Below are 57,671 nucleotides of genomic sequence, written 5' to 3' on the forward strand. Positions count from 1 at the left end.
TTCTTCTTGAACTCCAGACTGTACATGCAATCTTCCTTTTCACGAGATTACGTGTCCAGGAATTCGTCCGGAGCCCCGTGTATAGACAAAAAGTGCGCCTGCTATCAGGCATATAAATAGGGCGCTGGTTGCGATTGCGATTCTTTGTTTGCTTTGTCTGGTCATTTGCTACTCCCTGGTACTTTGTTGTTCAATTTCACAATGAAAACACCAAAAATGCGATCATTGGAAGAAAACTGCTCAAAGGTTGATCGAGTAAGCAAAGGCAAAGGACAAAGCAGGCAACGTAGATCGACGAGAGTGCAAGCGCAGGCCAAAAGCATTTTCGGTATGCCCAATACAGAGGGCCCAAATAGAAGCTAGCGTTGCTTGACATCTTGCCTGTTCTTAGGCCTTCTAACAGAAGCGATGTTTTGCTGGGATGCAGGTATGCTGGATGATCGTTACTTTCGATAAAGGCACGAAGAAGTTTGTAGAGTTGTTCTTCTTCAAGCATGGTTGATGATCGCAGCTGTCATAACAGCCACTAAAAAGGTGAAACATGTGAGATATATTACAGTGGCAATAAGAGCGGCAAGGTTGCTTGTTCCGCCGCATTGCCGCATGGTTGCACAAATTTCTGATTCATTCGAAGTTTGCATGCGTGCCTGGGCAAGGGCGTCTGTGGCTTGCTTGTGATAGATAGGGTAGAACATGAACGATGCGACAAGCATCGGTGCCTGACAGATCGAGCCGAATCCTAAAGGTGCACCTATGATGAATGCGCCTATGCAAGCGCAGAACAGCAGAGCTGCTGGGGCATAGCATTTACGATAGGCCCAATAAATCGGGCCAAAGAATAGCGTGAAAATACTAAAAGAGGGGCTTTGCGACATCTTCAAGATCATGTTTGCGGTTTTCTCGGGATGTACTACTGAGGCATTTCCTGTTCCTTCGATGAAGGCGCACAGGAAAGCATCGTTTTCAGATGGAGCATTGGTGTTAGGTAGCATGGTGCTTGGTGATACATCGAGCTTTTGATCGGGCATCTTATGCTTCGCTTCCCTTAGGATCAACATTGGGCCTCTAGTATTGTTGTTTTGGATCATATGGCCGCTTAAAAAAACTGCCCATTATAACGAATATCGTTAAATCATAATGGAGCGTAGAACTAGATATCGATGTACAGTTCCCGACCGTCATGGTTGTTCACGAACACCGCACGTTCTTCGCTATCCCAGCGAATGTCTCCAAGATGCCGATGCCAGACATCCGAACCATAGGGACGTTCATCGATCAGCAGTTTTTTTGCTATAAGAGCGCCATCGGGTTCGAAGATGAGCGCATATATCTTCAAGGATATTGTGTCATGCGAAACAACGATTCGAGCGATCCTGCCATTTGGAGATATCGCTTCACCCCATATCCACTCGTTCCGATACCCTTGCTCACGCACTTCGGCACAGGCTTTGCGTAGATTGCTCAAATCGGTGTCGCTCTGACGCTCTGCGACCCGAGATGCCGCTTCGATAAGATCGATCAGTGCCCGCTTCCGCTCAAGGTCTGAAGCATGGAGCAATGCGGATGGGTCGTAATCGAGCTGAACGACAAGCTCTCCGGGTTCTGTGACCCTGATCGTCTGTGTTGTGGGGGAGCCGCAAACCACCCAGATCTTCCAAAAATCATTTGAGGGAGTATGCTTAAGTAGGCGTTCTACCATTGAGGTCATGCAGTCCGCTATCATTCGGAAAGCATACCGATGCTCAAGCCATGCAGCAAGAGCCTGTGCTCGTTGCAGGCTATGGGGAGCGCTATGTTCGATCGACTCTCTGCCGGTATCATCGAGCCATTCCATGCCAATGGCTGTAAGGGAGTACGGATCAAACCCCGAGAGGTCATCTTCGTCGTGTTTCTCCCACCATTTGGGTTCACTCGCTACCATCGTTGCTCTTCTTCTCGAAGATAGTTGCAATGATCAGGTCGGATTCTGCCGGGACCCATTCAGCACAGAAGTCTTGGTAGTGTGTGTGGTGCAGAGTATTTTGTTCAGAGGGATCTTGCGGGGCCTGCAAGGCATCCTTGTACGTGTTCTGGAAGAAGCTGGCAAGCATTCCGAGCTCATCCAATGTGCACACTATTGTGAGATCCTTCAGGTCGACATAGCGAAGGGTCACTCTTTCACATCCTGCTAGTTGCATATAGTCTCCTGACTGCGTTTTGTGGGGGTATGTGTCTCGGCTGTTTTGCAAAGTTGCTGGTACAGGCAAGAATGCTCATAGGAACTTCCCTCGGTGGGATGTTCCAGACGAAGGATCGCTTCGTGTGAGGTTCCATTGAAGCCAGGCATCGATGCGCATGAGCTCCAGGTGCCCATTGGAGCCTGGAGCAAAAGCATCCGCATCCAAGGTAAGCATGCCTTCTTCTGGCATATTGGGTTGTGCCATAGAAACAAAGATGCTTGCAAGGCTAAGAAGCCCTAGATCATCTCCACTGAGATATGCCTCTTGCCCGCTTGCTGCTTGTAGCTTGAGATGGCCATGCAGATCGAAGTCGTCTTCGAAGTTTCCCTGTGCATCGCAGGGGCAATACTCAACGAAAGCTGTGCGTGTTGGAGGGTAATAAGGCACGTCTTGAGGTTGCTCAGCTCCGTGCTTCTCAGTGGTAGCAGCTGCTGTTGCATCTAGTGCCAGTTCATATATCTCATCGTAGGCCGCCTCTCCGCCAAAGGCAGAAAGGACGCGATCGTCAACGAAGAAGCAACCGTTGTCGTCCACTTCCTTTCTTCGCGCGATCGATAGCCATCCATGTGTTCGTTCTGGGCAAGGGAAGGTATCATCGAAACTTATATCATCCCAATCTTTCATGATCGGATGCGCGAACGACACGCAGGTAATAGCAAGAAAAAGGAACCCTTCCGCATTCGCGCAGATCAGGCAGCGCTCGTTTGCCATATCTATTGAAAGATAGCAATCATCATCCCATGCGTATCCAACAGATTGGTAGATGTTGTATAGAAAATAAGGTATAGCTGCTTTCATGGGCGCTGGGCTTCTCTAGAGGCGAATGGGAATGGTAGCAATGTTCCTATGACAGACCTCGCCCATTATAACGAATATCGTTATAAAAGATGTAATGGGCGCGCCTTAATATATACTCTCAACCTTGCGAAAAGAGCAAGGCAAACAGTTCATTTCCATACCAGGCTTGAAGCAGACCAGACCATACGAGAAGCATTACTACCAACAAGAATGCAACGGTCAGCAGAGAAGCCGCGAGTATAGCTGCAGGCATACTTGTTCCACCGTTGCGTTTGATGTATTGCAATAGGGCTTCACGGGTTGGTTGAGACATTTTCGCTTTGCAGATGATCTTTTCTGCGCGTTTGCGGTACACCCGAAAGAATAACGAAGAAGCCAGAAAATCAAGGAGTATCACAGCGAACCAATGAAAGAATGGTACGCAAATAAGATACAGAAGTGATAGGGCAACCGCTGGGAAAACGCATTTTCGATAGGCCCAATATATTGGTCCTAAATAGGCGCTCATCGCGCTGTGCCTAATGTTTCCTTTAATGCCTTCAAGCATCGTGTTCGTTTTGTCGGGGTGCAGATATGCTGGATGATCGTTGCCCTCAACGAAGGCACGTAAAAAAACACCAAGTTGTTCCTGTTCCTTAGGTGAGATCGATGATTGAGTTTTTTGATTTTTCTCTCTCAATATAGAACCTTCCAAAATCAAATTGAATATCACTATTTAAACTCGCTAAACAAAGGATTCTTTTTGGTGATTTCAAGAAGAGGCTCCCAAGCTATAGTCCCTACTTTTTTTATGATGCCTGCAGTGAAAAGGGATAGATATGCTTGAGTGAGTGCTTTGCCTTGGTTTTCGGTGTCTCCTTCAATTCTATATAACCCAGCATTAGCAAAATGAAGTATGAAGGGTGTAAAATCGCCAACAAGATCTAATCCAGTATGAAGTAACTCAGGGAATTTTATTCCATAGCTACGTTGGAGATCAGCTTGCATGTATGCGGCTGTTCCACAATAACGCTCGATAAGTATAGCGCGGTATCGCTGTGCAGTAGCTAGGTATCGGTTTGCAGCGCTCTTGTCGCCTCGTTGGGAGAATTGTCTCGCAAATCGGCTCAAGGAGCTGTAATAAACGTAGGAAGCGGGTGATAACCCTGCTCTTGTATTCTGGTTCCGAAGCTGCTTCTTTGCTTTTGCGATGCTAGCTGCAATGGATTTTGTTGAAAGCGAGCCGGATGTTGTTTTTTTAGAAAAGGAAGACAATTGGCTTCCGAGCCTTCCAGTTCGATTGCTGCGGGAAACATTTATTGAACCATATCCAGGAGGGCGAGAAAGATGCCCACTGGGGTCGATATACTTCATAGGATTAGCAAGGCAGTACAGATATCGGTTGAGGCTCAAAGGATCGGCCGGGTTGCCTAGCAGGCTGTCAGCGGTACCGAAGACGGCGGTTGTGGGATTGTAGTAGCGGGCGCGCAGGTATTGCAGCTGCGTGGTGGGGTTGTATTCCTCTGCGTTATAGCCGTAGGAGGGAAGCTCTCCCCAGGCGCTGCCTGCATCGGGTTCTCCGAATGGGTCATAGGTGCGCCAGGAGGTCACCTGGGCCTGCACGTTCACGGTTTGAGCCACCGAACCACGCCCGTCGTAGACATACGAGGTGATGGATGTGCTAGAGATGCTTGCCAGCCGTTCAAGGCCATATACCTCGTAGGAGGTGCCCGATCGGGTAGAGGTGGCGCTCATCACCTGCGACACCTCGGTCACCGATGAGTTCACGTAGCTCACGATGTCGTAATTGGTGTCGGTCACGTTGTGCGTGCGCGGGATGACCCCCAAAGCGCGCTTGACCGCATCCTCTTCGGTGGGGGCAAGCCCAATGCGAGACAGCTGATCCAGGGCATAGTCGGGAAGGCCCAGCGGCAAGCTGCGCGCATGCTTGGGCAAGAGCGCATCGGCAATATCCATGCCCAGCTGTGCTGCTGGCACGATCAGGGCTGGGTCTGCCGAGGCCAGGCAGGCGGCAGCCGTGGCACCGAAGCCGTACCAGAACAGATCGATGCTTCCGGTGGTGGCCAAGTCGGTGTTGAGGGGTGCGCCTTCGGGGCCGAAAGCATCTTCGTCTGAGCTGGGGTCAGCGTTGTTGCCGTTAGTGCCGGGGTCGGTCTCGGTGTGCTGCGTGTGGTAGATGTTGGTTTGCAAAACGCGGTTGCCATCGCCATCGTAGGTGGCAGCCATGAGCAAGCGGCCGCCTTCGCGCACCGCTTCCAGACGGTTCTCCACGCCGTAGGCGTATTCGATGGCAGGTGCGTCGTCGGCTTGCTGGGCGGTCAGGTTGCCCGCTTCGTCGTAGGCGTAGGTGGTGGTGCCGCTGTTCGTGCTGGTGGACCGTATCAGTCGGTCGTCGGCATCGTAGGTGTAGGTGGTGGTGTGGGCCTGGTCGCCTTCGCGCGTGACGGCTGTGCGGTTGCCGCAGGCGTCGTAGGCATAGCTTTCCTTCGACCACGTGCCATCGGCGGTCTGTTCGCACGATGCCAGCTTGCCGTCTGCGGTATAGGTGAACGTGCGCAGGGTGGCATGGGCGGCACCGGTGGTGTCGGCCATGGTGGAGGTTTCGGTTGCTATGTTGCCTTCGCCATCGTAGGTATAGGCATAGCTGGACAGTGGACCTGCGGGCCCGGTGGTGGTCATGCTGGTCAGTTGTCCCGCTTCGTCATAGACGTAGGCGGTCTGGGTGCCATCGGGGCGCGTCAGGTGGGTGGGGCGGTCCTCTTCGTCGTAGGTGTAGTCGTAGGTGCCCGTATCGGTGGCAACCTGAATGATGTTGCCGTTCTGGTCGTAGGCATAGGCAACCTGCGTACCATCGGGATAGGTCAGCGTGGTCAGGTTGCCCAAGGCGTCGTATTCGTAGCGCAGCGTGCGTCCTTGCCCATCGGTCTCGGCGGTGATGCGGCCCAGTTCGTCGTGCTCGAAAGAGGATTCGCCGGTGGGGTCTGTGCGCGCTGTCATGCGGCCTTCGGCATCGTAGGAATACAGGACGGATTGGTCGGGTGCGGTGCTGTAGCTTTTCTCGGCAAGGTTGTTCAGGGCATCGTAGTCGTAGCGAGTGGTGGCGCCGTTCGGTGCGATGGCAGCCTGCACGCGGCTTTGCATGTCGTATTCCAGCTGCTCCACCGCACCGGAGGGGCTGGTGATGGCGGTAAGGTTGTTCTCTTCGTCGTAGGTGTAGGAGCGCACGCGGTCAAGCGCGTCGGTGATCTGGGTCAGGTTCCCCATGGAATCGTATGCGTAGGAGGTGCGCGTGCCGTCGGCTGCTTCCACGCCGGTCAGATTGCCCGCAGCATCGTACTCATAGGCCATGGTGGCCTCAGTGCGGTCGGTCGTGCGCACCAGGCGATCGGTGGCGTCGTATTCGTAGGAGCGCGCACGGCCCAAAGGATCGGTTTCTTGGATGAGGTTGTCGGCCGCATCGTATGCGTAGGTGGTAAGGGCGCCCGTGGCATCGGTGGCTTGGATCAGGCGGTCGTTCTTATCGTATGCGAACGTGCGCTGGTTGCCGCGCGCGTCGGTGGATGCCACCAGGTTGCCCACTTCGTCGTAGGCAAGCGTTGCCGTTGCCGATCCAATGCGCTGTTCCACTATGTTGCCACGCCCGTCGTATGCCAGCTGTGCGGTGGTGCCTTGGGCGTCTGTGGTGCCGATCAGGCGGTCGGCCAGGTCATAGGCATAGGTGGTGGCGGCACCGGTGCGGTTCGTTTCGCGCGTCAGGTTGCCCCGCGCGTCGTATTCATAGGCGGTGGTGGCACCTGTGGCGTCGATGGCCTTGGTCATGCGCGAGAGGGCATCGTAGGTATACGTTTGCTGGGCGCCCATGTTGTCGCGTTCGGCCATCACCACATCTGCGGTGCCGTATTCGAACGTGCGCGTGTAGCCTTTGGGCGTGGTAAGGGTGGTCAGGCGGCCTGCGCTGTCGTATTCGTAGGTGTAGCGCGCGCCGTTGGGCTGCACTTGCGCGAGCACCGTGTCAGCGGGGCTGATCTCGTAGGTGGTGGTGTTTCCTGCCGCATCGGTGGAGCTGGTCACGTTGCCATGCGTATCGTAGGCATAGGTGGTTTGGGCGCCTGCCGCATTGGTTGTGGCCACCATGTTGCCCATGATGTCGTAGGCGAACGTGCGCGTGTTGTTCCGGCCGTCGGTGTGGGCTATCAGCTGGCCTTCGGCGTCGTAGGTGAAGGTGTTCGTGTCGCCTTCGGGCCGGGTCAGTGTGGTCAGATTGCCCAGTGCATCGTAGGTGATGGTGGTGGTGCGGCCTAACGCATCAGTGACGCTGGTCAGCTGCGCTGCGGCATCGTAGGCATAGGTGGAGATGAAGCCATCCTCGTCGATCTCTTGTATGGCGTTGCCCACGGCGTCATAGGTGAAGGTGCGCGCGTAGCCTGCAGGATCCATCTGGCGGATCAGGTTGCCGCAGGCATCATAGGCATACGCTGTGCGCGCACCTTCGGGCAGCACGCTTGCCAGCAGCGCGCCACGGGCGTCGTATTCGTATGCGGTGGTATTGCCCAAGGCGTCGGTGACAGCGGTCATGTTGCCCATGGCATCGTATTCGTAGGCGGTGGCAGTGCCGTCGAAGTCGGTTTCTTCGATGACGTTGCCCCATGCGTCGTAGGCCATGTGAGCCGTGCGGCCCAGCGCGTCGGTGGTGGAGGTGGTGCGCCCTGCGCCGTCATAGGAGAAGGTCTGCTGCCCGGTGGCACTGCTGCTCTGAGCGATCAGGCGGTCGCGTGCATCATAGGCATATTCGATGGACACATTTGCGGGGTCGGTGGCGTGGGTCAGGTTGCCAACCGCATCGTAGGCGTATTCATAGACAGCACCAGAAGGAAGGGTGATGCGGGCGATGTTGCCTGCGGCGTCGTAGGCGGCGTGCGTTGTGCGGGCCAGAGCGTCGGTCAGGGCAATGGGGCGGTTGGCCTTATCGTAGGCGGTGGTGCGCACACCCCCGGCTGCATCGGTGGTGGACGTTTGGTTCCCTGCCGCATCGTAGGCGTAGGTGGTGGTGCGGCCTAGCGCGTCCGTATGCGCGATCAGGCGCCCTTCGCTGTCATAGGTGCTGCGTGCGGTGTTGCCAGCGGCATCGGTTTCGGCCACGGTGTTGCCAGCGGCGTCGTATTCGTAGGTTGCGGTGTTGCCCGCGGCATCGGTGGCAGCGGTCACGCGGTCTGCGCCATCATAAGTAAGCTGGGCGGTGGCGCCGGTGGGGCCTGTTACGCGCACCACGCGGCCTGCGGCATCGTATTCAAAGGCGGAGGTGCTTCCTGCTGCATCGGTAGTAGCGGTCATGTTGCCCGCATCGTCGTAGGCGTACGAGGTCAGATGCCCGGCTTGGTCAGTGCTCAGCAGGCGACCAGCCGAAGAATAGGTCAAGGTGGAAACGGTGCCGACTGCGTCTTGATAAGCGCTGATAAGCTGGCCGGGCAGCCAGGTGGCCTGTTCGCTCGTGCCATCGGGGTAGGTGATGGAGGCAAGGTTTCCCGCGTTGTCGTAGGCGTATGCGGTGGTGTTGCCGTTCGCATCGGTGATGCTGGCTACGTTGGTGGTGGTGCCTTCGTAGGCGGTCTGTTCGGTAACACCGTCGGGTAGCGTGACGCACGTTTGGCGGCCGCGGCCATCCCAGGCATATTCGGTGCGATTCCCCTCGGCGTCGATGGAGGCGCTCACGCGATGGCGGTTGTCGTATTCGGTGCGGTTGGTGGCACCCAAGGCGTTCGTTTCACTCAGCTGGTTGCCGCAAGCGTCATAGGCGTAGGTGGTGGTGGCGCCCGTGCTGTCGGTCATGGAGGTAATGTTGTAGGTGGAATCGTAGGTGAAGGTGGTGGTGGCGCCGCGTGGGTCGGTAGCTGATGCCAGTAGGCCAGCAGCGGTCAGGCGGTAGCTGGTGCGGGCGCCTTCGGCATCGGTCTGCGATGTGATGCGCCCCAAGGCGTCATAGGTCGTGCGGGAAGTGTTGCCCAGCGCGTCGGTCGTAGACACGCAACGTCCCATGGCGTCGTAGCCATACCGGGTGGTGTTGCCAAGGCTATCGGTGGAACTGGTCATCAGCGCGCCGCGCCAGGTGTAGGTGGTGCGCACGCCATCGGCGTCGGTCTCGGCTCTCAGGCGGCCCATGGTGTCGTATTCGCGTTCGAAGCTCTGCCCGCTGGTGTGGGATTCGCGTATCTGGTTGCCGAACGCATCGTATGCGTAGGTGGCCACATCCCCGTCGGGGGTCGCGGTGCGGGTGAGGCGGTTCCGCTCGTCGTATTCCCATGTGGTCGTGCGGCCTTCGGGTGTGGTCTGCGCGATCAGGTTGCCGTTCGCATCGTAGCGGTAGGTGCCCTGCTCGTCCGAGGTCAGTGTGTTGTTCGCGCCATAGGTGCGCGTGACCTCCCAGCCGTCGGCATACGTGATGCCGGTGGTGCGCATCTGGTCGTCGTAGCGATAGACGGTGATGTTGCCGTTCGCGTCGGTGGCCGTGGTGGTATGGGCTGCGTAGCTGAGTGATGAAGCGTGTCCGGCAGCGTCGTACTGGCGCACCACGCGGCCCTGCGCGTCGTAGACGTTCTTCACCACGCGAGTGCCAGCTGCGTCGTACCAGGCGGTCATGCGGTTTCGCGCGTCGTATTCATAGTGCAGGGTGGCACCGGTGGCATCCACTACTGACACCAGATTGTCGTTGTTGTCGTAGGCATAGCGCACGGTGTTGCCATCGGGCAGCGTGACGGCGCCAATATGCCCGCGACCGTCCATCTTCACGCCGAAGACGCGCCCAGTGGGCGAGGTGATGGAGGTCAGCTGCATGCTGGCGTCATAGGTCAAGGCGGTGTGCAGGCCTTGGGTGGAATACAGATCGGTCAGCAGGCCCCAGCCGTTGAAGCAGCGGTAGCTGCCATCAGTGGCGTGCAGCTCGAAGCGATGGAGCGTGGGTCGCACCCCCTCGGCGTCGGGTTCGCCCGCATAGGGAATGCGTTTCAGCTCCCAGTCGAAGCCGTCGGGGCAGGTGTAGCCACCCTTGCCGTCAGGGGTGAACCACAGCGTCTTGCCGTCGCCTGCGGTATAGATCAGCGAGCCATCCGCCGATTGGGATATCTGTTCGGCATAGGCGAAGCTCCAATTGCGGCCCAGCAGGCTTTGGGCTCCTTCGTTCTTCGAGTTGTAGGTGCGCATCAAGGTGAAGTCGCCCTCTATTTCGGGCAGCGTGGCATCGGTGGCCTCTAACATGAAGTTGCCGGTGTTCATATTCACCGGTTCGAAGCCGTATTCGCAATGCTTTCCGCGTCCCATCAAGGCCGAGTCGATGCGCCGCTTCTGATCTTCGGTCAAGGTGGTGGGGTTGTAGGCCACGTTCGTCTTGGGGTTGCGCACGAAGATGGTATTGCCGTTGACCACCAGGCTATCTTGCACGCGGTTGTCCTTCGCCAGCGTTTCCAGCGTCACGCCGTAGTGGTTAGCGATATAGGGGAGAGTGTCCTTCAACGATGCCTTGTAGACCAGAAACCTGTCGGAGGTGGCTTCGGTGCCGGTCTGGCCGACCAAGGTGGCGGCGGCGCGCACCACGTACACGGTGTTGTAACTGAGGTTCGAGAAGACGCCGCTCTGCCAGTTCGAAAGCTTGTCCTTGTAGCGCGTGCCGTTGGGGACTTGGTCTTGCCAAGAGGTCGAATCGGGGTACTTGTAGCTTCGGCTGGCATAGGCTATGCCGCGTTGACCCGCAGGGTCCAGCGTGTAGGACACGAGCGAGCGTGGAGTGGCCATGCCGTCAGTGAACACGCCGTCAAGTTGCAGCTTGTTGTTGGCGTCATGTTCGGTGATGGTGCGCAGGTTCACCGTCGTGTTGTTCAGGGGCCACGCCTCGTCCACCGGGTCGGGTATCACCCAGTTGATCTCCATCTTCGGAGGCGTGCTGCTGAAGCGGTTCTCGAACAGTTCGCACTGGGACGATTCGTTCTCCGCTTTCACGCAGAGGCCGAACTGGGGGTACACGTCCTGTATCCAGTTGTTTACGGCTTCGCGCACATCCCAGTTCACGTAACCTCTCGAGGTGCGGGCGCGCTGATAATCGAGGGCCTCGTGGCGCAGGCTGACCTGGGTATCCCAGGTCAGGTTGTTCGGGTCCCAACCATCCATGATGCGGAAGAGGCCGAAGTTGGTGCCGCCGCCGCTGTAGGTGCTACCTTGGTAGAGCGAGAACGTGGCTGAATCGATGCGCGCCTCCGACATGATGTAGCGGAAGTCGTAGTTGATGGAGGCGTACACGCGGCAGATGGCGTGGCCCAATCCATGGTTGAAGTCGCCGGTGCCGGTTTTCACACCGTCGTCGTAGCCTGCGTAGGAGTAGCCGTTCTCGCCGATGATCTGGTCGTGCCAGCGCTGTTCGACGCAGGCCACGCGTACGGAGCTGGATGCCACGTCGATGGTAGGATCGATGCGGACGGGAAAGGCGCGTTCGGAGTGGGAGAGCCATGTCCAATCGGGGTCGGTGTATATGACGGTTTCGCCGTTGGCGTTGGTTTCCAAGCGCAGGCTGACGTCGTTGGATATCTTGCCACCGGCATCTGTGGCGATGGGCGCCGCGATGCTGAGCACTTCGGTGGATTCGGGCGCCGTGTCTGGTTCGTCAGGCGCATCTGCGGTACTCGAAGTGTCGCGGACTACCACGATGCCATTCTCTAAAGAGGCGCTCAGACCCTCGGAGAGCTTGAGGCGTGTGGCGAAAGTACGCTGCTCGGTCGGCTGATTCAGGATGATGTCTTCTTTGACGAGCGATCCGACCAGCGTATATTGGTAGTCGATCCCGGGCGCTACTTCGGTATAGCGCACGGCGGTGCCTTCGGCCGACGACCGGGAAAAATCGCCTTCTTCGGGTATGAGTTCAATGCGGTGGTCGTCCTTCTCTATGACGAGCCCGCGGCCTTCGTCCATCTTGTCAGGCAGAGCGGCAGTGAAGCTGTTAGCGCGGTTCTCGTAGACCACATCGTCGTTAAACCACGAGACATCCTTCGCTTCCAGCGTATTATCGATGCGTTGTGGGTCGCCGTTCTCGTCGAGGTATGCCTGTGCGATTCCCCCGATCACCGTGGTGAAAGCGGTGCGATCGGTCTGGAAGACGGTCACCTGGTCGTCGGTGTAGACGACGTCTCCTTCGGTCTGCGAATCGGTTCCGTAGTAGTCAAGCGGCGCTGGTGCTGGTGCGTCGGGCTGTTGATCGGCGGCACCGGCGATGGTGTTCGGTGTGTTTTGGGTGGCGGCATTCGTGGTGCCAGGTCGGGGATCGTTTCCCCCTGCGCTCCCTGACGGAGCGGTCGCAGAAGCCTGATCGGATGCGGGAGGCTCGTAGATGTCGGGCGTGCTCTGCGTGCCCCCGCCTTCGTTGGTCGCAGGATCGGCGAAGGCGATGGGCGTGTTGCCGAACAGCGAGAACGCAAGGCAGAGGGATAGGATGCAGGCGATGGTCTGGTTGGCGTGGCGCGTGAAGGAAGTGGATGGGGTAGGGATGAGCGCGCGGAGCGCCTTGGGGGCTGGGATGCCGGCGCGCCCGGCGACCCATATGCGCCCGAATGCCACGATGTGAAGGGCGCCGAGCGCCGCTGCCAGCATTGCTACCAAGGCATACCGAAGGGGCAAGAGAGGTATCAGGCTACACAGGAACCATCCTGCCGCTCCTGTCATCGTGACGATGGCGGTCATGAAGAGCATGGTGGCATAGAGGCTTGGAAGGCATTGCGGAGAGGCGTGGGAATGGGTGCGGCGCGGGTGCGCATTCAGGGGCGCGATGGCGTTCGCGAGGGCAAGAGCGAAGAGTGGGTAGGCGAACAGCGCTGCTATGGCTGCGGTGGCATGTAGGATGCTCAGGGTGACCCCTATGCCGAATAGGGGCATGATGGTTGCCTGGAGCCCCCAGGCGAGCAGGCCGTTCAAAAGAGCGGCGATCGCTATGCATGCTGCGATGAGGCTGATGGATGCGATGACGCGCTTTGCTGTTGTGCGTGTGGTGGTTGTAGTAGTACGTGCGTGCTTGCCAGACCCCTGCATCAAGTTCCCTCCAAAGACGTGCATTTCGCCTGCACGAGCAACGGTTCGTTGCTGCATGTGAGCTTGTGGGTCGATGCGTGGGTTCATGTGTACTGCGTCTGCATCACGACGGTGTCGCTACTGTTGGCCGTGGTGCCCTCTCCTGAGGTGCGCTCGGCCAGCCACCGTCGTCATGCATATTACTATACGTTAAATATGTAACGTTAATCGTTATTTACATTTTGGATGTTTTTTCTGAATCATTGAGAACAATAAGATGAGAGGCGGCGCTCTAGAATCGCTATAGAATAGAGGGAAGCCCTAGAAGAGAGAGAGCAGCCCTCAAGGCAGCGCAGACGAAGCGATGGCAGCCTTCAAGACAGTACCGGTGAAGCGGCAATGGTCTTCAAAACAAGATTGAGGCCACCAAGGAAGCGAGGCATCATGGCCGATCCCATACGCGTGCTCATAGCGGACGACCAAGAGCTGATCCGCAGCGGATTCAAAGCCATTTTGAGCGCGTATCCCGACCTTGAGGTGGTGGGTGCGGCGGCCGATGGGCGTCAAGCGGTTGAGTTGGCTCAGCAGTTGCGGCCCGATGTGGTGCTCATGGATATTCGTATGCCGCAGCTTGACGGCATCAGCGCTACGCGCGATATCACCGGGAATCCCACGCTTGCCAAGACGCACGTGTTGGTGCTGACCACCTTCGACCTTGACCAGTATGTCTACGATGCGTTGGAGGCGGGCGCTAGCGGGTTTCTGCTCAAGGATGCCGATCCGGACGAGATGGTGCGCGCCGTGCGCGTGGTGGCGGCAGGTGATGCGCTGATCCAGCCTTCGGTGATGCGGCGGCTCGTGCAGGACTTCGCGGCGCAGGGAAAGCGGCGCGCCGGAAGCGCCGAGCAACAGCAGCGGGTAGATGATCTGACCGATCGCGAGCGCGAGATACTCGTGCTGGTGGCGCGGGGGCTCTCGAACGATCAGATCGGCCAGGAACTGTTCATCTCGCCCGCTACGGTGAAGACGCATATCGCGCGCATCATGGGCAAGACCGATGCGCACGACCGCGCCCAGCTGGTGGTGTTCGCCTACGAAGCTGGCCTGGTGTAGCGCGCTCGGCTGTCGCGTGATTTCGCGAACGACCCGAAGAGGCAGCAGGCTACGCGGCAGGGCGGAGAAGCAGAGCGGAGGAGCGCGCTTGTAAGGCGGCGCCCGGCCGTGACGATATTGTGGTGCTCGCGGAACAACTCGGAAACTTTTCAGAAAAGTTAGCAATCTCGGTATGAGAGTGCTAAATGAATGCTAACATATCCGATCGTGCGACAAAGAAACGATAGCTGCACCGAATGAATGCACCGATCGAAAAGGAGCAAAGCATGAATCTGAAGCCGCTGGGCGACCGCGTCATCATCAAGCAGGACGAGGCCGAGACCACTACTGCGTCGGGCCTGTTTCTGGCCGGCGACAGCAAAGAGAAGCCGCAGACCGGCACTGTGCTGGCTGTAGGCGAGGGCCGTTTGGACAAAGACGGCAACAAGGTGCCGGTGCCCGTGAAAGAGGGCGACCGCGTGGTGTACAGCAAGTATGGCGGAAACGAGATCCTGTGCGACGACGAGGAAGTGCTCATCGTGCGCGCGGACGACATCTACGCTGTGTTCGCCAAATAGCAGCGTCTTCGCTGATTCCTTGTTTATAAACCGAGAAAGGACAAGATAGACAATGGCAAAGGCTATTACATTCGATCAGGACGCGCGCGCCAAGCTGGGCGAGGGCGTCAAGAAGCTCTCTGACGCCGTGAAGGTGACGCTGGGGCCGAAGGGCCGCTACGTGGCGCTGGAGAAGAGCTACGGCGCACCCACCATCACCAACGATGGCGTGACCGTTGCCAAGGAAGTGGAGCTGGAGGATCCCATCGAGAACATGGGCGCTCAGCTGGTGCGCGAAGTGGCTGTGAAGACCAACGACGTTGCCGGCGACGGTACCACCACCGCCACGCTGTTGGCTGACGTCATCGTGAGCGACGGGTTGAAGAACGTGACCGCTGGCTCCGATGCGCTGGCCATCCGTCGCGGCATCGAGCAGGCTACCGACGCGGTGGTGGAGGCCATCAAGAAGGCTTCCAAGAACGTGTCCACCAAAGAGCAGATCGCTGCGGTGGGCACCATCTCCGCGGGCGACCCCGTCATCGGCGAGAAGATCGCCGAAGCGATGTCCACCGTGGGCAAAGACGGTGCCATCAGCGTTGAAGAGAGCCAGACCTTCGGCATCGAGATGGATATCGTCGAGGGCATGCAGTACGACCGCGGCTACATCAGCCCCTACATGGCCACCGATATGGAGAAGATGGAGGCGGTGCTGAAAGACCCCTACATCATGCTGACCGACCAGAAGGTCTCCAACGTGCAGGACTTCATCCCGCTGCTGGAAGAGGTCATGCGCAGCGGGCGTCCGCTGTTCTTGGTGGCCGAGGATGTTGACGGCGAGGCACTGGCCACGCTGCTTCTGAACAAGCTGCGCGGCACGCTGAACGTGGTCGCCATCAAGGCGCCGGGCTTCGGCGATCGCCGCAAGCGCATCCTGGAGGACATCGCTGCGGTCACTGGCGCTCAGGTGATCGACAAGGACTTCGGCATGACGCTGGCTGACGCCACCATCGACATGATGGGCACCGCCAAGACCGTGAAGGTGACCAAGGACAACGCGCTGATCGTTGACGGCGCGGGCAAGAAGGCCGACATCAAGGCGCGCATTGCGCAGATCAAGGCCGAGCTGGAGCGCACTGAAAGCGATTTCGACCGCGAGAAGCTGCAAGAGCGCCTGAGCAAGCTTTCCGGCGGCGTGGCCGTGCTGAAGGTGGGCGCTGCTACCGAAAGCGAGCTCAAGGAGAAGAAGAGCCGCATCGAGGACGCGCTGCAGGCAACGCGCGCGGCCGTGGAGGAAGGCATCGTGGCTGGCGGCGGCGTGGCGCTGGTGGATGCTATCCCGGTGCTGGACAAGCTGAAGGTGGAGGCCGACGAGCAGGTGGGCGTCGACATCATTCGCCGTGCTCTGGAGGCTCCGCTGCGCGCCATCGCTGAGAACGCTGGCTATGAGGGCAGCGTTGAGGTGGCTGAGGTGAAGAAGGCCAAGAAGGGCACTGGCCGCAACTACAAGACCGGCGAGTGGGGCGAGATGATCGCCATGGGCGTGAACGATCCGGTGAAGGTGACCCGCACGGCGCTGCAGAGCGCAGCTTCGGTCGCCAGCTTGATCCTGATCACCGAGGCGACCATCAACGAGATCCCCTCGGAGGGCCCGGATCTGTCCGCTCTGGCTGGCGCTATGGGTGGCGGCGCAGGCGGCATGTACTAAGTCGCAAGAAAGGCTGACATGCGTGCGGGGACCGGAGCGCTCAGTTGCTCGAACAGTCCTCGCTTTGGAAGGGCCCCTACGGGGGCCCTTCGTCGTTGTGGAGCTTGCGTGGGTGAGCATCTCCGGCCCTCGTGCAGCAAAGATGCGGCATGTGCCCTACAACCAGTTCTTATTGAATGTCTCCACGCGGAATCCTGTGAGAGTGCTCCGTGCTGCAGTGAGGCAGGCATCGAAAGATTGGCGGCTCTTCGCATAGATGCGCACGGCCAAGCAGATGGTCTCGCTGTCTTGGATGACCACATCGTTGGCCAGAAGCTCGAGCACCGTGCCGATGAGCGTGCGGGGCACCTGATACGTCTCCTCCAGTTCACGCACGGTTCTCACCACTGACCCGGGGTATGTTCTCGCTTGACCCGATCCTATGATCCGGCGCGCCTTAGCTGATTGCCTCGAATCATTGTCGAGGAGGTATCGGAGGAGGACCGTCTCATCCACGATAACGGTCTCGCCCTCGTTGCTGTCGGCAATGAGCGGTGGTGTGCGCTTGTCCTTCTCTTCCCGCTTCGCTAGCCACTCTGCGCGCTCAGTCCCAGTCAGCTCTGGCTTGCCGTAATGCCTGAGCTTTCCAAAGGCATTCGTCTTGCCCTTGCCAACGCTCAAGCGAGGGACGAAGGGCATCTGGCGCTCATTGACAGCTTGCGCGATGAACATGCGCACAGCATCGGAGATGGTTATACCAAGGGCGTAGAAGAGCTCGTCGGCCTGTTTTTTTAGATCGTTTTCTATGCGGATTTGTATCGTTGCTTGCTTGGGCATGTCTTCCCCTCAGGTGGTTCGGTGGTTTCTCATTTCGCAGAATAGGGTTCGCTCGAGTCCATCTCATAATGAAATTCCAGTATAAATGATTATGATGTAGTGCAATCGTACTACATAAGTATCTATGAAAAGCATCGGGCGCTTTTTGATCTCCGCAAGATTCGAAAAATCGATAGATAAAATTTCAACCTCTTGGGTCGATTGCCAATCTGGTATGCGATGTATATAAAGTACGCAATGATTCTGAAAGGCACTTGTTGTCCATCCGTTGACTTCGATCTCTTCCTATATGGCTTTACCGCAGGCTTCGCTGCGTCTTAGAGAAACTAGTGTCCTGGTCGTCTTGCCTGGTGTTCCAAGACGTACGGACTCTGCATGAAGACGGAAGCGCCTGCGATAAAGAACCCTCGGGCCGCACTTCTCGAAACGATTGCTGGCACGTTGAGCGAATGCTGGTCTCGGGGCGCGTAAGGGGCACTCACGTTGACTGCTCAAAGAGAGACTAGTAGGAGGATGACTGAATGGGTTCTAAATTTGTTGTGGCTGACCCGGGCTTGTGCATCGGATGCGAAACCTGCATGGCAGGCTGCATACTGAAGCATTCAGTACCTGGCGATGTTGAGAAGCCACGCCTGAAACTCGTCAAGACCCTAACCGTGTCCGCGCCGATCGTGTGCCATCAATGCGTTGACGCTCCTTGTGTCGCTGCATGCCCTGAAGGGGCCCTCTACTTCGGAGAAGATCGGGTCGCCATGGATCAATCTCGCTGCATTGGTTGCCGCAGTTGCGTTCTAGCGTGCCCTTATGGTGCAGTGCAGATCGATCCCATAAAGGGAGTTGCCATGATGGGGTCGGTGCCCCTGGAATCCACTCAAGAAGCCTTCATCGTGAAGTGCGATCTTTGCTATGACCGCGACGGAGGCCCAGTCTGCGTGTCGGTATGCCCCACCAACAGCCTTACGGTGGCAGATGAAGAAGAGCTGATGGAGCGTCAGCAGAAGCGTCGCGTGAAAGCCGCAGTGGCTTCGAGCGCATTCTCGAGCGTTCCCTTGAATTCCAATCTGTAAATGAGCCAACTCCAGAGGAGGAAAGACGTTATGGAAAAGCATATGGCCGTTTGCCCGTACTGCGGTGCGGGCTGCAAGCTCAATCTGCTTGTCGAAGACGGAATGGTCGTGGGAGCTGAGGGGCTTGATGGCGTGACAAATGAGGGAGAGCTGTGCCTCAAAGGCCTTTCGGGCTTCGACTTCATCAACGATACGAAGATTCTCACGCCCCGCATCTATCATCCCATGATCCGCCGTGAGAAGGGTGGCGAGCTGGAGCGCGTCACCTGGGATGAGGCCCTTGACTTCACTGCAAAGAAGCTGGCGGAGATCAAGGAGAAGTACGGCCCCGACTCCATCATGCTCACCGGCTCTTCACGTGGACCCGGCAACGAGGCGAATTACGTGATGCAGAAGTTCACGCGCGCTTGCGTGGGGACCAACAACATCGACAACTGCGCCCGCACCTGCCATGGTCCTTCCGTTATCGGCCTCATGGATACCGTGGGCTCTGGCGCCATGTCGGTTTCTATCCCGAACATGGAGAACGCTGACCTGATCATGCTGTTCGGATATAATCCATCCGCGTCGCATCCCATCGTTGCGCGACGTATTGTGAAGGCGAAGGAGAAGGGCGCCAAGATCATCGTCGTCGACCCGCGCGCCATCGAGACCGCGCGCATCGCTGATCTCTACATCCAGATCAACAACGGTTGCAACCTGGCCTTTATGAATGCTTTCGCCAATGCGATCGTTACCGAGAATCTGCATGACATGTCCTTCATCGAGGCACATACCACGGGCTTTGACGAGTGGTGGGAGACCATCAAGAACTACACTCCGGAATCGGTTGCGGAGATCTGCGGTTGCAGCGCAGAGGATATCCGCAAAGCTGCCCGCATGTATGCAACGGCACCTAATTCCATCATCGGGTGGGGCATGGGCGTCACGCAGCAGCGTCAGGGCGTGAAGGTGGTGCATCAGATCGCTGCCATCGCCTGCATCACGAATCAGATCGGTCGCCACAACGCTGGCCTTGCTCCCGTGCGTGGCCAGAACAACGTTCAGGGTTCCTGCGACATGGGCATGTGGCCGAGCTGGTTCCCTGGCTACCAGAAGGTGGAAGATCCTGCCAATCGCGAGAAGTTCGAGAAGGCATGGAACCTTCCTGCTGGATCGCTTCCGGCCGTTCCGGGCTTCAAGTTGACCGATCTGCCTCATGGGGTCAAAGAGGGTAAGATCAAGGCCTTTTACAACTTCGGCGAGGATCCTCTGCAGACCGAGCCTGACTCGAACGATATGCGCGAGACGCTGGAGAACCTGGAGCTTCTGATCAGCCAGGACATCTTCATGACACAGACGACGGCTCTGGCTGACGTGGTGTTTCCCGGTACCTCCTGGGGTGAGCACGATGGCGTATTTTCGGCATCCGACCGTACCTTCCAGCGCTTCACCGCCGCCGTGCCGCCGAAGGGGGAGTGTAAGCACGATTGGCAGATCTTCAGCGAGCTGTCCACTCGTATGGGATACCCCATGCATTACGAGGACACCAAGGAGATCTGGGACGAGATGCGCTCCCTCTGTCCGAACTTCTACGGTGCAACATATGAGAAGATGGACGGCGTCGGCCATGCGCAATGGCCCATTCCCACGCTGGAATGCCCTGGTACGCCCACATTGTACGAGAACGGCCAGTTCACAACGCCCGATAAGAAGGCAAGGCTCATGGCTCATGATTATATAGAGCCCACCGAAACGCCTGATGAGGAGTATCCGCTCGTCCTCTGCACGGTGCGAGAGGTCGGACACTATTCCTGTCGTTCGATGACCGGCAATTGCAAGGTTCTCGCCATGCTGGCTGATGAGCCGGGTTATGTGACCATGAACCCCGCGGACGCCAAGGCTCGCGGCATCAAGGATGAGGACCTAGTGTGGGTCTATTCCCGGCGTGGCAAGGTCATCACGCGCGCCAGCTTGGACGAGCGCATCAACAAGGGAACCGTCTACATGACCTATCAGTGGTGGATCGGAAAGTGCAACGATCTGACCATGCATGCGACCGACCCGCTGTCCGGCACGCCGGAGGACAAGTACTCTGCCTGTCAAGTCGAGGCTATCGACGATCAGCTGTGGGCAGAACGCCACATGGAGACGCTCTACACCTCCCTCAAGGACCGACTGGCTACCGAAGCATCACCCCAGGACGTGGCTCCCGTGGGCGAACTTGTCGCCAATTAAGCTCAGTACCGCATCGGAATCGAATCCGAAAGGACTCTGATGAATACCTTCATCGCGATAGAGCCGGATAGATGCATCGGATGTGGTACCTGCCTTGCAGCCTGCAGCTACGGCCATCGTATGGCCGGGTTGCAGGCTGAGCCCCGACTCGCACTGACATTCGACCGCAAGGTGACAGCTGCTGTCACGTGTCATCAATGCGAGGGGGCTCCATGCCTGGCCGTATGTCCTGTGGACGCCATTCGCCAAACCGACGATGCCGTTGTCGTTAATGAGCAGACGTGTATCGGCTGTAAGTTGTGTGCGGTTGCTTGTCCTTTTGGGGCCATACATCCGAGCGGCACGTCCATTGCAGGTGTTGCCGGCACTTCCTATCCGACTCCAACCTATCCAAAGGGCACATCGCCCCTCCTTGCCTGGAGCATAGGCGTATATACATGCGCTGTGAAATGCGACCTCTGCTCTACGCTTGGGCCTGATGAAAGTCCGCATTGCGTGCCTGCGTGCCCGACCAACGCATTGTTCGTGCGCAATGCCGAGACGCTCGGCAAGTCGTGTCGTGAGAAGCTCAAGGCTGCGGCTGCGGAGAATCAGGTCATGATGGGTCGATCAACGCATCTGAAGGAGGCCTAAATGCTGCAATTGATCTTGCTATCCCTCGGGCTCTCCTGCGTAACCGGCATATTTTCGCTTATAGCTTCAAAAGCCCACGCAGCTTCAAAGGTCATTGCCTGTGTGGGCGGCATGGGCTCGGCTGCTTTGGGCTTCGCTGGGGGAGCGAGCGCTCTCTTCAGTCCGGCAACATATGCCTCTTGGGCAGGACCTATGCCCTTCACGAACTTCACACTGCTTCTCAACCCGTTGGCGGGGCTGGTCATCGCGGTCATTGCCGCCCTCGCGTTCGTTGCGTGGCTGTATGGTCTTTCCTACTTCGATGAGTACTACGATAAGGGCATCGGCGTTATCGGGTTCTTCATGAACCTGTTCATAGCCTCCATGTACCTCGTCGTCCTCTCTGACAACGCTTTCTGGTTCCTCGTGTTCTTCGAGCTCATGTCGCTCACATCCTATGTGCTTGTGATCATCGATCGAACAGAGAAATCCCTGCGCGGCGGTTTCCTATACTTGATCATGGCTCATATCGGTTTCTTGATGATCGCTCTCTCCTTCTTCGCGATGGCAAGCGCGACTGGCTCCCTGGAATTTGATGCGTATCGCTCTTCTCCGTTCCCTTCAGGGATCGCCACCGTAGCGTTTGTCCTCGCCTTCCTCGGTTTTGGGGCAAAGGCGGGTATGGTGCCCTTCCATTCATGGCTACCTCAGGCCCATCCCGCCGCCCCATCCAATGTAAGCGCTCTCATGTCGGGTGGTATGATCAAGATCGGCATCTTCGGTATTTGCAAGGTCTGCTTCGATCTGCTGGGCGTTGGGGGTCCCGAGGTATCGTGGGGCATCCTTGTCATCGTGATCGGCGCGATCTCTTCGGTGCTGGGTGTCGCGTACGCCCTTGGTGAGCATGACCTGAAGAGCCTGCTTGCTTATCACTCCGTTGAGAACATCGGCATCATCCTGCTTGGTGTTGGTGTGGGAATATATGGTGTAGCCGCTGACTTGCCATGGCTTGCTGGCATCGGTCTTATGGCGGGTCTCTACCATCTGGTCAACCATGCAATGTTCAAGGGGCTCCTGTTCCTTGGTGCCGGCAGCGTTCTTCATGCTACCGGCACGCGGAATATGGAAGTGCTCGGCGGCTTGGCTCGGCTCATGCCATGGACTGCGGTCTGCTTCCTCATCGGTTCCTTGGCCATCTCCGCCATCCCGCCCCTCAATGGCTTCGTTTCCGAGTGGTTCACCTATCAGGGGCTCATCGGAGGCGCGATGGATGGCGATATCCTGATGCGCATCGTTTTCGCTTTCGCGGTGATCTGTCTGGCCATCACGGGCGCTTTGGCGGTTACGTGCTTCGTTAAGGCGTTCGGGGTGACGTTCTTGGCAAAACCCCGCTCCGCCGCAGCGGAGGGCGCGAAGGAGGTGTCTGCTCCCATGATCATCGCCATGGTTGTGCTCACAGTCTTTTGTGTCCTGCTGGGCCTAGGTGCCGCATGGTTTGCTCCACTCATGAGCTCGGTTGCCTCAGCAATGCTTGCGAGCCCTGAGGTGCTCGTGGCGGAAGGGGCCACGTTGGTCTCGGCCGACACCCTCTCCATTGTATCCCCACTCATCCTGGCCGCGCTCATGGCCATCATCATCGCCGCGTGCGCGCTCGTGCGAAACGCCGCGAACCGCAAGGCGGGAGTGAAGGACGACACCCAACCTTGGGCTTGCGGCTATGAGCCCGACCTGACTATGGAGACGCTCGCTTCGACTGTTGGGGCAAACGTCCGTAACTTTATGAGTCCGCTCTATGCCATCAGACGGGGCGTGAACCGCGCGGGTCAGTGGGTTGCGTACTGCATCGGAAAGGTGCTTTGTGGAGGCAAGGAGCAGCCGCTGGCCGCGGAAGCCATCGATGCTCATCCTGTGTCACGCTATGACGCGGATCGCACGGTAGGAATCGTTCCTGCTCAGAAGAAGGCCCCCGCGCTCTCGTACTCGGTGCTCGATGTCGTGCGAAGCGTCGGGACCTGGTTCGCCAAGATGGAGAGCGGCGATTTCCGCACCTATATCGTCTATATCGTAGGAGCGCTCGTCTTCTTCATGGCGCTCATCATCTTGGTTCGTTAGGAGGATGCCATGACTATTATCATAGCGATATTGCAGGCAATCCTTCTGGTTGTCGTAGCCCCGCTCATTTCGGGCATCGCACGCAAGATCCGGGCGAAGATGCATTCGCGCAAGGGCACGAGCATTCTGCAGGACTACTACGACCTCGCCAAGCTCATGAAGCGTAGCGAGGTGCGGGAAGGGGGCAGCGGCATCATCTCGCGGCTGATGCCGCCCATCTTTCTTGGGTGCTTCGTTCTCATTGCCGCAGGCCTTCCCCTTGTCATGCAGGCTTGCCCTATCCCGATGCTGGGCGACATGATCACGATCCTGTATCTGATGGCATTGCCTCGCTTCATGTTCGCCTTGGCGTCCATAGATTCAGCGGGCTCTTATACCGCCATCGGCGGCATCCGCGAGCTTCTCGTGGGCGTCTTGGTCGAGCCTTCGCTGATCCTCGTGCTGTTCGTCATGGCCAGCGCAGTGGGATCCACCAATGTGGGCCTCATGTCTACGGCGGTCGCGAATCTGCAAGCGACCCCTCTCGTCGCCGTTGTGGTGGCTGGCGTCGCTTGCGCCATGGCTTGCTACATTGAGATGGGAAAGCTTCCCTTCGATATGGCGGAGGCGGAGCAAGAGATCCAAGAAGGTCCGTTGGCTGCCTATTCTGGTCCGTCTCTTGCGATGCTCAAGCTGGGCGTATCGCTCAAACAGGTCGTTGTGGCAAGCCTGCTGGTCTGTATCTTCTTGCCCTTTGGTTCTGCGCCCACGCTGGCTCCTCTTGACATCCTTATCGGTTTTCTGGTCTTTGTGGCCAAAGTGCTCGTGGTATTCCTCATCGCTTCGGTGATCGAGAACTCCGCGATGCGTGCACGCTATAAGATCCTTGGCCGCTATACCTGGTTCGTCGTGGGGATCGCCTCGCTTTCTCTCGTGTTTCTCATCATAGGGATTTAGGTGATGGATATGATTGGTTACCCATTGGTCAATGCGCTCGGCGCGTGCCTCATCATCACCTCGATGACGGTGGTTCTCGCTAAGACGATGCGCGCTTCGGCTTTCCTGTACTCGTTCCAGTCGCTCATGCTTGTGGCGATCTTGGCCAGCTTGGGCTTTGTGACGAGTTCTAGCGAGCTATTCACCTGGTCGGCTACGGCATTTGTCACGAAGGTCGTGTTGGTGCCGGCCATCTTGTTGTTCACTCTAAAGAAGATCGGTGGTGATGCCCACGCCGATCTGCTTCCGAAGATCAATTCCATGAAGGCGGTCGCACTGGTTGCCGTGGAGGTTTTCGTGTGTTTCGTGGCTGTATCCGGCATCGAATTGCCTACAGCTGCCGAGGTCAAGCCGACCTTGGCGGTAGCGCTAGCCCATTTTTTCATCGGTCTTACCTGCATCGTCATCCAACGTTCCATCTTCAAGCAGATATTCGGATACTGCCTGATGGAGAACGGTTCCCATGTGGCCCTTGCCCTTCTAGCGCCCCAAGCACCCGAACTGGTCGAGATTGGTGTGGCAACTGATGCCATCTTCGCCGTCATCATCCTTTCGGTTCTGGTTTGGCGCATGGGGCATTATGCCCACACCCTGGACGCTGACGATCTTTGCGAGCTGAAGGGATAAGCCATGGACTACACGATTCTGTTCCTGATCCTGATGGGATGCCCCCTTGGGGCGGCGTTTCTCATGGCCCTTCTTCCGTCGAAGATGACGCCGCGCGCGGTCTATGCGGCTATCCACGTGATAGAGCTAGCAGGAGTCGCCGTTTCGGGCCTTGTGCTTGTGGTGTCTGCCTTCATGGGCAACGACATCTTCGTTGTTGGCGAATGGTTCCACATCGATGGCCTTTCGGCCCTGTTCCTGGGCCTTATCGCAGTCATTGCGCCATGCACGGGCGTTTACTCATTGCCCTACATCAAGCACGATGTGGAGGACGGAAAGCTCGGGCCTTCACAGGTCAAGCAGTACTACCTGTTCTATGGCCTCTTCGTCTTCTCGATGATCTTGGCCGTCACCTCGAACAACATCATCATGATGTGGGTATCGGTGGAGGCAACCACGCTGTCTACAGTGTTCTTGGTGGGTGTCTACCGTACAAAGTTGGCACTTGAGGCCGCTTGGAAGTACGTTATCGTCTGCACAGCGGGCGTGGCCTTCGGTATGTTCGGCACGCTGCTCATCTATGCGAATGCGGCAGATGTGATGGCCGATGCGCATCAAGCGGTGTTCTGGACCGCCATCCTCCCCAATGCGCCACTGATGGATCATTCGCTCATGATGATCGCCTTCGTGTTCGCGGCAATCGGCTTTGGCACCAAAGCGGGCCTGTTCCCTATGCATACATGGCTCCCCGACGCTCACTCTGAGGCACCTAGTCCCGTGTCTGCGCTGCTTTCCGGTGTGCTCCTCAAGTGCGCGATTCTGATCGTATTGCGCTTCTTTATCTTGACGGCCGCTAATGTGGGCGATATCTTCCCCCAAGTTGTGCTGCTCATCTTAGGTGTGCTCTCCGTGGTTTATGCTGCCTTCGAGGTGTATCGCCAGAACGATCTCAAACGCAAGCTCGCCTACAGTTCATGTGAGAACATCGGCCTCATCGCGGTGTGTTTCGGCATCGGCGGGCCTTTGGGCATCATCGCTGGGCTTGTGCACTGCATCGCGCATGGCCTTACCAAAGCTCTCATGTTCTGCCTCTCCGGTAATGTGATGATGAAGTACCACACGCGCGATCTGTCGAAGATATCCGGCATCATTTCGGTGGCTCCGGTGACAGGCGTGCTGTTCGTGGCTGGGTGCTTGGCGCTGGCAGGGTTCCCGCCTTTCGCTCTGTTCGTAAGTGAGATGCTCATGATCCTAGCCGGCGTTGCTGCCCAGGCCTGGTGGGTGCTCGCAGTGGTGCTCGTGGCGCTTGTGGTGGTCATCATGGCCCTGGTGCATATGATCACCGGCGCTGCCTTAGGAAAGGCTTCTGAGGAGGTCAAGCGGGGAGATGTCTCTCCGCTGGCGCTCGCTCCCGAAGTGATCTTTCTGGCGCTGATCGTGCTGTTGGGTGTGGCTCTTCCGGGTCCTCTGGCGGGATCCATTGAGGATGCTAGCGCCATCGTGATGGTCTACGAAGATGAGAATCCTGCTAATGGGAACTTGTTCGTTGATGCTCTAGAGGCGCTTGGTGCGCAAGAACAACCTGAATTCAATGACGCTATGGATGTCTCTGACGTGTCAGAGGAAACCGAGGAGGTGCTCGAGTGATGACGGCAAAGAAACCGGTCGCCCTGCGCATCGGCGAGACCCATGTTCAAGCAGTGCGCGACACCTTTCCAGGGTCAGTGCTCGATGCCACATGGCAGGCAGCCGATCAGGTGACCATTACGGTTCCCACGGACATGCTGCCCGATGTAGTGGAGTTTCTGTACTACGGGCGTGGTGGATGGCTGCCGAACATGGTCGCCAATGATGAGCGCCCCTTGCACGGCTGCTTTGCCTTGTACTATCTGCTCTCCATGGAAGAGAGCGATAAGGGATTCGTGGTCGTGCGAACCGAGGTGGATCCTGCGACCATGGAATACCCTTCCGTGACGCCGCGTGTCCCTGCGTGCGTGTGGAGCGAGCGCGAGGCCTTCGATATGTTCGGCTTGCGAGCCATAGGGCTTCCCGACGAACGTCGTCTCGTTCTGCCCGATGATTGGCCCGATGACCTCTATCCGCTGCGCAAGGACTCTATGGATTATCGTCATCGTCCGACGCCCACTACCGATGTCGAGAACTACCAGTTCCTGTATGAGGGCCACGCTGAGGAAACTACTCAGGTCCCCATGGGCCCTCTGCACATCACATCCGACGAGCCAGGGCACTTCCGTCTATTCGTGGACGGTGAGGATATCATCGATGCTGATTACCGCCTGTTCTACGTGCATCGTGGCATGGAAAAGGTGGCCGAGGACCGCCTGAGCTATGATGCCGTTACATTCCTGGCCGACCGTATCTGCGGCATTTGCGGTAACGCGCATTCGGTTGCCTACGCTGAGTCGGTGGAGCACGCGCAGGGCATTGAAGTTCCCCTACGTGCCCAATATATCCGCTCCATTCTCTTGGAAGTGGAGCGGTTGCATTCCCACCTGATGAACCTCGGCCTCGTCTGCCATTATTGTGGCTTTGATACCGGCTTCCAGCACTTCTTCCGTGTGCGTGAGAAGGCCATGGACCTAGCGGTGCTCTTGACCGGTGCGCGCAAGACCTACGGTCTGAACCTCATCGGCGGCGTGCGCCGCGATATCCTGGATGATCAGAAGCTTGCGACCATCAAGTATGTGAGCGAACTTCGCAACGAGGTTGAGGCGCTCGTGGATATGCTGGTGTCTACCGCCAACTTTGAGTCGCGCACGGGCGGCATCGGCCGACTGGACCCCGTGATCGCCCGCGACTATAGTCCTGTGGGTCCCTGCGTTCGCGGCTCGGGCATCGGGCGCGATGTTCGCTTCGACCATCCCTTCGACGGCTACAAGTTCCTCGTGGGCATGTCGGCCCGCACCCATGACGGCTGCGATGTGCAGAGCCGTACGCTCGTGCGTGTGGAGGAATTCATGGATTCGCTCGCTATGATCGAGCAGTGGCTCGATGGTGCGCCGCAAGGCCCTATTCAGGCTGAAGGCTGGCAGTATACGCCTAACAAGTTCGCCCTTGGCTACACGGAAGCCCCGCGCGGCGAGGATATGCATTGGGCACAGGTCGGAGATAACCAGAAGTGCTATCGCTGGCGGTGCAAGGCCGCAACGTATTCCAATTGGCCGGTGCTTCGCTACATGTTCCGTGGCAATACTATAGCCGATGCTGCTATCATCGTCGGCTCCATGGACCCATGCTATTCCTGCACCGATCGCGTGACGGTGGTGGATGTGAACAAGAGCACGAGCACGGTGCTCACGAAGAGCCAATTGGAGAGCTATTGCCGCCGCCGCACCCATTCCCCGCTTGCCGGAAAGGGGTGGTAAGGATGTTCAAGCTCTTCAAGGAGATTCGCGAAACCGGCGATGCCACCGTCGAGTATCCATTTGCACCTTATGAGTTCCCTGATGGGTTTAGAGGCAAGCCGGAGCACAACGAGAAGCTCTGCATCGCATGCGAGGCCTGCGCTATCGCCTGTCCAGCCAATGCGATCACCATGGAGTTGAGTGAGGATCAGTCTCTCATCACATGGAATATCAATTACGGACGTTGCATCTTCTGCGGCCGGTGTCAGGAAGTGTGTCCGATGTTCGCCATTGAGCTCACCAAGGAATTCGAGCTCACCGTGCTCAACAAGGCTGATCTGGGCGAATCGTGCGCCTACGAAGTGGCGCGCTGCTCATGCTGTGGAAAGCCCTACGCGGTCAAGAAAGAAGTGGACTACGTGCGTAACCTGCTGTCCAAGATGGGCGGTCCCGCTGCTACGGATATCAAGAAACTGGATCGATGCCTGGATTGCCGTCGCCTTGAGGATGCAGAGGCGTTTCAGCTGCAGGCGCGTCATAGAGGGGAGGCCTAGATGTTGGCAGATAATATCCCGCCTCAGCTTCAGTGGAAGCCCGACCCTATCACGCTCGATGCGAAGGTAGCGGAGGCTAAGAAGAAGCTGCTCGAATCCATCAAGCGGTCCGTCTATGTGTACCGCGTGGATTGCGGCGGTTGCAACGGCTGTGAGATCGAGATATTCGCGACGATCACTGCCGTATTCGATGCTGAGCGCTTCGGCATAAAGGTGGTCCCTTCGCCCCGCCATGCGGACATGCTCTTGTACACCGGTGCTATGACCAGGTCCATGAGAGAGCCAGCCATCCGCGCTTATCATGCTGCTCCCGATCCGAAGATCGTCATGTCCTACGGTGCATGTGGATGCACGGGTGGCATCTTCCATGACAATTATTGCGTATGGGGCGGCACCGACCCTATCTTGCCCGTCGATGTCTACGTGCCAGGATGCCCGCCAACTCCCCCTGCTACCATCTTCGGCTTCGCGTGCGCGCTGGGCATTCTCGATCAGAAGCTCCATGCAAGTCACCATGTAGCACCTGCGGACGATCAGACGTTCGTCGCCTTTCCCGCGATCCCATACAAAGTGCGCACGTCGTTCGAACGCGAAGCGCGCCGCATGAGCGGCTATTATTTCGGAAAAAAGATCGTCGATGAGTTCATGCTGACGATCTCCAAAGACAAAGAAGATGTATTCGGAGCGATCGATCGCCTGATAGGCAATGAGACCGATGCGCGTAAGCGTGCGGTGTTCATGGACTTGAGGGCGCTTCTGATGAGCAAGGTGGTCAAAGGATGAGCGTGACCATCCGTCAGGGCGATGCGAAGCGCGTCTCCCGTTCGCTCGTTGAGCAGGAGGCGTGCCTATCGTCGCTCTCTGCGTTCGAGAACATGCGGTCGGCGGCACAGCATACCACCGATTCCAGAACAGCTCGTGAGGTGGTCTTCTATCGCTTGAGCGAGAAGTTCGTCGATCACGAGCGCTCCATCCCTGAGGAGGCGCAATCGGTGCTCTACTACACCCTTGCCATCGGTCATCATACGGGCATCATCGATTGCCTTCGACCTCGGCTGACCACCTCGCGCGACGTATTCGCTAAAGCGATCGATCTGCTGGAAGACGGAGAAGGACGTGACAAGCTCATCGGAATCGAGAGATTCGGCGAGATCGAGGTCAAGAAAGAGCATGTCCTGCCGCTTAAGCTGGCTGTGATCGAGGCCCTTGAACGGTCATCTGCCGTCATGGACAAGCTAGAAGATAAGGCCGGAAGCGCTTCTTCCCATGAAACGGTAGTGGCCATCGATGCCTTTGCGTGGCTCGAGGAATTCCTCTGCCTATTGGAAGAGGTCCAATGCGAGCCTTGCGTGTATGCCATGGGAAGAAGAGTGACATGCTGAGCGCAGAGGAGATACTCACAGCGTACGAGGACGCTGATCGTCGGAGGCAGATCGTCTTTGGCGTCGGAAGCGTTCTTCGCGGTGATGATGCGGCAGGGCCGCTCTTGGTCAAGAAGATGGAAGACGCGCCTATCGAAGGTTGGGCGGCGGTTGATGGAGGACAAACGCCCGAGAACGATCTAGGGCATCTCCGCCGCCTTTCCCCAAAGCGCCTGCTTCTGGTTGATGCGGCAGCTATGGGACTCGAGCCTGGCACCATTCGGCGCCTCAGGGGGGCGGATGTGGCAAGTCAGTCGTTCATCACCACTCACACTTTGCCCATCACCTATCTTCTTGGCGAACTTGAATCCCTATGCTCAGAGGTGACCTTCCTTGGCATCCAGCCATCGGGAACGGAGTTCTTCGATCCCGTTCATGCTCGCGTGCTCGCTGCCGTGGATACCATCTATCGGGGCATTGCCCGGGGAGACGACTTTGAAGGAATTCCCTACGTCAACGATGAAAGGAACTAGAACATGTCTATTGAGAAAGAAGATCTGACAGCCATCAATCCAGTCGCTTTAGCGCCAGCGGCAACCGAGGCGAAAGCTGAGGCCGTTGGCGTAACCAAAGCTGACATGCATCCTGCCAAGTGCTTCGTGTCGGCCATGCTGGCTGGTGCATTCATCGGCTTCGGCGCCATGTACTTCTGCACCTTCTTGGGAGACACATCTATGGCATTCGGCGCACAGCGCCTCATCGGCGGCCTGTGTTTCTGCTTGGGCCTATGCTTGGTGCTGTGCTGTGGCGCAGAGTTGTTCACGGGCAATGTGCTCATGGCCTGCGCCAAGGCCTCGAGGAAGATAACCTTCGGGGGCATGTTCCGCAATTGGGTCATCGTGTGGGTTGGCAATCTGGCTGGATCGCTTGTGGCGGTATTCATCGTGTTCATGTCGAACCTTCAGGGCATGAACGGCGGAGAGGTCGGCAACGCATTCGTGTCGGTGGCGGCGGGAAAGGTAGCGCTCGCACCGCACGTCCTCTTCTTCAAAGCGATCCTCTGCAACATCCTGGTGTGCCTTGCTGTCTGGATTGGCTTTTCCGGCAAGACCATCGCCGACAAGATCTTGGGGATCCTGCTTCCCATCTCGGCATTCGTTGCATGCGGATTCGAGCACTGCGTAGCGAACATGTTCTTCCTGCCCATGGGGCTCTTCCTTAATGGCGCTGGTTTCGGCGCTGCAGATGCGGTCACGCTCGCCGGTGTGGGCTACAACTTGGCCCTCGCCACGCTCGGCAACATCGTCGGCGGCTTGCTGGTGGGCATGGCCTATTGGTTTATTTACCACAAGAAGCAGGCAAAGTAAGCCATGAGGTTGGTCGATCGGCATAAGGGGGATGAGGCCATCGAGGAGTGCTCGGGCGAGCTTCTGATGCCCGATGGGAGCCGAGAGCCGGTCAAACGTCCTGTGCTCGCAGAGCACGTCATGGAGGTTTCTGTGAACACAGTGCCGACCATGCGTATCGTTTGCACGCCCAACCACCTGGTCGACCTTGTCATCGGTCGCTTGTATACCGAGGGAATCATCGAGGGGATCGCAGAGATAGAAGAGGTCTATCTCTGCGACCAAGGGACGCGCGCGTCTGTGCTTCTGACAGTTCATGCTGCCGACTTCTCTCATCAAGGGGTGGAGGTCGTACCTTCATGTTGTACGGGAAACCGCGTCTACAACCAATACTTCGCCAACGAGAACCGACCAGATAAAGTGGTGCCCATCCCCTGGAAGCCGGAATGGATATTCGTTGTGGCGCGAATGTTTGCCGACGATACGCCGCTTCATCGAACGACGATGGGAACCCATAGCTGCTACCTCGTGCTTGCCGGAGAGGTTGTCATCTGCTGTGAAGATCTGGGGCGACACAATGCCTTTGATAAGGTCATAGGCTCTGCCCTTCGCCAAGGCATCGACTTGAGGAATGCCCTCGTGTATTCGAGCGGACGGCTTCCGGTCGACATGGTCATGAAGGCGATACGGGGTGGCATTCCCATTCTGGCCACCAAAGCGGTGCCCACCGACGAGACCATACGTCTCGCGCGTGAGTATGACCTGACGCTCGTGTGCCAAGCCCGACCTGATTCGATGACGGTGTACAACGACCCGATGCGCAAACGGGAAGGTTCGTGATTCTAAGGGGAATTACCATGGTTGTGAAGAAAGCCTATGATGCTATAACGCAACTCATGTATGGGAATGCGTCGTACTTGAGCGCGAAGGTATCCGGCAGTGATATCTCGCCTGCTTTGCGAGAGCGCTTGCGTGATGAGGGACAGAAGCCCATCGCTGTGATCTTGACCTGTTCCGATTCGCGCGTGGTGCCCGAAGATATCTTCATGTGCGGGTTGGGCGAGCTCTTCGTTGTGCGCGTGGCTGGCAATGTTGCTGATGAGGCGCAGATCGCCAGTGTCGTCTATGCAGTGGAGCACTTGGGCGTTCCGCTGGTCATGGTGCTCGGCCACACGCATTGTGGTGCAGTAACCGCCGTGATGGAGGGATACGAGGATGAAAGCCTCGCGCCGCTGACGAGCCAGATTGCGGAGGCCATAGAAGGAGAAAGCGATCTGGAGCGGGCCTGCTGTTTGAATGCCTTGGCGTCTGTCGAGCGGCTCAGGGAAGTTCCAGAGCTCATGGAGCTGGAGGACGCAGGAAAGCTGACCATGCTTGCTGCTCTATACCATATCGGCAGCGGGCGCATTGAGATGCTTGACCAGCAGCGTGGGACGACTGAGGCTTAGCCACCCACTAGCCTAAGACCGTTATGGCTCATCGGAGATTCGCGGATATGGCGCAGCGGCAGCAGTCTAGAGAGGATGCCTTCTTGGCCATCTTCCTCGCTGCGCTCGGGGTTATCATCGGGGTGCTGACCCTCGCGCTGGGCCTTGCCGTTGACGTGGCTGAGGCTTTGTTCTTGGCGCATCCACACCTTGTCTGGCTTCTGCCCGTGGCAGGGATTGCCTCGTACGGGATATATCACGTCTTGCACCTCGATTTCAGCTGGAGTACGGCACGGGTGCTCAAAGCATCGAAGAGCGATGGACGTGTGCCCTTGGCGCTGGTTCCGGCCATCATCGTGGGGACGTTCCTCACGGTGCTGTGTGGTGGATCGGTAGGGAAGGAGGCGGCGGCCATTCAGATGGGCGGTGGCCTGACTAGCTTGTTCCGTGAAAAGGTGGCGGAGCGCTACCGACGGCTGCTTGCTCCCGCCGCCACCGCAGCGGCGCTCGGAGCTATGCTGGGAGCGCCGCTGGCTGGCGTCGTCTTCTCATTCGAGGCCGTCAGGAAGCGTCCTAGCAAGTTCGTCGAGGTTGTCGCACCGCTTTTCACCTCGCTGCTTTCCTGGGGCGTCACTATGATAGTCGGGGTTCGATTCCTAGAGCTGCCCTCCGTATCCGTTCTCGAGCTGGCTGACTATCGGATCATAGGAATCGCGCTTGCTTCGGCGGTAGGCGCAGGTGCTTTGGCGGTGGTGTTCTGCAAGGCGTTTGAAGCTATGAAAGGTGGTCTTCGCCGAGTCGGATCGCCGGTGTTCGCGCTTGCGGTGGGTGGTGTGGTGACGGCGCTCGTGCTCGGATATGCCGACCCCCTGCACTACGAGCCGATTCGAGATTACTGCGGCACGGGTATGGCTCTCGTTGATGGGGCGCTTTCCGGCAATCGCCTGCCTTCGTGGGCGTTTCTGGCCAAGCTCGCTTTAACACTGCTGACCTTTGCTGGAGGGTACAAGGGCGGTGAGCTCATGCCCATACTCGCTATCGGGGCGTGTTTGGGCTCATCGATCGATTGGGCATTCGTCGTCGCAGGTGGTGGGGTGCTCTCGGGGGGAGCGCCCGTGGTGGAGATGAGCATGATGGCTTTCTTTGCTGCTTGCACCAATTGCCCCCTTACTGCCATGGTGCTCAGCTTCGAGCTCTTCGGGTCTGTGGGATTGATCGCATCTGCTCTGCCCGTGATCGTCGCGTCTCTTATCTCCTGTTCGTCGAGCATTTATCCTACGACGCTGACCGGCTAACCGATTGCTGGCAATCGATCCGAAAGCTTTGTTCCCTAACGGAAGGTACGGACTTGAGATGGAAGAGGTGATCCCATGGAGTTCACATTCGTCTCTCTGCTGGTCATAACTGCCATCGCCTTTGTGGGTCCTCTTATAGCGGCACTCTTTCCCAACAGGATCCTTCCTGAGACCGTTCTCTTCTTGGTGGGCGGCATGGTGCTCGGACCTTATGTGCTCGACGTCATCATCATCGACCACGCGATAACCCTCTTGTCCGATCTAGGATTGGGCTTTCTCTTCCTCTTAGCAGGCTATGAGCTTGATATGAAGGATCTCGTTGGCGCTGAGGGAAGGAGCGCAGTCTTGCCCATACCCGCATCGGTCGTCTCGTGAACGCTCACGGAAGCTCGGGCGAGCTTTTCCCTATAGTTGCCATCTCGCTTCTGATTTCGGCTCGGACCACCTGGGTAACTTTGGCGGTGCTGCTCGCCTTCGCGCTTCTAGCGGTAGCTGTCGCCCTCATCTCGAAGAAGGCGAAGGACAAGGATATGGCGCTCTCTCGCTTCATCATCAAGAACTCAGAGACGAATTCGCAGATGAACATCCGCGCGGTAGTGCTCCTTCTCGTGACGCTGGTCACCGTTTCGGCACTCTTCGAACTCGATATCGTGCTCGGTGCCTTCGCCTCAGGCTTCATCCTTCGGACTGTGCTTCCCCACGGAGATGCTGTTCTGGAGCAGAAGCTCAACGGAATCGGATACGGCTTCTTCGTTCCCTTGTTCTTCGTCGTCAGTGGAATGAAGATCGATCCGGCGGCAGTTGCGTCCGAGCCGGTGCTGGTGGCGGCATTCATCCTGCTGCTTGTTCTCATTCGTGCGGTGCCCATCTATGTTTCCTGGAGCATCTCCAAAGAGTCTCGCGACATGAAGCCGCGGTCCAAGGCCAGCGTGGCATCGTATTGCACCACGGCGCTTCCCCTGATCGTTGCGGTGACATCGGTTGCCACCTCAATGGGTGTGATCAGCCAAGAGATAGCGTCGATACTGATCACTGCAGGAGGCAATACGGTCTTGATCATGCCGCTTGTTGCTTCCATCGTGCTTCACTCTCTGGATGCGGATCTGGTGGAAGCAGGTGGCTGCTTCCGGGGCTGGAATGACTTCTTCAGGCGAGTTTTCGAGGCAGAATGCTCGCTTGGCGATCGCTCCTGTTCCCTGTATGGGAACAGGAGCGTGAGATCAGTTTGAATTCGACGACTCCGCGTCTGCGACTGCAGCAAGATAATCATCTATTTCCGAGAGGGCGCGCTCTAGCTTTCTCGCTTCGATGGCGTATCCCAAGATGTAGCGCGCCTTCGCTTCCCACAGCGAGAACATCTCAGCATGGTCGATGAGGTACTCGCTCAGCTGAAGATCGACCCTGCTCTCGTTTCCGATACGGATGAGCTGGTCGATGTCGTGCGTTTTCGGGTACTCTATGCCATCTTGCTCAAGAAGGTACTTCAGTGTCAGTTCCAAAGCTTGTTGAAGGTGATAGCCTGCAAGGTTGAGCTGCTCTTCGTCCCCGTTGGCATTATCGAGCAAAAGCTTTGCGCTCTTGAAGTTGGCGGCTGCCTTGCCATAGAGCGTTGTTGCGCTAGCCATATACCTTGACCCCTTTCGACATGATCTCCTTCGCTAAGCGTTCGTCTATCGTAGCGGGTGTCCATACGTCGTATTCGAAGTCATGCGTGCGATTGAGAAGATTCCCATTCACCTCAGTTTCAGCATCCACGAAGACATCAACATCGCTTCCGATATGACAGCTTTCCGTGACGCTGGACCCGAAGACCCACATTTCTTTCAAAGTTGATGACCCAGATATATCATCGATGAGCTCTCTGACCTTCCTTTGCTGGATGGGGTAGATGAGGTCACAATTCTGGAAGGGGTCATCGATGCAGACCTTCCATCTGGTCTTTTTGGGGATGTGGTGGCGCTCTGAGGTCGTGTCTGCTGCCAGATGCGCATCAACGGCAGTTTCAAGCATGCTGAGCACATACGATGGGGGAGAGCTTGCGCCCTGTTCCCATTGCTGCAAGGTACGCACGGGGATGCCAAAGGTATTTGCGAAATCCCTCTGGCTGAGACGTGTGCGTGTACGCATGTTCTTTACGGAAACCATGATGAGTCCTTACCGAACAGCACGGTGTTCATAGTCTATACGTTATTAACGTATAGACTATCTGATATGAAGGGAACATGCAACGCTATGCCGATCGTTCCAGTTGCGCTTTGGCGATTCCGCTTCCACATCGGGGAAGAGCGACGAGGACCGCGCTTGTATCCTTGGTATCTGTGCGCTGATACCAGTATTCTCCAAAGAGATAACAGTTTGCATCGTGGGCGTCCTTTGGGGCGCCCTTTTTCGCTACTATGGTCTCATGGATGAATTCCTTCACATAACGGAGCATGTGCTGGGGCATGCCATCGCCGATACGCTGTATCTGATCCCGTTCTTGTACTTGACGTACCTGTTCATGGAATGGCTCGAGCACAAGACGGGCAACAAGACGCAGGAGGCCATCAAGCATGCGGGCGCGGCGGGTCCCATCGTGGGCGCGCTGCTCGGTGCGGTGCCGCAGTGCGGTTTCTCGGCGGTGTCGGCCACCATGTACGCGGGCCGTGTCATCACGCTGGGCACGCTCTTCGCGGTGTTCTTGTCCACCTCCGATGAGATGCTGCCCATCTTCATCGCTGAACAGGTGCCGCTGCTCACCATCCTCTCCATCATCGGGGCGAAGGTGGTCATCGGCATGGTGATGGGGTTCATCGTGGATGCGGTGTTGCGTCTGGTGCGGCGCGACAGGCAAGACCTGCGCATTCACGAGCTCTGCGCGCAGGACAAGTGCGGCTGCGACGGTGACTGCCATACGTGCGAGGAACATCCGCAACTGGCCTACCAGCACGCTGACGATTGCTGCCATGGGTGCGACCACAGCCACCATGCGCACGATCATTCCCACGACGAGAGCTGGAAGGGCATCGCGCTTTCCGCCCTCAAGCACACCGTGCAGGTGATGGTGTTCATCTTCATCATCACGGTGGCGCTCGATGCGGTCATAGAAGTGGTGGGGGAGGATGCGCTGGGCGACGTCATGCAGGCGAACCCCATCTTGAGCGTGTTCACCTCGGCGCTGGTGGGCCTCATTCCGAATTGCGCGGCCAGCGTGGTCATCGCCGATCTGTACATTGAGGGCATCCTTGGCGCGGGCGCTATGCTGGCGGGCCTGCTCGTTTCGGCAGGCGTAGGGCTGCTGGTGCTCGTGCGCGCAAACCGCCCGTGGACGCAGAACCTCGTCATCATCGGGTTGCTGTATGCGATGGGTGTGTTCTGGGGCCTGATCGTGAATGCGCTTGGTGTGGTGTTCTGATGATGAAAGTGGCTGGGGTACCAGGATTCGAACCTAGATAGCTGGCACCAAAAACCAGAGTCCTGCCGTTGGACGATACCCCAGCGATACTGACGCGCGTGGTGGGCCGTGAGGGAATCGAACCCGCGACCTTGGGATTAAAAGTCCCCTGCTCTACCAACTGAGCTAACGGCCCGATGTGCGCGAACCTATCCATTTTATATGGGCGCTGGCTGCTGGTCAATCATAAAGAGGTGATGAACGGCCGATCATCTTGTGCGCACACCCTGCTCGCCCATGGTAGAATCGGCATGAAACACAACGTATTCCGATAGGAGAGACCATGCTGGATAGGGAAAGAGTTTCCGAGGTGCTGGATCAGATCCGCCCGAGCTTGCAGGCTGACGGTGGCGACGTTGAGCTGGTGGATATCACCGACGATGGGTATGTGGTGGTGCAGCTGCAGGGTGCTTGCCATGGATGCCCCATGTCGCAGATCACGCTGAGCAACGGCATCGAGCGCATTCTGCGCGACCGTATCCCTGAGGTGCAAGGTGTGCGCAGCGCCGACATGCCGGAGGATTTCGATATGCAGGCGTTCATGGGCGGCCAGCCCATGTAGGCACGCTGGAAGGGTGGCGCCCGGTACGTCCGGGCGCTTTTCTTTTTTCGGCGCAGTTGACCTGAGTGGTGCATTCGGGTGCAAGTTGGGGGTGGCTGCACGGGTAAGGTTGGAATAGCGAAGGGAACGGGCATGTCTGCATGTTGGGAGATACGCGGGTGCGATGATGAGATGCAGGGGCGTTGCCCCCATAACACGCCGGGCGAGCCGTGCCCGGCCGATTGCCATTTCGCCGCCTGCGTACGGCCGACACATGTGGTGTGCGGCGATTTCGATATGCTGCTCAATCCTGATCGCGACTACGATGCTGCCAACAAGGAGATATGCCGCTTCTGCGAGTTCTTCCTGACGAATGGGCCCGATATCGCCGATGCGCCGCCCGACCGCATTCGCAAGGGCAACCCGAACCGCTTCATCTTGTAAGGGCCTCTGCGCTGGCCGTGAGGCTTGGAAGCGCATTTGGAATCCGAACCGCTTCATCTCGCGCGGAGCATCGCGCGGGGAAACAGCGTTTTTACGGATGTGGAGGCGTGCGGTATGGCGGCGCTGCTCTGGTAGAATTGAGACGGTTGACACGATGTGCTGGCTGACACGATGCGCTGGCTGATATGGCGAACGGACTGGTGCAGTGGGTTGGCTGGCGCGATAGGTTGGCTGGTGCGTGAGGGCTAGCTGGTATCGTGAGTTGTGTGCCAACGTTTGGCGAGTGACGAGCCGGGATGTTTGATCGATGGGGAGACGAGCAAGGAGGTGCCCATGCAGCGAGAGATGTACTCATTCGTGTGCCCGAATTGCGGCTCTGCTCTTCTGAACCTTCTTGATTACGAGAGCCTCATGGTGCTGCGAGCCGATTTGGGGCTGTTCACGATGGCGTGCCCCTCGTGCGCGGCGAAGACGTCCATGCTGCGGCCCATTCCACCCCTTTTGCGCGATGATGTGGGTACGGCGGCAGCTGAGATACATGCTGGCATGGGCCGCAAGCTAGACGCGTAAGAGGTCATGCCATGCTCGATGCTCTCTATCATGCGCTCGATCCTGTTGCGCTCCAGCTTGGTCCGGTGGCCATTCGCTGGTATGGCATTGCCTATGTGCTGGGCTTCGCGCTCGCTGCCTTCATCATCTATCGCATTGCGAAACGCTGGAAGCTGGGATTTACCGCCGAAGATGTGCTGACCATCATGCTGTGCGTGATGATCGGCATCATCGTGGGGGCGCGTTTGGGGTATTGCCTGTTTTATGGGGACGGCTACTATCTGGCGCATCCGGCCAGCATCCTGGCGTTCAATGAGGGCGGTATGAGCTTCCACGGCGGTTTGGTGGGCGCGCTGCTTTCAGGCATCGTCGCGGCGCGTGTGACGCATATTCCGTATTTGACGCTGGCCGATATTGGGGCCATCGCGGCGGCGCTGGGGCTCTTTTTCGGTCGGTGCGCCAACTTCATCAACGGCGAGCTGTGGGGTGCGCCGACCGATTGGCCTATTGGGGTGGTGTTTGGCGGTGCAGCGGGTACTGTGCCGCGGCATCCCACGCAGTTGTACGAAGGCGTGTTCGAGGGGCTCGTCATCTTCTTCGTGCTGTTCGCGCTTTCACGTAAGGTGCCTCCGCGTCCGCGTGGCACCTTTCTGGGGTGGTTCTTGGTGCTCTATGGCATCTTCCGTTTCCTCATAGAGTTTGTGCGCCAGCCCGATGTGCAGCTAGGGTATCTGTGGGGAGGCTGGCTGACCATGGGGCAGCTGCTCAGCGTGCCGCTTGTGCTGGTTGGCATCGGCTTGTTGGTGTTTGCGCATACCAGAAAGCTTCCACAGCATGGTAACAGGCAGCAAGAGGCATCTTGCGATGATGCACCGTGCGATTAGAATGGATCCATCAGTAAGCACGAGCAGAAAGAGGTTGCTATGACGGTCAAGTTCTATCGGTGCGAGCATTGCGGGAATATTGCGGTGAAGGTTGTGGACAGCGGTGTGCCGCTGGTGTGCTGTGGCGAGCCGATGGTTGAGTTGGTGGCGGATACCACCGATGCAGCGCTGGAGAAGCATGTGCCTGACGTGCATATTGAGGGCAACCATGTGCATGTGAATATCGGCAGCGTCGATCATCCCATGACGCCGGAGCACTACATCCAGTTCATTTGCCTGGTGAAAGAGGCAGGATACGAGATTCATCCGCTGCAGGATGACATGCAGCCTCATACCGACTTCTACCTGGGCGAGGGCGAGAAGCCGCTTGCGGTATACGAGTTCTGCAACATTCATGGGCTGTGGGTGAAGGAGCTGTAGGTTCTTTCACGGGTCGTGCGTGAAGAACGCGCATTCTTCTGCGGGCTGCGGATGAAGAACGGTAGGCTCTTCTGTAAGTTGCAGTCTGCGGGTGGAGGAATCTTGGCCTCTGTTATGGTGCGCGCTTAGTTCGCTGCCCTTCCCGGTTGCTCCTATGCTGATGAGCAGGTAAGCCCTGCGGTGCCGCACGAAGGTGCGCGCCGTGGGGCTTTTCGTATCAGTGGCTCCCAGCATAGTGTGCAGCGTATAGAGTGCAACGATGTGCAGCTTGGTGCATGGCTACTGCATGTAGCATTACTGAGCATGTAGCATTACTGAAAATGTTTCACGTGAAACATTTTGTGTTGTTGCGTTGGCTACGCGCTGTGCGCTCCCGCTGTTTCATGTGAAACAATTCACATGCGTTTGGGATGGCGGCCGAAACCGCGGCCCACAAGGCGGCGCACTCGGTTTAAGATGCCGGTCGCGAAGGCGGCTTCGGGCCAGGCTCCCCTGATGGCGGGCGTAAAGGTAACCCCCATGGCAAGCGCGCCTGCTACCAGCAGGTACGCCAGCGTGAGCGGTACATTGCCGCTCGCATCGCACGCAAAGTTCAAGCCCCAGAAGGCCACGGCGCCTACCGCCGCCCCCGCTGCGCCAACGATGAGGGCGCGCAGGCATGTCTTCACTATCGCGCTCACCTTGAACGGGCGTCCATAGCGCTTCTTGAGGTAGGCTAGCTCCAGCACATCGCCCAGCGCATAAGCAGCGATCGTGCCCGCAGCAATGAAGTCCATGGTGGTAGAGCCTCCGGCATCATGAATGGCCACCGCGCCCACGATGATGCCCACCTGCACGAGGCTGGCTATGAGCGTGAAGATGCTGAACGCCTTCATGCGCCGGATGCTGCTGAACGCCATCTGCAAGTAGGTGTTCACGCCATAGAACGGCAGCGCCACCGCCATGACGGCCAAATAGCGCGCGATCTGGCCGATGGCGTCTTCGGTGAACGCCCCGATATGATAGAGCGACACCAACGGCTGACTGAACGCGATCAGATACAACCCAAAGGGGATCATCAGGAAAAAGATCTGCGTGGTGCCACCGATGATACCGCGCACCACTCCTTCGGTGTTGCCTTTCGCCTGCATGTCGGAGAGCTCGGTGAACAGGGCGGTGGCCACCGGAATGGCCAGGAAGCTATAAGGGAAGGTGAACCATAGCCGCGCGTATGCGATGACGCTCGGGCCGTTGTCGGCGAACGTGTACGAGGCGGCATTCGCCACGCTGACCGTGACGAAACCGATGAGGGTGACGATGAGCGCAGGCACGCCCAGGCGCACCGTTTCGCGCAGGCCGGGATCGTGGAAGTTGATGCGGGGCGTCAGCAGGATGCCGTTGCGGCGCAAACCCGGCAGCTGAATGAGCAGCTGAATGGCCACACCGGCCGGGTTGCCAATGGCGATCACCAGAAGGGCCAGCTGCGGGTCGTTCGGCGCAAGATAGGCATACGCGATGAACGTGGCTATGACCGCCAGATTGTTGAACACCGGCGCGATGGCACCCCAGATGTAGTCGCGGTTCGCGTTCAACAGGCCGCTGATGATGGACGAGGCGCCATAGAACACCAGCTGAATAGCGAAGAAACGGAACAGTAGCACTGCGGTGCCCATTTCCTCTTGGTTGCTAAAGAACGTCTGGGTATAGATGACCTGAGCGGGGAAGAGGATGCAGATCAGGCTGAGCGCGCCCAAGCCGAGCACCACGAGGGTGAGCAGATTGGAGGCATAGCGGCGGCTTGCCTGACGCCCGGCATTGCGCTTGAGCGAGAGGTATACGGGCAAGAACGCGGTGGAGAGCATGCCGCCCATGACCAGCTCGTAGAGCATGTTGGGCAGATTGTTAGCAACCTGATAGCTGGAACTGAGGAAGGTGGCGCCCAACGCGAAAGCCATGGCCCACGTGCGTGCGAAACCGGTGATGCGGCTGATGATGGTGCAGATGCTGATGAGCGCGGCTGATGCGCCGATGTTGGTCGCGTCGGCGGGCGCCGTGTTGCGCGACGGTGGGGGCGCGCTGCTCTGATCGGCCGAAGCCGTGATGTCTGCGGACTCCAGCGCCTCAGCGCGAGAGTCAGGCCGTATCGCGTGTTTCGGTCCAGATCCCATGGTGTATATGATACCCGAGCGGCAGCAAAGCGCATGGGGAGCCGTATAATGGGCGCAAACCGATCGAAGGAGGATCATGCGCGCACTGATCGTTCAGAACAGCAACAGCCGCGATGCGACCGATGCTGCCTTGCTGCTCACTGCGTATTTCATGTCGCAAGGGGTTGCGTGCGAGCGCGTGTCATCCGATGAGCTGTATTGCCCTGAGTTCGCCCAAAGCGGGCATCTACCGGCGCGCCAGCGCGCCTGCGATGCGCAGCTTGCCGTGGTGCTGGGGGGAGATGGCACCATCTTGCGCACTGCACGGCTGCTGGCGGATACGGAAACGCCTATCTTGGGGATCAATTTCGGCCACTTGGGCTTTTTGGCTAACGATGCAGCGGCCGGGGTCGTGGAGCTGACCGCGCGCGCTTTGGCCGGAGAGCTGCTGGTGCAGCACCGTACGAACCTACAAGCGTGCATCGTGTGCGAAGGGCAGCGGGACCCCTATGCAGACGAAGAGGCATCCGGCTCAGAACCCGGGCGCTTCTTCGCGCTGAACGAGTTCGCCGTCACGCGAGGGGCCATGGGGCGCACCTTGCAGTTCGGGTTAGATGTGGGCGAGAGCCATATTGGCGATTTCGCGGGGGACGGTATCGTGGTTGCCAGCGCCACGGGCTCAACGGCCTATGCGCTCGCGGCGGGCGGCCCGTTGGTGGCGCCGAGCTTCAGCGGGCTCATCGTGCAGCCCATCGCTCCGCATACCTTGAGCGCGCGCGGGGTGCTCACCGATCCCAACGACATCGTGTGCGTGCAGATGACGCGTTCGGCTGATGCGGAAGCGGCCATGGTGTTCGCTGACGGCGATCTGTTGACGCTTTCCGGCCCGATCAAGCGCATCTACGTGAGCCGGGGCGCGCATCCTACCACCTTGCTCTATGCCGAGGCGGACCATTTCTACGAGTACGCTGCGCGAACGTTCTTCGCATAGGTAGCAGATTTGCGGTACGTCGCATGTCTGTGCGTGCGCGTGTGCTGGTTCGGTAAAAGATCGCCTCACCGCCAAGAGAGCCTGCGCGCGGTTTGACGCTCGCTCATCTCGAAGCTGCGCCCGCAGCCGTTATGACTTATGACTCGTCTGGCGCATCATCGAGCGGCTGTTCGCGATGCCAGGGGCGCAACCGCCGCGCATACGCGCATCCCTCGGGCAAACGCGGGTCAACCAGGGCCGTCCAGAGCGTGACGCGCCCGCAGCGCTCGCATGCATCGAACCGATGGTCGTACACAGTGCACAGGCGCGTTTCGACATCTAAGAACTCGCAGGGCGCTGCATAATCGATGATGACGTCGCCATCATCGTCCACATCGCGCTCGAAGCAGCACCGCCCGCATCGGTCGCAGATATCGTCCCACCAACCCACGCGCCGCCTTACTTATGGTAATAGCGGTGCTGCTCGTATTTCGGCTCGCAGCATACGTTGATGCCCAGCGTGCGATAGAGCTTCTGGTCGGTGAGGCTGACGATGACGCTGAAAAACGCATCGCAGCCGCGTAGGTCGTCCAGATGTTCGATCAGCCGCTCGGCCAGAGGCTCGGTAACGCTTGAAATGGACAGCGCGATGAGCGTCTCATCGGAATGCAGGCGCGGGTTGCGGCTATGAAGGTGATCGGTCTTCAAATGACAGATGGGCTCGATGGCCTCGTCGGTGATCACGTCGATATCATCATGGATATCGGCCATGGCCTTCAATGCGTTCATGAGCAGGCTTGATGCGGCCCCCAACAGGTTCGAGGTCTTGCCGGTGACGACCGTGCCGTCGGGTAGCACCATGGCGCCTGCAGGACCGCCGGTCATCTCTTCTTTGAGCAGGGCTGCGCTGCGGGCGGGGAAATCGGTCGTGCTGATGCCGGACTGGTTCATCAGCACCTCGAGCTTCTTGAGCGCCTCTTCGCCCGCGCCGGTCTCCTTCACCTCAACGGCTTGTTTGAAGTAGCGCCGCATGATCTCCAGATTGGCCGCCTCGCGCACCGCATCGTCGTCGACGATGGCATAGCCTGCCATGTTGACGCCCATGTCGGTGGGGCTTTGGTAGGGGCTTGTGCCCATGATGCGCTCCATCATGGTCTTGAGCACGGGGAATATCTCGATGTCACGGTTGTAATTCACCGTGGTGTCACCGTAGGCTTCCAGATGGAACGGATCGATGGCGTTGTAGTCGTCCAGATCGACCGTTGCCGCCTCGTAGGCGATGTTGACCGGATGCTGCAACGGCAGATTCCAGATGGGAAACGTTTCGTATTTCGCGTATCCTGCGCGCACGCCGCGTTGGTGCTCATGGTAGATCTGGCTGAGGCAGGTAGCCATCTTGCCCGAACCTGGCCCCGGCGCGGTGACCACGACGAGCGGGCGCTTGGTTTCCACGTAATCGTTCTTGCCGAAGCCCTCTTCGCTGGCAATGTGGTCGATGTCGAACGGATAGCCAGCAATGGGGTAGTGCAGGGCGCTTTTGATGCCCATGGCATCGAGCCGATGACGGAAGGCGTCCACTGAGGGTTGATTGGCGTAATGGGTGATGACCACCGTGCTCACCAGAAAGCCCATGTCGCGCAGCACATCCATCAAGCGCAGCACGTCCTCATCGTAGGTGATGCCAAGGTCTCCGCGCTTCTTGCTCTTCTCAATGTGGTTGGCGTTTACCGTGATGAGTATTTCCACATCGTCGGCCATGCTTTGGAGCATGCGAATCTTACTGTCGGGCTCAAAGCCGGGCAGCACGCGGCTGGCGTGCAGATCATCGAAGATCTTGCCGCCGAACTCCAGGTAGAGCTTGCCGCCGAACTGCCCGATGCGCTCGCGGATGCGCTCGGCCTGCATTTGGATATAGGTGGCGTTATCGAATCCTTCGCGCATGGCGTCTCCCGTGATCGGATGCGCGGCCGTGTGGCCACTCACGATGGTCTCTCAATGCTGGATCAGAAACGGCGCTGCGGCATTCGATGAGTGTTTCGCCGACCTCTTAACATCCATGCAACAAACTGATGAGAGTATAGCGCAGAGCGCGCGAACGGGCAGTGCTGGATGCGCGGCGTGAAGAGAGGGTGGGTGACATGGCGAAGCACATCTTCGTAACGGGTGGGGTGGTGTCCTCGCTCGGCAAGGGCATCACGGCGGCAAGTCTGGGGCATTTGCTGAAGGCGCGCGGATATAACGTGACCATGCAGAAGATGGATCCGTATCTCAACGTGGACCCCGGCACCATGAGCCCCTTCCAGCACGGCGAGGTGTTTGTGACCGAAGATGGGCACGAGGGCGATCTTGACCTGGGGCACTACGAGCGCTTCATCGATGAGAACCTCACGCGAGAGAGCAATTTCACGCAAGGCAGCATCTATCAAACGCTGATCAGCCGCGAGCGGCGGGGCGATTTCCTCGGTGGCACGGTGCAGGTCATTCCGCATGTGACCGAAGCGATCAAGGAGCGGCTGCGGCGCGCGGTCGAGCAGTCGGGCGCCGATATTGTCATCACCGAGATCGGCGGCACCATCGGCGATATCGAGGGATTACCCTTCATCGAGGCAGCCCGCCAGTTCAAGATGGAAAAGGCGCCCGGTGAGGTGCTGTTCGTGCACGTGACGCTCGTGCCCTACATCGCTGCGGCTCACGAGGTGAAGACGAAGCCCACGCAGCACAGCGTGAAGGAGCTGCGCCAGATCGGAGTGCAGCCCGATTTCATCGTGTGTCGCTCCGATCATGAGATCAGCGACGAGGTGCGCGCGAAGATCGCGCTGTTCTGCGATGTGGGCGTTGAAGAGGTGCTGGCATGCGTTGATGCGCCGAGCATCTATGAGGTACCCCTGGAGCTGTATGAGCAGGGTTTCGATGCCATGGTGCTCAATCGTATGGGCCTCTCGCCGCACCGCGCCGATCTGAGCGATCTGCGCGGGTACCTGGACGCGGCGGCGCACTGTGAGGGCGCGGTGGATATTGCGGTGGTGGGCAAGTACGTCAGCTTGCCGGATGCGTACCTGAGCGTGGTGGAGGCGCTCGGACATGCGGGCGTGGCCTGCGGTGTGCAGGTGAACGTGCATCTCATCGACGGCGAAGAGCTTACCGACGAGAACGCGGCTGAGGTGCTCGGTGGCATGGACGGGGTGTTGGTGCCGGGCGGTTTCGGCCACCGCGCGTTCGAGGGCAAGATCTCCGCTGCGCGCTATGCTCGCACAGCGGCAGTGCCGTATCTGGGGATATGCTTGGGGCTGCAAGCGGCTGTTTGCGCGTTCGCGCGCGATGCGTGCGGTCTTGCGGGCGCCACCTCGGCCGAGTTCGCCGAGGATGCGTGCACGAACCAGGAGGCGGCGGATGTGCCGTATGTGGTCGATCTGATGCCTGAGCAGGAAGATGTGGAAGAGAAGGGCGGCACCATGCGCCTGGGTGCGTACCCGTGTAAGGTGGTGGCGAACACGAAGGCGGCGGCAGCGTATGGGGAAGCCCTCGTCTACGAGCGTCATCGCCATCGCTTCGAGGTGAACAACGCCTACCGCGATGCGCTGACGGAGGCCGGACTTGTCATCAGTGGCCTTTCTCCCGACGAGCGCTTGGTGGAGATGGTAGAGTTGCCCGATCACCCGTGGTTCGTGGCCAGCCAGGGACACCCCGAGTTCAAGAGCCGCCCGCATCGGCCTCATCCTCTGTTTCCGATTTCATAGCAGCAGCCGCCGCACGCGCCTGATCTGCGCTTTTCAAGCTGGCCTTGAAGGTCGCCTCATAACCCCCGAGATTTCTGCTTCTGAGAGCCAACTCTTGGCACGGGAATTGCTTAAAGAACCTCCGGAAACCCTGCTGCACGAGCAGGGGGCGAAGGGACCCGCAGGTGCGGGCCGTCAGATACGGAGGAATGCCTATGAAATCATCGGAGCGTCCCAAGTTCGGTAACTTGCAAAACCTCAAGGTGCTGAACGCAGGCGCCGTCATAGCGGCGCCCTTCGTCTGCGAGCTGTTCGCTGAGCAGGGCGCGGACGTGATCGAGTTGGAGAGCACGATTGCTCCTGACATGTATCGCATGTACGGCGATGCGTGGTCGGTCGATCGCCGCAACCAGCGCATGATGACACTGAACATTCCTTCACCGGAGGGCAAGGAGATCCTGCTCAACATGGTGAAGTGGGCTGATGTGCTCGTGGAGTCCTCCAAGGGTGGCACGTGGGCCAAGTGGGGTCTTACCGACGAGGTGCTCTGGGAGGCGAACCCGGCGCTCGTGATCCTGCATATCTCCGGTTTCGGCAACTATGGCGATCCGGATTATGTGCGCAAGGCGTCCTTCGACCCCATCGGGCAAGCATTCGGCGGCTACTCGAACCTCAATGGTGCTCCGGGCTCAGCGCCTAGCGTCACCAAGCCTTTCACGGGCGACTTCATGACGGCGCTCATGGGCGCGTGGGCTACTCTGGCAGCCGTCATCCGCGCTCGTGAGACCGGCGAGGGCGAATCCATCGACTGTTGCCAGTTCGAGGCGCTCGTGCGTCTGCAGGGGGCAACCCTCTCTGACGGTATCAACCACGGCATTCAGCCTGCGCGCATCGGCAATGAGGACCTGGTGGGCGCATGTGCCGGTTCGCAGAAGTGCAAGGATGGCTACGTGCAGGTGTCGGTGGGTGGCGCTGGTCCTGTGCGCAAGCTGGTGGAGTTCTTCGGCTTCGCTGAGGATCCCGACTTCCAGCCACTGGGCAGCTATGCCTCTATCTCGCGTGCGCCTGGCTGCAAGAGCATCGATGAGCCCATGCCACCGCGCGCTGCCAAGTTCCGCGCTGCGCTGGACAAGTGGTGCGAAGAGCACACGGTGGAAGAGGTTAACAAGACCTTCTCTGAGATGGGCGTGCCGGTCAGCCCGCATATGACCTACGCCATGATGCTGGAGGATCCGCACTACAAGGCGCGCGAGGTGTTCATTGACGTGTATGACGAGATCACCGAAAAGGAAGTGAAGCAGGTCAATATGATCCCGCGCTTCAAGAAGCATCCCGGCCAGGTGGTGCGCGGTGGCGCGAAGTACGACGCCGATACCGCAGACATCATGGAGGAATTCGGCTACACCCCTGAACAGGTGGCGGAGTTCTACGAGAAGGGTGTTCTGAAGAAGGGCGAGTAAGCCTTTTTGGAAGCATCGCGCAGCGCTCCGAAGACGGGGATGCTCGCACGGAGGCTGCGCGAAATACATAGGTTTGGGGCTCCTGGTTGGCACGCGTTTTGCTTGATGGTCGGCGAGGAGTTCCAAGCCCAACGAAGGAGGAAATATGGGAACTGAACAAATGAAGGGCAGCAATTACGCCTGGGCTATCGCTATTGCCTGCGTTGCGTTCTATGCTGTCCCGTTGGCGTGCGTGGGCAACCAAGCCGGTCTGTTCGCCACGCCGGTCATGGACCAGTTCGGTTGGTCTCGTACCGACGCGACGCTGTACATGTCCATCCAGCCTTGGGTCGCAGCTATCTGCACGCCCATCGCTGGCAAATTGATCTCGCAGTACAACCCGCGCTGGATCATGACGGGTGCTGCGGCGCTGTTCGGCATCGCATCTCTTGCCTGCGCTTGGTTCACCGAGCCGTGGCAGTGGAACGTCTATGGTGTGTGCTATGGCATCTCTGCGGCATTCTGGATGTACATCGCCGTGCCCACGTTCATCAACCGCTGGTTCGCTAAGAGCAACGGGACCGTTATTGGCGTCATCGGCATGACCGCCTCTATCTTGGGTGCCATCATGAGCCCGGTGGTGCAAAGCTGGATTACCGCTTATGGCTGGGAAACCGCTCGTATCATCAACAGCTCCATTGCTCTTATCGTGGGTGTTGTGTTCACCGCTGCTCTGCTGCGCGAGTCTCCCGAGAAGATGGGCGTGCTGCCTTGGGGCTATGGCGCTGCGCAGAAGGACCGCGCTGAGTCTGAGGTCGCTCAGGTGACCGAGGTCAAGGAGACCGCTGGTATCACCCGTGCACAGGCCATGAAGAGCCCGGCTCTGTGGCTGCTGGTCATCATGGCTGGTCTGTTCGTGGTCGCTGCTGGCATGATGCAGCAGTTCTCTTCGTACGCTTCCACCGGTCCGCTGGGCGCTGCGGTTGGCGCGCTGGGCGTTACCGTTTGCATGGTCGGCCAGGTCGTCGGCAAGTTCGCTCTTGGCTGGCTGTGCGACCATACGGGTGCGAAGGTGTCCGGCGTGGTTGCTTCCATTCTGGGTGCTGCCGGTATCGCTATCGTGCTGTTCAGTGTTGACAACGCCATGATGTTCTATGTGGGCGTATTCCTGTTCGGCGGCGGCTTCGCGGCTCTGAACATCGTTCCCCCGATGACCTGCCAGCAGGCCTTCGGTGACAAGGACTATGCGAACATCTTCTCGATCGTCGCAACCGGTCTGAACATCTTCTCGGGCTTCTCTGCTCTGATCTATGCTCAGATCTACGACATCACGGGTTCGTTCGCGGGCTGCTTCTGGCTGATCATCGCCTTCTACGTGATCACGGCCATCTGCTCGATCGTCATCATCCCCATGGGCCGTCGCCTCTGGGCTAAGAAGAACTAAGCCGCAAGGCGATATATCCCTGGGCTTGGGATCGAATGGGAAGGCCGCCCTCGGGCGGCCTTCTTTTTGTGTCGGGTCGTGCTGCGGGATACGGCGCAGGGAGCATGTACGAGAGCGAGGTCTGCGCTTGAGATGTGCGGGCGAGCGGAGATGCCGCCTTCTTACCGTTCGTACCAGCCCTTTACCTGCTTGTAGAGCGGCAGGATGATCTGACGCTGCTCTTTGAACGCGGCTTCGGCTTCCATGAGCTCTTCGATCTTCTCGGGCGTCAATTCGGTGAGCTTGACGTGCAAAGCCGTGTTGAGCCGCTTCTTCGCATCCTTATAGGCTCGCTTCGCCGTAAATCCCATCTTGCGTTTCGCGAAAGCGTACCGGTCGTCGGTAACGCCGATGAGCGCGAGATCCTCCAGCATGCGATCGATGAGCTCGCGCATGCCCGCGTCCTCGTCAGCATGCTCTTTAGACTCGGCCTGAAGACGCTCGATCTCGGCAGCGCTCACGTGCGTGGTCGCTTGATGCACGATGATGTCGGCGTTCTTGTGATCGAGATTGTCGGCGCCGATGACGATCTCTCCGTCGGCGCTGATGCTGAACTTCAAGTCGATGCGAGGCACGCCACCGCTGCTCCATTTGATGTTGCGCACGCGGATGCGGCAGAGGTCCAGGTTGTCGCGCACGAGCGGACGATCGCCAAGCACGATATGGAACTCTGCGGCCATCTGAAACGAGCCGGACGTGGAGAAGAGGTGCTTGGTGGTATGCGGCAGCTTGATGTTGGGCCGCACCACCTCGGACACGTATTCACCGGGCAACTCAACCCCGAGCCCTAACGGCATGATGGCCTTGCTGATATCGAGCTGGATGCGCGCGTGGTCGCCTTCGACCTTGTGCAGCGCGTCGTAGATGTCCTTGGCTTTCTGTGCCATGAGGGCTCCTTCTCCGGGGTCCGATATGCCGTTTGAACCGCAATAAATGTGCCATCTTGGCACGTGTTTTGCATCTTCGCCGGAAGAGCGCAGACCGCTTCCATCATGCGCGGACGCTTCGCATGAGCGGTGCTGCAGAGATGACCAGGTAAGGAGAAGCCTATGAGAACCGAGGAATGTCCGCAATTCGGCCCGCTGCAGGGAGTGCGCGTGGTCAATTTGACCATGGCGATCGCTGGCCCGTTCGCATGCGGCCTGCTGGCCGATATGGGCGCTGATGTGATCGGCATCGAAAGCCCGCTGGGTCGCGACACCTCCCGTCCCACCAATGAGGCCTTGCAGGGTTGGGGCACTCAGATGGAGCGCCGCAACACCCGGTCTTTGTGCATGAACGTGAAAGAGGGAGAAGGGCGCACGTGGTTCTTCGAGCTGCTGAAGGATGCCGACATCTTGATGGATGGCTTCCGCGGCGGCCAGATGGCCAAATGGGGCATGCCCGATGAGGTGCTATGGGAGATCAACCCCAAGCTCACCATCGTGCATATCTCGGGCTTCGGCCAAACGGGCGACCCTGACTACGTAGGACGCGCGTCCTTCGATGGCATCGGGCAGGCCTTCGGTTGCTTCATGGAGATGAACGGCTTCCCGGACCGTCTGCCGGTGCTCGCCTTCCCGCAGGTGTCCGACTATTACGCAGGCTTCATGGCTGACCTGGGCGCGCTCGCTGGCTACATCAACGCTCAAAAGACCGGCAAGGGCGAGAGCGTGGACGTGGCGCAATACGAGTCGATGCTGCGCTGCGAGGGCTTCTATGCGGTGAACTACCTGAACACCGGTGCGCTGCCGGTGCGCGAGGGGTCGCATTCCACTTCGTCGGCGGGCTATGGCACCTATATTTGCAAGGATGGCGTGCCGATCTACGTGCTCATCTTGGGCCCCGGCGTGGTGAAGAAGGCCATTCCTGCATTTGGGCTGGAATATGGCAGCGACCTGTTCCCAGTGGGCACGCCAGTGGTGGCGTTCGGCTCGGAGGCGGGCGATGTGCTCGAGGCGGCCATGGAGAAGTTCTTCAGCGAGCATGACGCTGCAGAGGCCGAGCGCATCATGCTGGATGCAGGTGTGCCGTGCAGTCGCATCTACAACTTCGCCATTGCCGAGAAGGACCCGCACTACATCGCGCGCGAGAGCTTCACGGAATGGAAGAACTCCTACAACGACGAGAGCATCCGCGGCGTGAACATCGTGCCGAAGTTGAAGAATAATCCGGGCCAGATCTGGCGCGGCATGCCGCTGGTCGGTGCCGATAACGAGGATATTCTGGCTGAGCTGGGTGCCACGCCTGAGCAGATCGCTGCGCTCTACGACGAGAAGCTCTTGAAGAAGGAAGAGACCCCCTTCGGCTGAGCGATCGAGCATACCCTCTCCTGGGCGGACGGAGCTTTCGAGCTTCGTCCGTTTTTTTGTCCCATGCGTTGGCACGGTATTTGCTTACTCCTGATAGCAAGAAGTTCTCGAGCATTTGAGGATGGAGGGGCTGCATGCAAGCTATTCAGAAGAAGAGCACCATCTGGGCTTGGCTCGTCGTTTTGGGATGCATCGGGTTTTACTCCATCCCGACGGGCATCATCGGCAACACGTCAGGTATTTTCGTGGCTCCGGTGATGGACGAGTTTGGCTGGTCGCAAACTGATACCACGATGTATCGCACCATTCAGCCGCTGGTGGCTGCGGTGGTGGCGCCCTTCGCAGGGCGTATGATGCAGAAGGGCAACCCCCGCTGGATACTCGCGGTCGTCTCGGCAGCGTTCGGCATCGCTTCGCTTCTGAGCGCGTATGCCACTGAGCTGTGGCAGTGGAATCTCTACGGGGTGGTGTTCGGCATCACCTCCGGGTTTTTCATGTACCTCGCGGCGCCCGTGCTCATCAACGCATGGTTCGAGAAGAATGCGGGCATCGCCATCTCCATCACCGCTGCGGTGCTGTCACTGCTCGCGGCCATTGGAAGCCCGGTCGGCCAGGCGCTCATCAGCGAATACGGGTGGCAGACCGCTCGCGCGATCCTGTCCGTTGTTTCCACGGTCCTATCCCTCGTGCTCACCATCGCGTTCGTGCGCAAATCGCCTGCGGTCATGGGCCTGGTGCCGGTGGGTAGCTGGCATAAGGACCATGAGAGCGCCGTGGAGAAGGAAGAGGATTACACCTTCGAACACGGTGCCACGGTGACCCAGGCCATCAAGTCGCCCGGCCTGTATCTATTGATACTGGTTGCGGGCATCTTCGTGATGTGCGCGGCGTTCTTCCAGCAAATACCAGCGTTCTGCTCGCATGGCGAGTTGGGACCTGAGGTGGGAGCTATGGCGGTGTCCATCATCATGGTGGGCGGCATCGTGTTCAAGTTGGTGCTCGGTGCGCTCAACGATCGCATCGGGGTGCGCTGGACGGGCATCATCGCCGCTGCCAGCGGAGCAATAGGCATCACGCTCGCCTTCGTGTCAGGCTCGAATGTGGGCGTGTTCTACGCGGGCATGATCATCTTCGGCGGTGGCTATGCGGGCCTGACGGTCATAGCGCCGGTGCTGGCGCGCGAGGCGTTCGGGTCGCTCAATTATTCCCAGATCTATTCCTGGGTCTCCACGGGCATCTTCATCTTCACCGCTATCTCGTTCGTGGTCTACGGCATGATCTACGACACCACCGGGTCGTTCGACCTGTGCTTCATGATCGTCATCGTCATGTACGTGGCAGCTGTGGTCTTGGTTCCGCTGACCATCAAGCTGTCGCACCGTGCGTGGAAAGAATAAGGGTTTCAGCCATCTGCGTTGCTGGGCGTGCGCCCGGCACGCGCGATGGGGCGCGGTGGGGACACCGCGACGCAAGCAATAAGGAGAGGGAGGTCCAAGCGTGGACGAAGAGATCTTCGACGCAGTGATCGTCGGCGGGGGACTGGCCGGATGCACGGCGGCCTATGTGCTGGCGAAGGCCGGATGCGAGGTGGTCGTGGTTGAGCGCGGCTCCTACAGCGGCTCGAAGAACATGACAGGGGGCCGTCTGTATGGCCATAGCCTCGAGAAGGTGATCCCGGGGTTTGCTGAAACGGCGCCGGTGGAGCGCGTCATCACGAAGGAACGTCTGTCGTTTCTGACGGAGGATGCTGGTACCACCGTGGATTACACGACCCCGGCGTTGGCTGATCCCGCATGCGCTTCGTATGCGGTGCTGCGCGCGCCGTTCGATCAGTGGCTGGCCGAGCAGGCCGAAGAGCAGGGAGCTATGTTCATCAACGAGATACGCGTCGATGACCTGATCGTGGAGGACGGCAAGGTGCGGGGCGTGCGCGCAGGTGATGATGACCTGTACGCGCGTGTGACCATTCTGGCTGATGGCGCGGTGTCGCTGCTTGGTCAGAAGCTGGGCATGGTGCCGCCGCTCGATCCTCATAAGTATGCGGTGTCAGCCAAAGAGGTCATCCAGCTGGACGAAAAGACCGTTTCCGACCGCTTCGGCGTGAAGGCGGGCGAGGGCTGTGCGTGGTTGTTCGTAGGCGATCCCACCAACGGTCATATCGGCGGCGGCTTCCTCTACACCAATAAGGATTCCGTATCGCTGGGCGTGGTAACCACCATCGCCGACATCGACTACAACGACACCTCGGTGCCCGACATGCTGAAACGGCTGGAGCACCATCCGGTGGTGGCGCCGCTCATCGAAGGGGGCGATATCCGCGAGTACACGGGCCGTATGGTCATCGAGGGTGGCATTGCGGGCGTGCCCGAGCTGGTGCGCGATGGCGTGCTCATCACCGGTGATGCCGGTGCGCTGGGGCTGAACACCGGGTATTGCGTGCGCGGCATGGACTTCGCCATCGAATCGGGCCGCTTGGCTGCCGAGACGGTGATGGCTGCCAAGGAGAAGGACGACTACAGCGCTGCGAGCCTGGCGACCTATACCGCCAAGCTCGACGACAGCTTCATCATGAAGGATCTCAAGCATTACGCGAAGTTCCCCACTTTCATGGAGGAAACGCGGCGCATGTTCACCGATTATGGCCCCATGCTCAACGAGATCATGAGCGGCATGTTCACGGTGGATGGCAGCGCGCCGGTGCCGCTCAAGAAGAAGGCGATGGGCTCCGTCAAGAAAGTTGGCCTCATGAACATTGCCAAGGATGCACGAAAGGGGTTGAAGGCGCTGTGAGAGAGGATATGACCGTCGAAGAGAAGCTTGCTGTGGACAAGTTCCACGTTGATGAGGAATTCGCGCACATCGAGGTTGACAAGGATGGAGACGCGAAGGTGATCGACCGCCTGGTGAAGCTGTGCCCTGCGGGCCTCTACGTGAGAGACGAGAACGGCGAGCTGACGTTCGACTATGCTGGGTGCTTGGAGTGCGGCACGTGCTTGGTGGCAGGCAAGGGCACGGTCGTGAAGTCGTGGAATTATCCGCGTGGAGGCATGGGAGTCGAGTTCCGGCTTGGCTGAGGTGCGCTGATGCGGGTCAAGAACGGATTCGATACGCAAGAGATTAGGAGTTGATGCTCATGAGCAAGGAATACCCCATACTTGGTTCGCCCCTGCAGGTGAACGGCGTGACCATGCGCAACCGTATGATCACCACGTCCATGTCGCCGGGCGAGGGCTATGTGACCGACGACAATCGTCCCACCGAGTTGCTCGCTGCCTATTTGGAGGAACGGGCAGCTGGTGGCACCGGCATGATCATTCAGACCATCTGCCCCTGGAAGCGCTACGAGGGCGATGGCATCCATGCGCTACCGTCCTGCTACGACGAGACCTGCATTCCCGACCTTAAGAAGTACATGATCGACCCAGTGCACAAGCACAACGGTCTTATCTGCGCGCAACTGTACTACGTGCACGATTGGAAGCCTGACGCCGAGACCAAGGAGGGTCCGTACGGTCCTTCCGAGATCGCGGTCATTCCCATGATGAGCGGATTCCGCACCATGACGCTCGAGCAGATCGAGGATTTCAAGGCACAGTTCTTCAATGCCGCGAAGGTGTGCAAGGAAGCTGGTTTCGATGCCGTTGAGGTGATGGCGGGCGTTGGCGGTATCCTGAGCCGCTTCATGTCGAGTGCCACCAACGACCGCACCGACCAGTACGGCGGTAGCCTTGAGAACCGCTGCCGTTTGACGCTGGAGATCATTCGTGGCACGCGCGAAGTGGTCGGCCCGGATTACCCGATCGTGGTGCGCTGGTCACCGATCGACTTCATCAAGACGCCGCAAGGTGAGGGCCTCTCCATGGAGGAATCGCTTCAGATAGCTCAGTGGATGGAGAGCGCCGGACTGGATATGCACGACTTGTCGGTGGGCTGGCATGAGACGTCTGTCCCGCTGACCACGAAGGGCATCGAGGACGGCCACTGGATGTACATCGCCGAGCAGATCAAGTCGGTGGCGAAAAAGCCCGTGGGTCAGGGCTATCGCAACACCGACCCCACGGTGATGGAGCAGAACCTGCAAGACGGCAAGTGCGATGTGATCGCGGGTCTGCGCTATTCCATCGCCGACCCGGCATTGCCGCTGAAGGTGATGGAGGATCGCACGGCCGATATGCGCAAATGCATCGTGTGCTGCCGCTGCATCGACGATGTCGTCTCGCGTGGTCTGCCGCTCGTCTACTGCGGCGTCAACCCGCATCTGGGGCCGGAACTTGAGCATGACATGTATCCGCCAGCCGAGAAGAGCAAGCGCGTCATGGTGATCGGCTCGGGACCTGCGGGCATCAATGCGGCGGTCACCGCAGCCAAGCGCGGTCATACGGTCGATCTGTACGAAATGGGGCCGCGTCTGGGTGGCTGCGTGAAGATGAGCTCCATCTTCAGCCCTTATCACGAGCGCTATCTGGATTACATGAAGCATCTGGTGGAGACCACACCGGAGGTGAAGGTGCACCTCAACACCGAGGTGACCCCGCAACTCGTGCAGCAGGTCAAGCCCGATGCGGCCATTGTGGCTATTGGCGGTGCGCCCATCAACATCGATGTGCCGGGCGCCCAGGGCAAAAACGTTATCACCTCGCACGACTTTCTCGAGATGATCAACGGCCACAAGCCGCAAGGCAAGAAGGGCCTGTTCAACAACTTCATGTGGGGTGCTGGTGCGTTCTTCCTGAAGCGCTACTACACGCCTTCCTTTGCTCGCGATATGACCGCGAAGATGAGCTGGCCGATCGGTCGCGAGATCGCCATCATCGGTGGCGGTCTGCCGGGCTGCGAGCTGGGGCATCTATGCATGGAGACCGGCCGTAAGACCTCCATCATCGAAGAGAAGAAGAAGGTCGGCTACGACGTGAGCCCCTCCGAGCGCTTCGGTCTGACCAGTGCCTTCAAGAAAGCGCCCAATGTCGAGCTCTATCCTCTGACGCGCGTGACCGCGGTCAAGGAGAGCGGTGTGGACTGCGTGCAGACCGACAAAGAGGGCAACGAGAAGAACATCTTCGTGCCCGGCAAAACGGTAGCGGTGACGCTCGGCCTCGATCCCAACCATGGTCTGGGCGAAAAGATCAAGCCGCTGGTCGATGAGGTGTACCTGGTGGGTGACTGCGACAACCCCGCTCGCATTGCCGATGCCACCAAGGCTGGCTACGTTGCGG

General features: G+C 58.5%; 49 protein-coding genes, 2 tRNA genes and 1 pseudogene (1 of these 52 running past the window's edge). 37 read left to right on the forward strand and 15 right to left on the reverse strand.

Annotation, left to right across the window (positions count from 1 at the left end):
* Positions 1-488: 488 nt before the first annotated feature.
* The 6 genes from NFR19_RS04840 to NFR19_RS04865 all read right to left on the reverse strand — a co-directional run bounded on the left by NFR19_RS04840 (position 489) and on the right by NFR19_RS04865 (position 13,076).
* Positions 489-1,028 carry a DUF2628 domain-containing protein gene (locus NFR19_RS04840; RefSeq protein WP_251212665.1) on the reverse strand — a complete coding sequence of 180 codons (540 nt, stop codon included), beginning with the start codon at positions 1,026-1,028 and terminating at the stop codon, positions 489-491.
* 122 nt (positions 1,029-1,150) lie between these two features.
* Positions 1,151-1,921, reverse strand: coding sequence for a hypothetical protein (locus NFR19_RS04845; protein ID WP_251212666.1), 771 nt, complete (start codon positions 1,919-1,921; stop codon positions 1,151-1,153).
* The gene (locus NFR19_RS04850; protein ID WP_251212667.1) at positions 1,908-2,177 is read right to left on the reverse strand and encodes a hypothetical protein; all 270 of its coding nucleotides are present in this window, start codon (positions 2,175-2,177) and stop codon (positions 1,908-1,910) included. Before NFR19_RS04850 ends, NFR19_RS04845 begins: the two co-directional genes overlap by 14 nt.
* 75 nt (positions 2,178-2,252) lie before the next feature.
* Complete coding sequence (locus tag NFR19_RS04855) at positions 2,253-3,017, reverse strand: hypothetical protein (protein ID WP_251212668.1); 765 nt, start codon at positions 3,015-3,017, stop codon at positions 2,253-2,255.
* 118 nt (positions 3,018-3,135) lie between these two features.
* Positions 3,136-3,696, reverse strand: coding sequence for a hypothetical protein (locus NFR19_RS04860; protein WP_251212669.1), 561 nt, complete (start codon positions 3,694-3,696; stop codon positions 3,136-3,138).
* A 32-nt stretch (positions 3,697-3,728) separates the two neighbouring features.
* Positions 3,729-13,076 carry a DNRLRE domain-containing protein gene (locus NFR19_RS04865; protein WP_251212670.1) on the reverse strand — a complete coding sequence of 3,116 codons (9,348 nt, stop codon included), beginning with the start codon at positions 13,074-13,076 and terminating at the stop codon, positions 3,729-3,731.
* A gap of 423 nt (positions 13,077-13,499) precedes the next feature.
* Here NFR19_RS04865 and NFR19_RS04870 point away from each other — a divergent pair, with 423 nt between their 5' ends.
* The 3 genes from NFR19_RS04870 to groL all read left to right on the forward strand — a co-directional run bounded on the left by NFR19_RS04870 (position 13,500) and on the right by groL (position 16,409).
* Positions 13,500-14,168 carry a response regulator transcription factor gene (locus tag NFR19_RS04870; protein ID WP_251212671.1) on the forward strand — a complete coding sequence of 223 codons (669 nt, stop codon included), beginning with the start codon at positions 13,500-13,502 and terminating at the stop codon, positions 14,166-14,168.
* A 266-nt stretch (positions 14,169-14,434) separates the two neighbouring features.
* On the forward strand, positions 14,435-14,725 hold the full coding sequence (locus tag NFR19_RS04875; protein ID WP_251212672.1) for a co-chaperone GroES: 291 nt from the start codon (positions 14,435-14,437) through the stop codon (positions 14,723-14,725).
* 52 nt (positions 14,726-14,777) lie between these two features.
* Positions 14,778-16,409 carry a chaperonin GroEL gene (gene groL / locus NFR19_RS04880; protein WP_251212673.1) on the forward strand — a complete coding sequence of 544 codons (1,632 nt, stop codon included), beginning with the start codon at positions 14,778-14,780 and terminating at the stop codon, positions 16,407-16,409.
* A gap of 156 nt (positions 16,410-16,565) precedes the next feature.
* Here the strand turns inward: groL and NFR19_RS04885 are convergent, their stop codons facing one another.
* Complete coding sequence (locus tag NFR19_RS04885) at positions 16,566-17,225, reverse strand: type II toxin-antitoxin system RelB/DinJ family antitoxin (protein ID WP_251212674.1); 660 nt, start codon at positions 17,223-17,225, stop codon at positions 16,566-16,568.
* Positions 17,226-17,803: 578 nt separating this feature from the next.
* Here NFR19_RS04885 and NFR19_RS04890 point away from each other — a divergent pair.
* From NFR19_RS04890 to NFR19_RS04975, 19 genes and pseudogenes are all read left to right on the forward strand, one after another.
* Positions 17,804-18,292: a 4Fe-4S dicluster domain-containing protein gene (locus NFR19_RS04890; protein WP_251212728.1), complete on the forward strand. Its 489-nt coding sequence runs from the start codon at positions 17,804-17,806 to the stop codon at positions 18,290-18,292.
* Between the two features lie 30 nt (positions 18,293-18,322).
* A complete protein-coding gene (gene fdhF / locus NFR19_RS04895) occupies positions 18,323-20,509 on the forward strand; it encodes a formate dehydrogenase subunit alpha (RefSeq protein ID WP_251212675.1) in 2,187 nt (728 codons plus the stop codon).
* A 39-nt stretch (positions 20,510-20,548) separates the two neighbouring features.
* Positions 20,549-20,836 (forward strand): annotated as a pseudogene (locus NFR19_RS08930) (4Fe-4S dicluster domain-containing protein); the annotation flags it as partial.
* Between the two features lie 168 nt (positions 20,837-21,004).
* Positions 21,005-21,142 carry a hypothetical protein gene (locus tag NFR19_RS08935; protein WP_349665510.1) on the forward strand — a complete coding sequence of 46 codons (138 nt, stop codon included), beginning with the start codon at positions 21,005-21,007 and terminating at the stop codon, positions 21,140-21,142.
* On the forward strand, positions 21,143-23,233 hold the full coding sequence (gene hyfB, locus NFR19_RS04905) for a hydrogenase 4 subunit B (protein WP_251212677.1): 2,091 nt from the start codon (positions 21,143-21,145) through the stop codon (positions 23,231-23,233).
* Positions 23,234-23,242: 9 nt separating this feature from the next.
* Positions 23,243-24,169, forward strand: a complete 927-nt coding sequence (locus tag NFR19_RS04910; protein WP_251212678.1) for a respiratory chain complex I subunit 1 family protein — start codon at positions 23,243-23,245, stop codon at positions 24,167-24,169.
* Positions 24,170-24,172: 3 nt separating this feature from the next.
* Positions 24,173-24,835 (forward strand): hydrogenase 4 membrane subunit, encoded by a 663-nt coding sequence (gene hyfE / locus NFR19_RS04915; RefSeq protein ID WP_251212679.1) that lies wholly within the window; start codon positions 24,173-24,175, stop codon positions 24,833-24,835.
* A 3-nt stretch (positions 24,836-24,838) separates the two neighbouring features.
* The gene (locus tag NFR19_RS04920) at positions 24,839-26,461 is read left to right on the forward strand and encodes a hydrogenase 4 subunit F (protein WP_251212680.1); all 1,623 of its coding nucleotides are present in this window, start codon (positions 24,839-24,841) and stop codon (positions 26,459-26,461) included.
* Entirely contained in the window at positions 26,461-28,200 is a 1,740-nt protein-coding gene (locus NFR19_RS04925; protein ID WP_251212681.1) for a hydrogenase large subunit, read from the forward strand. Before NFR19_RS04920 ends, NFR19_RS04925 begins: the two co-directional genes overlap by 1 nt.
* 2 nt (positions 28,201-28,202) lie before the next feature.
* Positions 28,203-28,733, forward strand: a complete 531-nt coding sequence (locus tag NFR19_RS04930) for a formate hydrogenlyase complex iron-sulfur subunit (protein WP_251212682.1) — start codon at positions 28,203-28,205, stop codon at positions 28,731-28,733.
* Positions 28,734-29,516, forward strand: a complete 783-nt coding sequence (locus NFR19_RS04935; protein WP_285813455.1) for an NADH-quinone oxidoreductase subunit B family protein — start codon at positions 28,734-28,736, stop codon at positions 29,514-29,516.
* Positions 29,513-30,115, forward strand: coding sequence for a formate hydrogenlyase maturation HycH family protein (locus tag NFR19_RS04940; RefSeq protein WP_251212683.1), 603 nt, complete (start codon positions 29,513-29,515; stop codon positions 30,113-30,115). The genes NFR19_RS04935 and NFR19_RS04940 overlap by 4 nt, the downstream gene beginning before the upstream one ends.
* On the forward strand, positions 30,109-30,627 hold the full coding sequence (locus tag NFR19_RS04945) for a hydrogenase 3 maturation endopeptidase HyCI (protein WP_251212684.1): 519 nt from the start codon (positions 30,109-30,111) through the stop codon (positions 30,625-30,627). Before NFR19_RS04940 ends, NFR19_RS04945 begins: the two co-directional genes overlap by 7 nt.
* 3 nt (positions 30,628-30,630) lie before the next feature.
* On the forward strand, positions 30,631-31,461 hold the full coding sequence (locus NFR19_RS04950) for a formate/nitrite transporter family protein (protein WP_251212685.1): 831 nt from the start codon (positions 30,631-30,633) through the stop codon (positions 31,459-31,461).
* 3 nt (positions 31,462-31,464) lie between these two features.
* On the forward strand, positions 31,465-32,280 hold the full coding sequence (gene fdhD, locus NFR19_RS04955; RefSeq protein ID WP_251212686.1) for a formate dehydrogenase accessory sulfurtransferase FdhD: 816 nt from the start codon (positions 31,465-31,467) through the stop codon (positions 32,278-32,280).
* 17 nt (positions 32,281-32,297) lie between these two features.
* Entirely contained in the window at positions 32,298-32,888 is a 591-nt protein-coding gene (locus NFR19_RS04960; protein WP_251212687.1) for a carbonic anhydrase, read from the forward strand.
* A gap of 83 nt (positions 32,889-32,971) precedes the next feature.
* Entirely contained in the window at positions 32,972-34,162 is a 1,191-nt protein-coding gene (locus NFR19_RS04965; protein WP_251212688.1) for a chloride channel protein, read from the forward strand.
* Positions 34,163-34,237: 75 nt separating this feature from the next.
* Positions 34,238-34,537, forward strand: a complete 300-nt coding sequence (locus NFR19_RS04970) for a cation:proton antiporter domain-containing protein (RefSeq protein ID WP_251212689.1) — start codon at positions 34,238-34,240, stop codon at positions 34,535-34,537.
* Positions 34,534-35,391: a cation:proton antiporter gene (locus tag NFR19_RS04975; RefSeq protein WP_251212690.1), complete on the forward strand. Its 858-nt coding sequence runs from the start codon at positions 34,534-34,536 to the stop codon at positions 35,389-35,391. Before NFR19_RS04970 ends, NFR19_RS04975 begins: the two co-directional genes overlap by 4 nt.
* Here the strand turns inward: NFR19_RS04975 and NFR19_RS04980 are convergent.
* Together NFR19_RS04980 and NFR19_RS04985 are read right to left on the reverse strand one after the other, a co-directional pair.
* Complete coding sequence (locus NFR19_RS04980; RefSeq protein ID WP_251212691.1) at positions 35,383-35,787, reverse strand: HEPN domain-containing protein; 405 nt, start codon at positions 35,785-35,787, stop codon at positions 35,383-35,385. The two genes, NFR19_RS04975 and NFR19_RS04980, sit on opposite strands and share 9 nt — an antisense overlap.
* Positions 35,780-36,172 carry a nucleotidyltransferase domain-containing protein gene (locus NFR19_RS04985; RefSeq protein WP_251212692.1) on the reverse strand — a complete coding sequence of 131 codons (393 nt, stop codon included), beginning with the start codon at positions 36,170-36,172 and terminating at the stop codon, positions 35,780-35,782. The genes NFR19_RS04980 and NFR19_RS04985 overlap by 8 nt, the downstream gene beginning before the upstream one ends.
* Before the next feature lie 394 nt (positions 36,173-36,566).
* Here NFR19_RS04985 and NFR19_RS04990 point away from each other — a divergent pair, with 394 nt between their 5' ends.
* Positions 36,567-37,556, forward strand: coding sequence for a putative manganese transporter (locus NFR19_RS04990; protein ID WP_251212693.1), 990 nt, complete (start codon positions 36,567-36,569; stop codon positions 37,554-37,556).
* A gap of 9 nt (positions 37,557-37,565) precedes the next feature.
* Here the strand turns inward: NFR19_RS04990 and NFR19_RS04995 are convergent.
* Together NFR19_RS04995 and NFR19_RS05000 are read right to left on the reverse strand one after the other, a co-directional pair.
* Positions 37,566-37,639 (reverse strand) — tRNA-Gln (locus NFR19_RS04995).
* A 16-nt stretch (positions 37,640-37,655) separates the two neighbouring features.
* Positions 37,656-37,731 (reverse strand) — tRNA-Lys (locus tag NFR19_RS05000).
* Positions 37,732-37,878: 147 nt separating this feature from the next.
* Between NFR19_RS05000 and NFR19_RS05005 the strand changes: the two genes are divergently transcribed.
* The 5 genes from NFR19_RS05005 to NFR19_RS05025 all read left to right on the forward strand — a co-directional run bounded on the left by NFR19_RS05005 (position 37,879) and on the right by NFR19_RS05025 (position 40,433).
* A complete protein-coding gene (locus NFR19_RS05005; protein WP_251212694.1) occupies positions 37,879-38,157 on the forward strand; it encodes a NifU family protein in 279 nt (92 codons plus the stop codon).
* A gap of 132 nt (positions 38,158-38,289) precedes the next feature.
* Complete coding sequence (locus tag NFR19_RS05010) at positions 38,290-38,580, forward strand: hypothetical protein (RefSeq protein ID WP_251212695.1); 291 nt, start codon at positions 38,290-38,292, stop codon at positions 38,578-38,580.
* Positions 38,581-38,913: 333 nt separating this feature from the next.
* Positions 38,914-39,150: a UDP-N-acetylmuramoylalanyl-D-glutamate--2,6-diaminopimelate ligase gene (locus NFR19_RS05015; RefSeq protein WP_251212696.1), complete on the forward strand. Its 237-nt coding sequence runs from the start codon at positions 38,914-38,916 to the stop codon at positions 39,148-39,150.
* A gap of 11 nt (positions 39,151-39,161) precedes the next feature.
* Positions 39,162-40,013: a prolipoprotein diacylglyceryl transferase gene (lgt, locus tag NFR19_RS05020; RefSeq protein WP_251212697.1), complete on the forward strand. Its 852-nt coding sequence runs from the start codon at positions 39,162-39,164 to the stop codon at positions 40,011-40,013.
* Between the two features lie 39 nt (positions 40,014-40,052).
* On the forward strand, positions 40,053-40,433 hold the full coding sequence (locus NFR19_RS05025) for a desulfoferrodoxin family protein (RefSeq protein ID WP_251212698.1): 381 nt from the start codon (positions 40,053-40,055) through the stop codon (positions 40,431-40,433).
* Positions 40,434-40,828: 395 nt separating this feature from the next.
* Here the strand turns inward: NFR19_RS05025 and murJ are convergent, their stop codons facing one another.
* The gene (gene murJ / locus NFR19_RS05030) at positions 40,829-42,580 is read right to left on the reverse strand and encodes a murein biosynthesis integral membrane protein MurJ (protein WP_251212699.1); all 1,752 of its coding nucleotides are present in this window, start codon (positions 42,578-42,580) and stop codon (positions 40,829-40,831) included.
* Positions 42,581-42,656: 76 nt separating this feature from the next.
* Here murJ and NFR19_RS05035 point away from each other — a divergent pair, with 76 nt between their 5' ends.
* Positions 42,657-43,550: an NAD(+)/NADH kinase gene (locus NFR19_RS05035; protein WP_251212700.1), complete on the forward strand. Its 894-nt coding sequence runs from the start codon at positions 42,657-42,659 to the stop codon at positions 43,548-43,550.
* A gap of 136 nt (positions 43,551-43,686) precedes the next feature.
* On the opposite strand, the gene NFR19_RS05040 is transcribed toward NFR19_RS05035, so the two are convergent.
* Together NFR19_RS05040 and NFR19_RS05045 are read right to left on the reverse strand one after the other, a co-directional pair.
* Positions 43,687-43,980, reverse strand: coding sequence for a CxxCxxCC domain-containing protein (locus NFR19_RS05040; protein ID WP_251212701.1), 294 nt, complete (start codon positions 43,978-43,980; stop codon positions 43,687-43,689).
* Positions 43,981-43,988: 8 nt separating this feature from the next.
* Positions 43,989-45,470, reverse strand: a complete 1,482-nt coding sequence (locus tag NFR19_RS05045) for a DUF1846 domain-containing protein (protein WP_349665509.1) — start codon at positions 45,468-45,470, stop codon at positions 43,989-43,991.
* Between the two features lie 197 nt (positions 45,471-45,667).
* Between NFR19_RS05045 and pyrG the strand changes: the two genes are divergently transcribed.
* The 3 genes from pyrG (at position 45,668) to NFR19_RS05060 (ending at position 50,128) form a co-directional block, all read left to right on the forward strand.
* The gene (gene pyrG, locus NFR19_RS05050) at positions 45,668-47,266 is read left to right on the forward strand and encodes a CTP synthase (RefSeq protein WP_285813456.1); all 1,599 of its coding nucleotides are present in this window, start codon (positions 45,668-45,670) and stop codon (positions 47,264-47,266) included.
* 194 nt (positions 47,267-47,460) lie between these two features.
* A complete protein-coding gene (locus NFR19_RS05055; RefSeq protein ID WP_251212703.1) occupies positions 47,461-48,705 on the forward strand; it encodes a CoA transferase in 1,245 nt (414 codons plus the stop codon).
* A 145-nt stretch (positions 48,706-48,850) separates the two neighbouring features.
* The gene (locus NFR19_RS05060; protein WP_251212704.1) at positions 48,851-50,128 is read left to right on the forward strand and encodes an MFS transporter; all 1,278 of its coding nucleotides are present in this window, start codon (positions 48,851-48,853) and stop codon (positions 50,126-50,128) included.
* Positions 50,129-50,289: 161 nt separating this feature from the next.
* Here NFR19_RS05060 and NFR19_RS05065 read toward each other — a convergent pair whose 3' ends face one another.
* The gene (locus NFR19_RS05065; protein ID WP_251212705.1) at positions 50,290-51,054 is read right to left on the reverse strand and encodes an Hsp70 family protein; all 765 of its coding nucleotides are present in this window, start codon (positions 51,052-51,054) and stop codon (positions 50,290-50,292) included.
* A 162-nt stretch (positions 51,055-51,216) separates the two neighbouring features.
* On the opposite strand from NFR19_RS05065, the gene NFR19_RS05070 reads away from it, so the two are divergent.
* From NFR19_RS05070 to NFR19_RS05090, 5 genes are all read left to right on the forward strand, one after another.
* A complete protein-coding gene (locus NFR19_RS05070; RefSeq protein ID WP_251212706.1) occupies positions 51,217-52,458 on the forward strand; it encodes a CoA transferase in 1,242 nt (413 codons plus the stop codon).
* 134 nt (positions 52,459-52,592) lie between these two features.
* A complete protein-coding gene (locus tag NFR19_RS05075; RefSeq protein ID WP_251212707.1) occupies positions 52,593-53,855 on the forward strand; it encodes an MFS transporter in 1,263 nt (420 codons plus the stop codon).
* Between the two features lie 100 nt (positions 53,856-53,955).
* Positions 53,956-55,248 carry an FAD-dependent oxidoreductase gene (locus NFR19_RS05080; RefSeq protein WP_251212708.1) on the forward strand — a complete coding sequence of 431 codons (1,293 nt, stop codon included), beginning with the start codon at positions 53,956-53,958 and terminating at the stop codon, positions 55,246-55,248.
* Positions 55,245-55,532 (forward strand): ferredoxin family protein, encoded by a 288-nt coding sequence (locus NFR19_RS05085; protein ID WP_349665508.1) that lies wholly within the window; start codon positions 55,245-55,247, stop codon positions 55,530-55,532. The genes NFR19_RS05080 and NFR19_RS05085 overlap by 4 nt, the downstream gene beginning before the upstream one ends.
* 59 nt (positions 55,533-55,591) lie before the next feature.
* On the forward strand, positions 55,592-57,671 hold the 5' portion of the coding sequence (locus tag NFR19_RS05090) for an oxidoreductase (RefSeq protein ID WP_251212709.1). 14 nt of this gene lie beyond the right edge of the window; 2,080 of the gene's 2,094 nt are visible here — the first part of the coding sequence; it begins with the start codon at positions 55,592-55,594; its stop codon lies beyond the right edge, outside the window.

Origin of the sequence: Adlercreutzia murintestinalis, from assembly GCF_943192905.1 — a bacterium.
Lineage (GTDB): Bacteria > Actinomycetota > Coriobacteriia > Coriobacteriales > Eggerthellaceae > Adlercreutzia_A > Adlercreutzia_A murintestinalis.

Coding starts and splice junctions, on each gene's coding strand:
- NFR19_RS04840 (WP_251212665.1), bottom strand. CDS start 1,028: ATGCCCGATCAAAAGCTCGATGTATCACCAAGCACCATGCTACCTAAC.
- NFR19_RS04845 (WP_251212666.1), bottom strand. CDS start 1,921: ATGGTAGCGAGTGAACCCAAATGGTGGGAGAAACACGACGAAGATGAC.
- NFR19_RS04850 (WP_251212667.1), bottom strand. CDS start 2,177: ATGCAACTAGCAGGATGTGAAAGAGTGACCCTTCGCTATGTCGACCTG.
- NFR19_RS04855 (WP_251212668.1), bottom strand. CDS start 3,017: ATGAAAGCAGCTATACCTTATTTTCTATACAACATCTACCAATCTGTT.
- NFR19_RS04865 (WP_251212670.1), bottom strand. CDS start 13,076: ATGCAGGGGTCTGGCAAGCACGCACGTACTACTACAACCACCACACGC.
- NFR19_RS04870 (WP_251212671.1), top strand. CDS start 13,500: ATGGCCGATCCCATACGCGTGCTCATAGCGGACGACCAAGAGCTGATC.
- NFR19_RS04875 (WP_251212672.1), top strand. CDS start 14,435: ATGAATCTGAAGCCGCTGGGCGACCGCGTCATCATCAAGCAGGACGAG.
- groL (WP_251212673.1), top strand. CDS start 14,778: ATGGCAAAGGCTATTACATTCGATCAGGACGCGCGCGCCAAGCTGGGC.
- NFR19_RS04885 (WP_251212674.1), bottom strand. CDS start 17,225: ATGCCCAAGCAAGCAACGATACAAATCCGCATAGAAAACGATCTAAAA.
- NFR19_RS04890 (WP_251212728.1), top strand. CDS start 17,804: ATGGCAGGCTGCATACTGAAGCATTCAGTACCTGGCGATGTTGAGAAG.
- fdhF (WP_251212675.1), top strand. CDS start 18,323: ATGGAAAAGCATATGGCCGTTTGCCCGTACTGCGGTGCGGGCTGCAAG.
- hyfB (WP_251212677.1), top strand. CDS start 21,143: ATGCTGCAATTGATCTTGCTATCCCTCGGGCTCTCCTGCGTAACCGGC.
- NFR19_RS04910 (WP_251212678.1), top strand. CDS start 23,243: ATGACTATTATCATAGCGATATTGCAGGCAATCCTTCTGGTTGTCGTA.
- hyfE (WP_251212679.1), top strand. CDS start 24,173: ATGGATATGATTGGTTACCCATTGGTCAATGCGCTCGGCGCGTGCCTC.
- NFR19_RS04920 (WP_251212680.1), top strand. CDS start 24,839: ATGGACTACACGATTCTGTTCCTGATCCTGATGGGATGCCCCCTTGGG.
- NFR19_RS04925 (WP_251212681.1), top strand. CDS start 26,461: ATGACGGCAAAGAAACCGGTCGCCCTGCGCATCGGCGAGACCCATGTT.
- NFR19_RS04930 (WP_251212682.1), top strand. CDS start 28,203: ATGTTCAAGCTCTTCAAGGAGATTCGCGAAACCGGCGATGCCACCGTC.
- NFR19_RS04935 (WP_285813455.1), top strand. CDS start 28,734: ATGTTGGCAGATAATATCCCGCCTCAGCTTCAGTGGAAGCCCGACCCT.
- NFR19_RS04940 (WP_251212683.1), top strand. CDS start 29,513: ATGAGCGTGACCATCCGTCAGGGCGATGCGAAGCGCGTCTCCCGTTCG.
- NFR19_RS04945 (WP_251212684.1), top strand. CDS start 30,109: ATGCTGAGCGCAGAGGAGATACTCACAGCGTACGAGGACGCTGATCGT.
- NFR19_RS04950 (WP_251212685.1), top strand. CDS start 30,631: ATGTCTATTGAGAAAGAAGATCTGACAGCCATCAATCCAGTCGCTTTA.
- fdhD (WP_251212686.1), top strand. CDS start 31,465: ATGAGGTTGGTCGATCGGCATAAGGGGGATGAGGCCATCGAGGAGTGC.
- NFR19_RS04960 (WP_251212687.1), top strand. CDS start 32,298: ATGGTTGTGAAGAAAGCCTATGATGCTATAACGCAACTCATGTATGGG.
- NFR19_RS04970 (WP_251212689.1), top strand. CDS start 34,238: ATGGAGTTCACATTCGTCTCTCTGCTGGTCATAACTGCCATCGCCTTT.
- NFR19_RS04980 (WP_251212691.1), bottom strand. CDS start 35,787: ATGGCTAGCGCAACAACGCTCTATGGCAAGGCAGCCGCCAACTTCAAG.
- NFR19_RS04985 (WP_251212692.1), bottom strand. CDS start 36,172: ATGCTTGAAACTGCCGTTGATGCGCATCTGGCAGCAGACACGACCTCA.
- NFR19_RS04990 (WP_251212693.1), top strand. CDS start 36,567: ATGGATGAATTCCTTCACATAACGGAGCATGTGCTGGGGCATGCCATC.
- NFR19_RS05005 (WP_251212694.1), top strand. CDS start 37,879: ATGCTGGATAGGGAAAGAGTTTCCGAGGTGCTGGATCAGATCCGCCCG.
- NFR19_RS05010 (WP_251212695.1), top strand. CDS start 38,290: ATGTCTGCATGTTGGGAGATACGCGGGTGCGATGATGAGATGCAGGGG.
- NFR19_RS05015 (WP_251212696.1), top strand. CDS start 38,914: ATGCAGCGAGAGATGTACTCATTCGTGTGCCCGAATTGCGGCTCTGCT.
- lgt (WP_251212697.1), top strand. CDS start 39,162: ATGCTCGATGCTCTCTATCATGCGCTCGATCCTGTTGCGCTCCAGCTT.
- NFR19_RS05025 (WP_251212698.1), top strand. CDS start 40,053: ATGACGGTCAAGTTCTATCGGTGCGAGCATTGCGGGAATATTGCGGTG.
- murJ (WP_251212699.1), bottom strand. CDS start 42,580: ATGGGATCTGGACCGAAACACGCGATACGGCCTGACTCTCGCGCTGAG.
- NFR19_RS05035 (WP_251212700.1), top strand. CDS start 42,657: ATGCGCGCACTGATCGTTCAGAACAGCAACAGCCGCGATGCGACCGAT.
- NFR19_RS05045 (WP_349665509.1), bottom strand. CDS start 45,470: ATGCGCGAAGGATTCGATAACGCCACCTATATCCAAATGCAGGCCGAG.
- pyrG (WP_285813456.1), top strand. CDS start 45,668: ATGGCGAAGCACATCTTCGTAACGGGTGGGGTGGTGTCCTCGCTCGGC.
- NFR19_RS05055 (WP_251212703.1), top strand. CDS start 47,461: ATGAAATCATCGGAGCGTCCCAAGTTCGGTAACTTGCAAAACCTCAAG.
- NFR19_RS05060 (WP_251212704.1), top strand. CDS start 48,851: ATGGGAACTGAACAAATGAAGGGCAGCAATTACGCCTGGGCTATCGCT.
- NFR19_RS05065 (WP_251212705.1), bottom strand. CDS start 51,054: ATGGCACAGAAAGCCAAGGACATCTACGACGCGCTGCACAAGGTCGAA.
- NFR19_RS05070 (WP_251212706.1), top strand. CDS start 51,217: ATGAGAACCGAGGAATGTCCGCAATTCGGCCCGCTGCAGGGAGTGCGC.
- NFR19_RS05075 (WP_251212707.1), top strand. CDS start 52,593: ATGCAAGCTATTCAGAAGAAGAGCACCATCTGGGCTTGGCTCGTCGTT.